The organism is Gammaproteobacteria bacterium (assembly GCA_021647245.1).
In the GTDB taxonomy this organism is placed as follows: Bacteria; Pseudomonadota; Gammaproteobacteria; order RBG-16-57-12; family RBG-16-57-12; genus JAFLJP01.
In genome coordinates this window covers 1-52,500 of record JAKIVC010000018.1, presented here as the reverse complement: position 1 = coordinate 52,500, position 52,500 = coordinate 1, and the positions used below count along the sequence as shown (strand labels likewise).

Sequence of the window (52,500 nt, the reverse complement as noted above, 5' to 3'; positions counted from 1 at the left end):
AACACCTGCAGGCGGCCAGCTCTCGAGCGTAAGACCAAGTGACAGACCTCTCTGAGCCAAGACGGTCTTTATCTCTGTAAGGGACTTTTTACCTAAGTTAGGCGTCTTGAGCAGCTCCACTTCTGTGCGCTGCACAAGATCACCAATATAGTAAATCTGCTCTGCCTTCAGGCAATTCGCAGACCTTACCGTCAACTCAAGGTCATCAACTGGGCGTAAAAGAACCGGATCAATCTCTGGCTCTTTTTCTTCTGGCTTTGCAGCTTCAATCGCCTTCAGATCGACAAATGAGGTTAACTGGTCTTGCAAAATAGTAGCCGCCTTACGGATTGCATCCTCAGGGTCAATTGTGCCGTTTGTTTCAAGCTCAAGTATCAGCTTGTCAAGGTTTGTGCGCTGCTCAACACGGGCTGCCTCGACACTGTATGAAACGCGACTAACCGGACTGAAAGAGGCATCCAGAAGGAGGTGGCCAATTGCCTTGTCGCCCTCATCATTTGACTGGCGCTGTGTTGATGGCTGATATCCACGACCTGACTCAACCTTCAAGCGCATTTCGAGGGCACCTTTTTTAGACAGCGTCGCGATAAGGTGTTCAGGGTTGATCAACTCTATATTATGAGGAAGCACAAGGTCAGCGGCAGTAACCGGACCTTCACCTTTCTTGGAGAGGACGATCTCAGCAGAGTCGCCTTCATGCATGACTATGGCAAGACCCTTAAGATTAAGAAGAATCTCAATGACATCCTCTTGCACACCCTCAAGGGCGCTGTACTCGTGGAGAACACCATCAATTTCAGCCTCTACCACAGCCGCACCAGGCATTGACGAGAGCAAAATACGCCGCAGCGCATTCCCTAGAGTATGGCCAAACCCACGCTCAAGCGGCTCCAATGTCACTCGCGCCAAATTATGGCTAACCTGCTGAACATTTACCAGACGCGGCTTCAACAAATCTGTTATTACCTGCATAATTTTCCTCGCAACATTGTTGCCACTAAAGTGATACGAACCGGTTATTTAGAGTAGAGCTCAACCACAAGATTTTCGTTGATATCTGAAGGCAACTCAGACCGTTCAGGCGCAGACTTAAACACACCTTCCATCTTCTTCGAATCAACTTCAACCCATTCGGCAAAACCACGCTGCTGTGCAGACTCAAGAGCCCCTTTAACGCGCAGCTGAGCCTTCGCCCCTTCTCGCACGGCAACAACATCATTTGCTAGCACTGAATAGGATGGAATGTTTACACGGCGACCATTAACGCTTACACCGTTGTGCCTAACCAACTGGCGTGCTTCAGTGCGTGATGCCGCGAAGCCCATACGATATACCACGTTATCTAGACGACACTCCAGCAAGCGTAATAGGTTTTCACCAGTCGCGCCTTTGATTCTATCCGCTTCTTTGTAGTAAAGGCGGAACTGACCTTCGAGAATACCGTAGATACGGCGTAACTTTTGCTTAGCTCGTAATTGCACGCCGTAATTTGAAAGGCGCGCATTCTTTTGTCCGTGCTGCCCTGGTGCATAAGCACGAGTCTCAATAGGGCATTTTGCTGTATAGCATTTCTCACCCTTTAAAAAGAGCTTCTCACCTTCACGGCGACACTGACGACACTTGGGACCAATATACCTAGCCAAAATCTCTCTCCTATTAAACTCGACGCTTCTTAGGTGGACGACATCCGTTATGCGGAATAGGCGTCACATCTGAGATTGTACCAATCTTAAAACCAAGTGAGTTCAATGAACGCACAGCTGATTCGCGACCTGGGCCTGGCCCCTTGACATTTACATCAAGGTTCTTCACACCCATATCGAGCGCTACCTGACCAGCACGTTCAGCAGCTATTTGCGCTGCAAAAGGGGTGCTTTTTCGTGAACCTCGAAAGCCACTGCCGCCAGATGTAGCCCAACAAAGCGCATTACCTTGACGATCACTTATGGTGATTATTGTATTGTTAAAAGTGGCATGCACATGGGCAATACCATCAACAACATTACGTTTTACACGCTTTTTTGCGCGCACTGGAGTCTTAGCCATTCTTATACAATCCCAAAATTATCTTTTAATTGGACGACGAGGCCCTTTCCGTGTCCGCGCATTGGTGCGCGTACGCTGACCACGAAGCGGAAGTCCGCGACGATGACGAATACCACGATAACATCCCATATCCATCAGCCGCTTGATGTTCATGGAAACTTCGCGACGGAGGTCACCTTCAAGAGTTAACTTTGCCGTCTCTGTACGCAATAGCTGAAGCTCAGACTCGGCTAAATCACGAATCTTCGCATCAGTTGCAACACCTGCATTTGCACAAATTTGATGTGCACGGGTACGACCTACACCGTAAATTGCAGTCAATGCAATAACAGTATGCTTATTATCTGGAATGTTTACGCCAGCAATACGCGCCATTCTAAAGTTCTCCTAATTAACACTGCGACCCGGAAAGCGCGCAATAATACTCAATACTTAAATAACTTGCAAGCGCTATTAACCTTGGCGCTGCTTGTGACGTGGTTCTTTACAGATAACACGTACCACACCCTTGCGACGTATAATTTTACAGTTACGGCACAACTTTTTAACAGAAGCACGTACTTTCATATCAATACACTCCAATAGACTTTGTAATTACTTAACGTGGCTTGCCCGCACGACCATAACCTTTAAGGTTGGCCTTTTTCATCATGCCTTCATATTGCATAGACATCAGATGCGCTTGCACTTGAGCCATGAAATCCATAATCACTATAACTATGATCAGCAATGACGTGCCTCCGAAGTAGAAGGGCACATTCCAATACAATATAAGAAACTCAGGCAGTAGACAGACCAAAGTGATGTACCCTGCACCGACAAATGTCAGACGGGACATGATTTTATCAATATATCTAGCCGTATTCTCACCGGGCCTTACGCCCGGGATGAATGCACCAGATCGCTTTAAGTTATCCGCAGTCTCACGCGGATTAAATACCAGAGCCGTGTAAAAAAAGCAGAAAAATATAATCGCAACTGCATAAAAAGTCACGTATAGCGGCTGACCAGGTGAGAGCAAGGTAGCAATATCCTGCAGCCAACCCATACCCTCACCTTGCGCAAACCATCCCGCAATTGTTGCCGGAAACAAGATAATACTTGAAGCAAATATTGGTGGTATTACACCAGCCATATTGAGTTTGAGTGGCAAGTGAGTTGCCTGACCAGCCATCATTTTACGTCCTTGTTGTCGACGGGCGTAGTTTACAGTAATTCTACGCTGACCTCGCTCAACAAAAACAACAAATGCAGTAACTGCAAGCGCCATCACCACAAGGGCAATAACCATCAGCGATGATATCTCACCAACCCTTGCCAATTCGAGTGTCCCACCAATCGCTGAAGGCAAGCCAGAGACGATCGAGGCGAAAATGATAATGGATATACCATTACCTATGCCACGCTCAGTTACCTGCTCACCCAGCCACATAAGGAACATGGTTCCAGCGACCAGCGTCAATATGGTAGTCACCATAAAGCCAGTACCTGGATCGACCACAACCGAGAGCGAACCAATTTTCTGAGACTGCAGTGCAATCGATATGCCCGTCGCCTGGAATGTAGCCAAGACCAATGTACCATAGCGTGTATATTGGGTTATTTTTCGCCTTCCGGCTTCACCCTCTTTTTTCAGCTGCTCAAACTTCGGCACAACCGATGTCATCAACTGCATGATGATGGATGCTGAAATATAGGGCATTACACCCAAAGCAAAGAGTGTCAGGCGCTCAAGAGCACCACCGGAGAACATGTTAAACATGTCGACGATCGTGCCTCGCTGCTGATCAAACAGTGCAGCAAGCGCATCAGGGTTAATCCCTGGGACAGGGATATGTGCACCGATACGGAAAACGATAATCGCACCGAGCAAAAAAAGCAGCCTGCGCTTTAGCTCGCTAAGATTCCCACCGCCTGTCGATGAACCTGCATTCATTCCTGGAGCAGCCATTACGCCTCGATTTTCCCACCAGCTGCTTCAATTGCAGCCCGGGCACCTTTGGTCACACCTAAGCCACTAATTGTGACCGCCTTAGTCACTTCACCCGAAAGAATAATCTTTACTGACTTAATATTGTCACGAATCACATTCGCTGCCTTTAATGACAATAAATCAATAACATCAGCACTAACAGCGTCTATTTCATTGAGACGAACTTCAGCTGTAAAGGCTGCCTTGCGTGAACGAAAGCCAACCTTTGGGAGGCGGCGGTAAAGTGGCATTTGGCCACCTTCGAAGCCGATCTTGGGCATACCACCTGAGCGGGATTTTTGTCCCTTGTGACCACGGCCACATGTCTTACCATGTCCAGAGCCGATACCACGACCTACACGTTTGGCCGCTTTTTTTGCACCCTCGGCAGGCTTTAAAGTATTTAATCGCATCTTAGTTGTCCTCAACCTTAAGCATGTAAGACACTTTGTTAATCATGCCTCGATTCTCAGGAGTGTCTTGCACTTCAACAGTTTGGCGAATGCGACGTATACCCAGACCAGAAACACACGCTTTGTGCGCAGCCAGACGACCACTGGCACTACGCACCAAAGTTACTTTAATCGTACTATTAGCCATCGTTTAGTCCATAATCTCACTAACTGTTTTACCACGCTTAGCAGCCACTTCTTCAGGAGAAGTCATCTCTGCTAGGCCCTTGACCGTTGCACGGACAACATTAATGGGATTGGTGGATCCAATGCACTTAGCAAGCACATTATGCACACCAACCGCCTCAAATACCGCACGCATAGGGCCACCAGCAATAATCCCAGTACCCTCAGATGCGGGCTGCATAAAGACTTTTGCTGCCCCATGAGTTGAGGTAATGGGATGCTGAAGGGTGCCATTCGTGAGGCTGACACTTTTCAAGTTTTTACGCGCTTCCTGCATCGCCTTCTGAATAGCAGCAGGCACTTCACGCGCCTTACCACGACCGAATCCTACTTTGCCGTTACCATCACCAACAACCGTCAGTGCTGTAAAGCCGAAAATACGACCGCCTTTAACTACTTTGGCAACGCGATTTACAGCTACCAGTTTTTCCAACAAATCATCAGAGTTGGAATTATTTTGATCAAATCTAGCCACAATTAACCCCTTAGAATTCCAAGCCATTCTCGCGAGCAGCATCAGCCAAAGCCTTAACACGGCCATGGTATTTGAAGCCTGAACGATCGAAAGCAACCTTGGTGATACCTGCGCTTTTAGCACGCTCAGCGACAATCTTGCCAACTGCAACAGCCGAATCAGCATTGCCAGTGTATTTAATCTGCTCAGCAACACTACTCTCTGCGGTAGAAGCTGAACATACAACCTCTGCACTATTTGGAGCGATAACCTGTGCATATATATGGCGTGGCGTGCGGAATACACACAGACGCGGCACTGCCAGTTCTTTAATTTTAGCCCGACCGCGACGAGCGCGGCGTAAGCGTGATTGTTTCTTATCCATCTCTGAGCCCCTAGGTTATTTCTTCTTGGCTTCTTTCATTACGATACGCTCATCAGCATAGCGTACACCCTTACCCTTATAAGGCTCAGGTGGACGGTAAGCACGAATGTCGGCAGCAGCTTGCCCTACGGCCTGCTTGTCAGCACCTTTTATCACGATCTCGGTCTGAGAAGGTGTTTCAATGGTTATACCTTCGGGTGACTCATAACTCACCGGATGAGAAAATCCTAATGTGAGATTGAGAACTTTTCCTTGTAATTGAGCCCGGTAACCGACACCAACCAGTTTTAATTTTTTCTCAAAACCAGTTGTAACACCAACTACCATATTTGAGAGCAGTGAACGCATTGTCCCAGCCATTGCAACCGCACCTTTCTGGGCGCTGTTACGGACAGAAAACCTCAACTCATTATCTTTTTGCGAGACCTCAACAAAATCATGAACGGTACGCTCTAGGGAGCCCTTCGGTCCTTTTATGGAAACCTGACTTCCCTTGAGCGAGACTTCTACAGCCGCAGGGATCACTACAGGATTATTTGCTATACGTGACATACTTACCCCTTACGCTACAAAGCAAAGAACTTCACCACCACAACCTGCTTTGCGTGCCGCCCGATCGGACATAACACCTGCAGATGTTGAGATGATGCTTACACCAAGACCAGCCATGACCTTAGGGAGTTCGTCTTTACCTCTGTAAATACGCAAACCTGGGCGGCTTACGCGCTTGATCTGGTCAATGACCGGCTTGCCTGAGTGGTATTTAAGCTCAATAACCAACTCGGCTTTAGCTCCCTCACCCTCAAGAGAGGCATTTGAAATATAACCCTCATCTTTCAGAACGACAGCTATTGCCATTTTTTTGCCTGAATACGGCATTGAAACAGTTGCTTTATTTGCACCCAGCGCATTGCGGATGCGAGTCAGCATATCCGCGATTGGATCTTGCATACTCATGATAATTTCTCCTAACGTTAATCAGTATCCAGCCTACCAGCTAGACTTAACTAAACCAGGTATGTCGCCACGCATTGCCGCCTCACGCAGCTTGTTACGAGCGAGACCAAATTTACGATACACACCATGCGGACGGCCTGTAATTTGACAGCGACTACGCTGGCGAACCGGGCTTGCGTCACGTGGGAGTGCATGCAAAGCCTGCATAGCATCGCGGCGCTCCTCAGGAGATAATTCCAAATCTACGGAGCGCTTTTTCAGTTCAGCACGCTTTGTGGCATACTTCGCAACAAGCTTGGTACGCTTGCTTTCGCGATTAATCATTGAAACCTTAGCCATTCGATAAACCCCTAGCTTTTAAATGGGAAGCTGAACGCCGCGAGTAGTGCGCGTCCTTCTTCGTCAGTTTTAGCCGTCGTTGTAACCGTGATATCCATTCCGCGTAAAGCATCGATTTTGTCATAGTCAATTTCAGGGAAAATGATCTGCTCATTTATGCCCATGCTATAGTTTCCGCGGCCATCGAATGACTTCACATTCATACCACGAAAATCACGAACTCGCGGCAATGAGACATTGATCAAACGATCCATGAACTCGTACATACGATAACTGCGCAGCGTTACTTTGCAGCCAATCGGCCAGCCTTCACGCACTTTAAAACCAGCCACTGACTTCCGAGCATTACGGACTATAGGCTTCTGACCCGCAATCTTAGTCATATCACCCAGCGCACTCTCAAGCACTTTTTTATTCACCAACGCCTCACCAAGACCCATGTTAAGGGTAACCTTAGTAATACGCGGCACTTCCATCACACTCTTGTAGCCAAACTGGTCCATAAGCTTCTGAACAACAGTGTCGCGATAAAATTCCTGCAACCTAGCCATAATTCACTACCTAATCAAGCATCAATTAATTCGTTGTTAGATTTAAAGAAGCGTACCTTCTTACCATCTTCTAGCACGCGGAAGCCGACTCGGTCCGCCTTACCAGTTACCGCATTAAAAATCGCCACATTAGAGCCATCAATAGACGCCTCTTGTTCAACGATCCCGCCAGCAACACCACGCATTGGGTTTGGCTTCACATGCTTCTTAACAACACTCACGCCCTCAACAACTAAGCGACCATTGGCATGCACAATACTGACCGCACCACGCTTACCTTTGTCCTTACCTGTGAGAACAACTACCTCATCACCTTTTCTGATCTTACGCATAATTATTATCTCTTTAAATCAGAGCACTTCTGGTGCAAGCGAAACAATCTTCATGAAACGATCACCACGTAACTCCCTGGTAACAGGGCCAAAAATACGCGTACCGATTGGCTCTAGCTTGCTATTCAACAGAACGGCTGCATTCCCATCAAAGCGAATCAGTGAGCCATCGGAGCGCCGCACGCCTTTACGCGTACGCACTACGACAGCACTATAGACATCACCCTTCTTAACTTTACCACGGGGAATAGCCTCTTTAATGCTCACCTTGATGACATCACCAACACCTGCATAACGACGGTGCGACCCACCTAGGACCTTGATACACATCAACTTTCTTGCGCCGCTATTATCGGCCACATCAAGGAGCGATTGCATCTGAATCATTGGCTTTTCTCCAGTTTTTCTATCACACCACTTCTCCCCACACTCAGGGCGCGCATAATAGCACTAATACAAAAAAAACCCAAGTCGAAAAGAAAGCCAACTCGGGCTTTTAGTCATTTACGCAACACCCACCGCAGTGGACGGCATATTATTTTGCTTTTGAGACAACCTCAACCAGCGTCCAAGACTTGGTCTTAGACAAAGGACGGCACTCACTAATGGTAACGGTATCGCCATCATTACAAACATTTTGCTCGTCATGCACGTGAAGCTTTGTGGAGCGCTTAACGTACTTACCATAAACTGGATGACGAACCTTACGCTCAATCATGACCGTGACACTCTTATCCATCTTGCTACTGATAACACACCCAGTCTGGGTGCGTGTAGATTTTGCCTGCTCAGTCATTTTAGGACTCCTGCGTCTTTTGATTCAGAACCGTCTTAACGCGTGCAATGTTCTTACGGACTTCAGCAACCAAACTTGGCTTTGCAAGCTCTCCAGTTCCTTTTTGCATCCGCAAATTGAACTGCTCGCGCAAAAGATTCTGAAGCTCGACATTTAGCTCATCAACAGATTTTTCTCTAAGCTCACTTGCATTCATCACATCACCGTCCGAGTTACAAATGTTGTATTCACAGGTAGTTTTGCAGCAGCTAGCGCGAATGCCTCTCGAGCAAGCTCTTCACTAACACCTTCCATTTCATACAACATTCTACCTGGCTGAACCTCAGCAACCCAATATTCTACGTTGCCTTTACCCTTACCCATCCTGACTTCAAGAGGTTTTTTGGATATTGGCTTATCTGGAAACACTCGAATCCAGATCTTTCCACCACGCTTGATGTGGCGAGTCATAGCACGCCTGGCAGCTTCGATTTGGCGTGCGGTTAACCGACCACGCGTCGTCGACTTCAGGCCAAACTCACCGAAGCTCACCTTGTTTCCGCTTTGAGCAAGACCGCGGTTACGGCCTTTTTGCATTTTACGGAATTTGGTTCGTTTTGGCTGGAGCATACCGCTTCTCCTTTAATTATTTGCTGCGGATTTCTTGGATGCAGTGGCTACCTGGTCGTGAAAACCGATAACCTCACCCTTAAATATCCAGACTTTTACCCCGATAATACCGTAGGTTGTCAAAGCCTCAGCAAAGCCATAGTCTATATCAGCACGAAAAGTATGCAGGGGAACACGCCCCTCACGATACCATTCTGTACGCGCTATCTCTGCACCATTCAAACGCCCAGCAGCCGCAATTCTGATACCTTTCGCACCAAGGCGCATTGTATTAGTAACGGTGCGCTTCATGGCACGACGAAACATAATACGTCGCTCTAGCTGTTGCGCTACATTCTCAGCAACTAGCTGTGCGTCCAGCTCTGGCTTGCGAATCTCTTCGATATTGACATTAACTGGAATGCCCATCATTTTAGAGAGTTCGACTCTGAGGCGTTCAATATCTTCGCCTTTCTTGCCAATCACCACACCAGGCCTGGCCGTGTGAATGGTGATTTTCGCATTACGCGCAGGACGCTCAATCTGAATGCGACTAACTGATGCCTTGGATAAGCGCTTTTTCAGGAATTCACGTACCCTTAAGTCTGCCAACAAATAGCCGGAGAAATCCCGACTGTTCGCATACCACTTAGCGGTCCAATCCTTAGTAATACCAAGACGGATACCCGTTGGATGTACTTTCTGACCCATACCTGCCTCTCAGTTATTTTTCAGCAACCGCCACAGTAATGTGGCAATTACGTTTCAGAATGCGATTTGCACGCCCTTTTGCACGCGGACGAATACGCTTGAATGTCGCCGCTTCATCAACGAAAATCCGAGTAATCTTCAACTCGTCAATATCTGCGCCGTCATTATGCTCTGCATTTGCAATTGCTGACTCAACAACCTTCTTAACGATGGATGCTGCTTTTTTGTTACTGAACATCAGAATTTGCAAGGCACGATCTACTGACAGACCACGAATCTGGTCTGCAACCAGACGGGTTTTTTGCGCAGAGATGCGTGCATTACGATGTTTAGCAATGACTTCCATCTTCACACCCCTTATCTGGACTTTTTGTCGGCGACATGACCACGATATGTGCGAGTTGGAACAAACTCACCCAATTTGTAGCCGACCATGTTTTCAGTAATGAAAACAGGCACATGTTGGCGACCATTATGTATAGCAATAGTGAGCCCGAGCATATCCGGGAGTACCATTGAACGACGTGACCAAGTCTTAATTGGTCGTTTTGTGCCAGCCTCAACCGCCTCACTCACCTTTTTGGCTAAGTGTTGATCGACGAATGGACCTTTCTTGACTGAACGTGGCATTGCTCGCCCTCTTTCCAGTTAAACGAAATTACTTGTTACGACGACGTACGATAAACTTATCGGTACGCTTGTTTTTACGGGTTTTATAACCCTTCGTCGGAACACCCCAAGGAGATACAGGATGACGGCCACCAGAAGTACGACCTTCACCACCGCCGTGCGGATGATCCACTGGATTCATCGCGACACCACGGACGGTAGGTCGACGACCTGCCCAGCGGGCAGCACCGGCCTTACCTAAAGAGCGAAGAGCATGCTCAGAGTTACCCACTTCACCAATTGTCGCCTTGCAGTCAACCCGCACCTTGCGCATTTCGCTTGAACGAAGGCGCAAAGTTGCATATTCACTATCACGAGCAACAAGCTGAGCTGACGTTCCCGCAGAGCGCGCAATTTGCGCACCTTTACCAGAACGAAGCTCAACACAATGAACAGTCGTACCGACTGGAATATCACGCAGCGCCATCGCGCTACCCGGCTTTATGGGTGACTGCTGGCCAGACATTATATCTGAACCAGCAGAAACTCCCTTAGGCGCTATGATGTAGCGACGCTCACCGTCGGCATATTTAATCAGTGCAATGTTCGCGCTACGGTTTGGATCATACTCTAGGCGCTCAACTACACCAGGGATGCCATCCTTATTACGCTTAAAATCAATGATACGGTAGTGCTGCTTATGACCACCGCCACGATGACGAGTGGTAATACGCCCATTATTATTACGACCACCCGTCTTGCTCTTTTTCTCCAGAAGAGGGGCGTATGGTTCGCCCTTATGGAGATCCGGAGTAACCACTCGAACTACAAAGCGGCGCCCAGGTGATGTCGGTTTAAGTTTTACGATCGCCATGATACGAATCCTCTACGAATTACTCGGCGGCGCTGGTGAAATCAATCTCACTACCGGCCTTAAGTTGGACATACGCCTTTTTATAGCCAGAGCGACGACCTTGGATTGCTCCAAAGCGCTTGCGCTTGCCTTTAACATTGGCCACCTGAACGGAGTTGACTTCAACTTCAAACAGAAGCTCTACAGCCTTCTTAATTTCAGTCTTATTTGCGTCAGTAGCCACCTTGAATACGATTTGCTGGTTAGTCTCAGCAGCAATCGATGCTTTCTCAGTAATATGAGGACCGAGTAGAACCTTCATCAAACGCTCTTGGTTCATGCCAAAGCCTCCTCTATTTGCTTGATCGCTCCGACTGTCATCAGCACCTTGTCGTAACCTACCAATGAAACCGGGTCAATCGATGCTGCACTTACAAGGCCAACCTTATGCAGGTTGCGTGATGCAAGGTACAGATTATCGTCTATGGCCTCCGGGACAATCAAAACACTTTCCAAACCCATCGCAGCAAGTTTAGCAACAAGCTCTTTTGTTTTTGGCAGTTCAAGAGAAAATTTATCAATGATAATCAGCCGATCCTGGCGCAGCAACTCAGAGACGATCGAGCGCATTGCGCCACGATACATCTTCTTGTTTACTTTTTGCGAATGATCTTGCGGAGCTGCAGCAAATGTAACTCCACCCGATCGCCACAAGGGGCTGCGGATAGTACCCGCACGCGCACGGCCCGTTCCTTTCTGGCGCCATGGCTTAGCACCGCCACCGCTTACATCCGAGCGATTCTTGTGAGCACGACTTCCTTGGCGAGCACCTGCCAAATAGGCCGTCACAACCTGATGAATTAGCGGCTCATTAAACTCACGCGCAAAGCTCTCATCAGAGAGCTCGACGCTCTTTTTAGACTCTTTTCCTGCTGCTGTAACTAAATTCAATTCCATTACAAACTCCCCTGCGAATTCGCTTTAACCGCCGGGAATACAACAACGTTGCTTCCTTTGGCACCAGGAACTGCCCCTTTAACCAAAAGAATATTGCGCTCAATATCCACACGAACCACTTCAAGGTTTTGAACTGTACGCTGAACATTACCCATCTGACCAGACATCTTCTTGCCCTTGAATACACGCCCAGGGGTTTGACACTGACCGATAGAGCCAGGGGTACGATGGGAAAGGGAGTTGCCGTGCGTCGCATCTTTACCTGCAAAGTGGTGGCGTTTGATGGTGCCGGCAAATCCCTTACCGATCGTAACACCTGCCACATCAACTTTCTGCCCTACCTCAAAGATATCAGCCTTGATCTCTGAGCCTGTCGCAAAATCATTAGTCGCCCCGTCAGTCAGACGAAACTCCCAAAGCCCTCTTCCAGCCTCAACACCTGCTTTTGCAAAGTGCCCGGCCATTGCCTTGGTTACACGCGTCGCACGGCGCGTACCAACCGTCACCTGAATTGCATTGTAGCCATCTTTCTCGAGCCCTTTGAGCTGACTCACACGATTAGGCTCAACTTCGATTACGGTAACAGGCAGAGAACACCCATCTTCCGTAAAAACCCGAGTCATACCGCGCTTGCGGCCTATTACACCAATAGTCATTGTCGTTATCCTCACGCATCGATTTCGATTGACCGACGCTTAATTCAACAAAACTTCAATATAACAACGCCGTACTCCCACTGCGGACAGCACGGCGTTATTAATGAGGGGCGGATTCTAACTTAATTTAATCTGCACGTCTACCCCAGCAGCAAGATCAAGCTTCATTAATGCATCCACTGTCTTTTCTGTCGGATCTACAATATCCAGCATACGCTTGTGGGTACGAATCTCATACTGATCACGCGCATCCTTATTAACATGCGGCGAGGTCAGAATAGTAAAACGCTCTTTTTTGGTAGGCATGGGAATTGGACCCTGCACATGCGCACCCGTGCGCTTTGCAGTATCAGCAATCTCACGTGCGGACTGATCAATCAAACGATGATCAAATGATTTTAGGCGAATACGAATTCTTTGATTAGTCATATCTATTACTCAATAATCTTAGCAACAACGCCCGCACCAACGGTACGACCACCTTCACGGATTGCAAAACGCAGGCCGTCTTCCATTGCGATGGGAGCGATCAGCGATACCGTCATCTGCACGTTATCACCTGGCATCACCATCTCCACACCCTCTGGCAGATCACACGCACCGGTTACATCAGTGGTACGAAAATAGAACTGCGGACGATAGCCGTTAAAAAACGGGGTATGTCGACCACCTTCATCTTTGCTTAGCACATAGACTTCGGCTTCAAACTTAGTGTGGGGGTTAATTGAACCGGGCTGACACAGCACCTGACCGCGCTCAACATCTTCGCGCTTGGTACCCCGTAGCAATAGGCCAACATTATCGCCCGCACGCCCCTCATCAAGCAGTTTGCGGAACATTTCAACACCGGTACAGATCGTTTTAACGGTCTCTTTGATGCCAACAATTTCAACTTCCTCACCTACCTTGACGATACCCCGCTCAATACGACCCGTGACAACAGTGCCACGACCAGAGATTGAGAAAACATCTTCAACCGGCATCAGGAATGCGCCATCAATCGCCCGCTCAGGCTCTGGAATATAGCTATCCATCGCGTCAACCAGTTTAATAATCGCCGGCACACCAATATCGGACTGGTCACCTTCCAATGCTTTCAATGCTGAACCGATGATTACCGGTGTATCATCACCCGGGAATTCATACTTATCCAAAAGCTCACGCACTTCCATCTCAACCAGCTCAAGCAGCTCGTCATCATCAACCATGTCCGCTTTGTTCAGAAACACGACAATATAAGGAACACCTACCTGGCGCGAGAGCAGTATGTGCTCACGGGTTTGTGGCATTGGGCCGTCTGCCGCCGAACAAACCAGAATCGCACCATCCATCTGCGCGGCACCGGTGATCATGTTTTTCACATAATCAGCATGGCCCGGGCAATCAACGTGTGCGTAGTGACGTACATCTGATTCATATTCAACATGTGCCGTAGCAATAGTGATACCACGGGCACGCTCTTCAGGTGCACCATCTATCTGGTCGTAAGCTTTAAACTCACCACCATGCTTTTCAGCCATACATTTGGTGATTGCCGCAGTCAGCGTGGTTTTACCGTGGTCAACATGACCGATGGTACCAACATTAACATGTGGCTTGGTGCGTTCAAATTTTTCTTTAGACACGTGCGATCCTCTCGATAAATCAATTATTCTTAATAAACTTTATTCACTATCTCATCAGAGATGTTTGATGGCGCCTCTGCATATTTTTCAAACTCCATGGAGTAGCTGGCTCGCCCCTGAGTCGCAGATCTCAGCTCAGTTGCATAACCAAACATGGAGCCAAGCGGCACTTCAGCGCGAACAACTTTCCCCATCGGCACATCATCTACGCCCTGAACCAAGCCACGACGGCGGTTAATATCACCCATCACATCACCCATACTCTCTTCGGGTGTAACCACCTCAACCTTCATAACCGGCTCCAGGAGGTAGGGTAATGCTTGTAACGCACCATCACGAAGTGCAATTGAGCCTGCGATTTTAAACGCCATTTCGTTGGAGTCCACCTCATGATATGAGCCACCAATGAGCGCCACCTTAACATCAACCATCGGATAACCTGCGAAGACACCTGACTCCATCTGCTCTTTTACCCCCGCATCTACCGCAGGAATGTATTCAGCGGGTATTGTACCCGCCGCAATTTCACTCACAAACTCATAGCCAGTGCCAGGCTCTTTAGGCTCCAGCCGCAAAGAGACGTGACCGTATTGGTTGCGCGCTCCCATATCTCTAATAAACTTACCTTCAACTTCAACGCTAGAGCGAATTGACTCACGATAAGAGACTCTTGGTGTACCGACATTTGCCGCCACACCAAACTCCCGCTTCATCCTGTCTACAATTATTTCTAGGTGAAGCTCGCCCATTCCTGAAATTATCGTTTGTCCCGAATCAGAATCCACATGCACTCTGAACGAAGGATCCTCTTGTACAAGTCGACTCAATGCCGCCTCCATTTTATCTTGGTCGGCGAGCGTTTTCGGCTCAATCGCAACCGAAACCACCGACTCAGGGAACTCCATTCTCTCAAGAACCACCCGATCAGCCTGGTCGCACAGGGTGTCGCCGGTAACCGTGCACTTAAGGCCCACTGCCGCTGCAATATCTCCCGCATGTACGCCACCGATTTCTTCGCGGCTGTTGGCGTGCATCTGCAAAATTCGACCAATGCGCTCGCGCTTGCCTTTGGCAGGATTAAAAACAACATCTCCCGATTTCAGGCTACCACTATAAACACGGAAGTAAGCCAACGCACCGACAAATGAGTCCGTGGCTATTTTAAATACCAACGCTGAAAATGGCTCATCATCACTTGGATGACGCGCCACTGCCGACTCACCATCCTCACTCAAACCAGCAATTGCCGGCACATCAAGTGGCGAGGGTAAATAATCAACCACTGCATCAAGAAGGGCCTGCACACCTTTATTTTTAAAGGCCGAGCCGCAGACAACCGGTACCAGATCACCCGACAAAGTAGCCGCTCTAATCCCTTTTTTGACATCTACTTCAGACAGAAAACCATCTTCCAAATATCGATCCATCAACTCTTCGGTAGACTCTGCTGCGCACTCGACAAGCTGCTCTCGCAACTCATCACAACATTCGAGCATCTCCGCAGGTATTTCGCATAATTTATAGGTAAGGCCCATATCGGATTCAGACCAATAAATCGCTTTCATAAGGATGAGATCTACAACCCCTTCGAAATTATCCTCTGCGCCAATCGGAACCTGAAGGGCAATCGGATTCGCTCCGAGCCGCTCTTCAATCTGCCCCATTACACGGAAAAAATCCGCACCAGAGCGATCCATTTTATTGACGAAAGCAATCCGTGGAACCTCGTACTTATCCGCCTGCCGCCAGACAGTCTCAGACTGCGGCTCAACCCCACCAACCGCACAAAAAACAGCACAAGCACCATCAAGAACACGCAGTGAACGCTCAACTTCTATGGTGAAATCGACATGACCTGGCGTATCGATAATGTTTATTCGATGCTCGTCATACTGCTTTTGCATGCCACGCCAAAAACATGTTGTCGCTGCAGATGTAATTGTAATTCCGCGTTCTTGTTCCTGCTCCATCCAGTCCATAGTCGCCGTGCCATCATGCACTTCGCCAATTTTATGGGACTCACCCGTGTAAAACAGAATGCGTTCCGTCGTCGTTGTCTTGCCAGCATCAATATGAGCCATAATGCCGATATTTCGATACTGTCCAACAGGGGTTTTACGCACCACTTTAATACAACTCCAGCAAGGGGCTTTTACCAGCGATAGTGGGCAAACGCTTTGTTTGCATCTGCCATGCGGTGCGTATCTTCACGTTTTTTGACTGCAGAACCACGACCTTCAAGGGCATCGATAATCTCGCCCGCAAGACGCAGACCCATACCTTTCTCGCTGCGTTTACGCGCAGCCTCAACCAACCAACGCATGGCAAGCGCCGTTCGACGATCAACACGCACTTCAACGGGCACTTGGTAAGTTGCACCACCCACGCGACGAGACTTAACCTCTACCGACGGACGAACTGCCTCCAGCGCCTTATCCAGTGACTCCAGTGCTTCGCCACCTGACTTCTCAGTCACACGATCCAGTGCACTATAAACAATTTTTTCCGCAACTGACTTTTTCCCATCTACCATCAAGACGTTAACAAGACGAGTTAACGTTTCGCTTCCAAACTTAGGATCGGGTAGTACTTCGCGTTTAGCTGCCGCTTTTCTTCTAGCCATTATCTATTCCTGAAACAATTACTTAGGACGCTTCGCGCCATATTTGGAGCGCCCTTGACGACGAGTGGTTACACCCGCGCAATCCAGGGTGCCACGAACCGTGTGATAACGCACACCAGGCAGATCTTTAACACGACCACCGCGAATCAAAATAACACTGTGCTCTTGGAGGTTATGCCCCTCCCCACCGATATATGAAGTAACCTCCATACCATTGGTAAGACGAACACGCGCCACTTTACGCAATGCTGAATTCGGCTTCTTAGGTGTTGTTGTATACACGCGAGTGCATACACCTCGTTTCTGTGGACATGCATCCAACGCAGGAACGTTGCTCTTTTCAATTTGGCGCTTGCGAGGCTTGCGCACCAACTGATTAATAGTTGTCATATATTTTGCTCCAACCCTACAAATAAGTAGACAGCTGGATATAGCCAGCTGTCTGAATCGCGGAATTCTAGTGATAAAACACTAGTGTGTCAAGTGCTGAGAAAACCCGCAGTTACTCAACACTCTCTTCTACTACTGCTGGCACCGACTCTTCAGCCGCCGCCAGTGCCAATTCGGCATCAAACTGCTCACGACGGTGACGCTGACGCTCAGCATGATAGGCAAGTCCTGTGCCCGCTGGAATCAAGCGGCCCACAATAACATTCTCTTTCAGACCGCGAAGATCATCGACCTTACCATTCACAGCGGCATCGGTCAGGACTCGCGTGGTCTCTTGGAATGATGCTGCAGAGATAAATGAGTCTGTCGCAAGCGAGGCCTTAGTAATACCCAGCAGCACAGAGTCATAAGTACAAACCAGCTTTCCTGCTGCAATCATACGATCATTTTCATCGAGCATACGAGAGCGCTCTACCTGCTCACCCTTAAGGAATTTAGTATCGCCAGCATTGGTAATTTCAACTCTACGCAACATCTGACGAACAATGACCTCGATGTGCTTATCATTGATTTTCACCCCCTGCAAACGGTAAACATCCTGAACCTCATTCACAATGTAATTTGCCAGCGCCGCAATGCCTCGCAGACGAAGAATATCATGTGGAGCGGGAGGCCCTTCTGAAATAACCTCGCCCTTCTCAACGTGCTCACCCTCAAATACTGTAACATGGCGCCACTTTGGAATAAGCTCTTCGTAAACATCCCCCTCATTCGGGGTAATCACTAAGCGCTGCTTACCTTTTGTCTCTTTACCAAACGAAACAGTACCACTCACCTCGGCAAGTATTGCAGGCTCTTTTGGCTTGCGCGCCTCAAACAGATCAGCAACACGCGGCAAACCACCGGTAATGTCCCGCGTCTTAGATGACTCTTGTGGAATACGAGCGACAACGTCACCCACACCCACCTCTGAACCATCCTCTAGGCCTATGATGGCACCAGCGGGTAGGAAATAGTGTGCGGGGATATTTGTTCCTGCAATACAGAGGTCATCGCCATTTTCATCCAGCAGTTTAACCATTGGACGCAGGTCTTTAGCCGTGCCACTGCGTTGCTTAGGATCGATAATCACCAAACTACTCAGCCCAGTCACCTCATCAACCTCACGAGACACCGTGACTGACTCTAGAAAGTCACTAAATCGGACGATACCAGCAACCTCAGTTACGATCGGGTGAGTGTGCGGATCCCAGTCTGCAATGATCTGGCCTGCAGTAACTTTAGCACCATTTTCAACATTAAAAACAGCACCGTAAGGGACTTTGTAGCGCTCGCGCTCGCGGCCATTGGCATCAAGAACAGCCACTTCGCCTGAGCGGGATACTGCCACCATATGGCCCTTGATATGTTTAACCGTCTTGATGTTGTGCAACCGAACGGTGCCGGCAGACTTAATTTCGACACTACTAATTGCAGCTGATCGTGAGGCGGCACCACCAATATGGAATGTACGCATTGTAAGCTGAGTCCCTGGCTCACCGATGGATTGCGCGGCGATGACACCGACAGCCTCACCACCGTTAACCTTATGACCGCGTGCGAGATCGCGTCCATAGCACGAGGCGCAGATACCGAAGCGCGCTTCACAGGTAATCGCAGAGCGCGCTTTAACCTGATCAATTGAGTTCTCTTCAAGCACTGCAACCCATGCTTCATCCAGCAGGGTGCCCGCGGGTGCAATCAGCTTTTTACCACTATTATTCATAACATCTTCAGCAAGAACACGCCCTAAAACACGCTCATGTAAAGGCTCAACAACGTCACCACCTTCAATCAACGGCGTCATTATCAGGCCTCGGATGGTGCCACAATCGTCCTCATTGACAACCATGTCTTGGGCAATATCAACCAAACGGCGAGTCAAGTAACCCGAGTTGGCCGTCTTGAGAGCGGTATCGGCCAACCCTTTCCGAGCACCGTGGGTAGAGATAAAGTACTGTAGAACATCAAGCCCTTCGCGGAAGTTTGCTGTGATAGGTGTTTCAATGATCGAGCCGTCAGGCTTTGCCATCAGTCCACGCATGCCTGCCAGCTGTCGCAATTGAGCCGCGCTACCACGAGCACCAGAATCCGCCATCATAAAGATAGGATTAAATGAATCCTGACGAACCGTATTACCTTCTCGGTCAACCACCTCTTCACTAGAGAGCTTGTCCATCATGGCGCGTGAAACCTGATCATTGGCATGAGACCAAATATCGATTACTTTATTATAACGCTCACCATTGGTGACCAAACCAGATGTGTACTGTGATTGAATCTCCTTAACCTGCGCCTCAGCAGCGGCAAGGATAGTCACCTTTTCATCCGGAATAATCATATCATCCGCACCAAATGAAGCACCAGAGCGTGTCGCATAGGTGAAGCCCGTTGACATCAGCTTATCCGCAAAAATAACCGTATCCTTCAGGCCTACATTTCGATAGCACTCATTAATCAGGTGTGATATCGCCTTCTTAACCAACACCAGGTTGACTAATTCAAACGGAAGACCCTCTGGGAGTATGCCGGAAAGCAGCGCACGACCAACTGTCGTATCGTAGAGTTTGAACGTACTGCTGCGGTTACCTTCCTCATCAATGTCAACCTCTTGAATACGTGCCTTTACCCGCGCATGTATGTCGACGACTTTAGATTCATAGGCACGGTGAACTTCATTAATATCGGCAAACACCATGCCTTCGCCCTTGGCATTAATGCGGTCGCGTGACATGTAGTAGAGACCCAGTACAATGTCCTGTGATGGCACAATAATCGGCTCACCGTTAGCAGGCGACAATATGTTGTTTGTCGACATCATCAGGGTGCGGGCCTCGAGCTGAGCCTCCAGTGAAAGTGGCACATGAACAGCCATCTGGTCACCATCAAAATCAGCGTTATACGCCGCACAAACCAATGGATGCAAGTTGATAGCCTTCCCTTCCACCAACACAGGCTCGAATGCCTGGATACCAAGGCGGTGAAGAGTCGGCGCTCGATTGAGCATGACCGGATGTTCGCGAATCACCTCCTCGAGAATATCCCAAACTTCTGGGCCTTCCCGCTCAACCATCTTTTTAGCCGCTTTTATTGTAGTCGCAAGACCACGACGCTCTAGCTTGCTGAAGATAAAAGGCTTGAAGAGTTCAAGTGCCATTTTCTTCGGCAACCCACACTGGTGAAGCTTAAGAAATGGCCCCACCACAATGACAGAGCGGCCAGAGTAATCCACACGCTTTCCAAGTAGATTTTGACGGAAACGTCCTTGCTTCCCTTTTATCATATCTGCAAGCGACTTGAGTGGGCGACGATTGGTACCGGTGATGGCGCGACCGCGGCGGCCATTATCCATCAAAGCATCAACTGATTCCTGAAGCATGCGTTTTTCATTGCGCACAATGATATCCGGCGCATTGAGATCAAGAAGGCGCTTCAAACGATTGTTACGATTGATAACACGCCGATAGAGATCATTAAGATCAGACGTAGCAAAGCGCCCACCATCAAGAGGTACCAAGGGGCGCAACTCGGGAGGCAGCACAGGTAACACCGTCATCACCATCCATTCTGGACGGTTGCCGGACTCAAGAAATGCCTCGATAAGCTTTAGGCGCTTGCCCAATTTTTTCAGCTTGGTTTCTGACGCAGTCGCTTCCATATCCTCACGCAGCTTTGCTGACTCGGGCTTGAGGTCAATCGCCTTCAAAAGCTCAAGAACAGCCTCAGCACCCATACGAGCATCAAACTCATCGCCAAACTCTTCTATTGCATCGAGGAACCCCTCATCAGAAAGAAGCTGCCCGCGCTCGAGGGTCGTCATTCCGGGTTCTACGACAACAAAAGCCTCAAAGTAGAGCACACGCTCTATATCACGAAGTGTCATATCCAGGAGGAGTCCCATTCGTGAAGGGAGTGATTTCAAAAACCAGATATGTGCAACAGGGCTCGCCAGCTGGATATGGCCCATACGGTCACGACGCACCTTGGAGATTGTCACCTCCACACCACATTTTTCACAAATAACACCACGGTGCTTCAGGCGCTTATATTTCCCACATAGGCACTCAAAATCTTTTACTGGGCCAAAAATTTTGGCGCAAAATAAGCCATCGCGTTCAGGCTTAAATGTACGGTAATTAATCGTTTCAGGCTTTTTTACTTCACCATAAGACCACGAGCGAATCTTTTCAGGTGATGCCAAACCAATACGAATTGCATCAAAGTCTTCCGACTGGTTCTGTTGTTTCAGAATTCTTAATAGATCTTTCAAGGATGTATCTCCTGCAGAACAGCACTTAAATTCTTTAATTCAGTCGGCGAAGCATCTTCACCGACTGGCGGGCAAAGGAGAGTTACTCCTGCTCTAGCTCAATATCAATGCCCAAGGCTCGAATCTCTTTGAGCAAGACATTAAACGACTCTGGCATGCCTGGCTCCATACGATGATCACCATCTACAATGTTTTTATACATCTTGGTTCGACCGTTAACATCATCTGATTTAACGGTGAGCATCTCTTGCAGAGTATAAGCTGCACCATATGCTTGCAGTGCCCATACCTCCATCTCACCAAATCTTTGACCACCAAACTGCGCCTTACCACCCAATGGCTGCTGCGTCACGAGACTATATGGCCCCGTTGAGCGGGCATGCATTTTGTCATCAACCAAATGGTTAAGTTTTAGCATATACATATAGCCAACGGTAACAGGACGGTCAAAGGCATCACCAGTACACCCATCGATCAGCATCGTTTGACCATCTTCTGGCAAACCCGCGAGGGACAGCATCTCCTTTATCTCAGTCTCGGTAGCCCCCTCAAAAACAGGCGTTGCCATCGGCACGCCGCCTTTTAGATTCTTAGCAAGCTCGATAACCTCATCATCAGACATGGCTGCAAATTCGCGTGACTGCTCCTCATTGGTGTAAACCTTAGAGAGGAACTCTCGAATCTCCTTGAGCATCGTCTCACGCTGCGCCTGAAGCATTTCAGTCAGCTTCTTGCCTAAACCGCGTGCCGCCCAGCCGAGGTGAGTTTCAAGAACCTGCCCCACATTCATACGTGACGGCACACCCAGTGGATTGAGGACAATATCAACTGTTTCACCTTCAGCGGTATGCGGCATATCTTCAACTGGAATAATATTTGAAATAACACCCTTGTTACCATGGCGACCTGCCATCTTATCGCCAGGCTGGATGCGACGCTTAACCGCCATGTAGACCTTGACCATTTTAAGCACGCCCGGCGCCAGGTCATCACCTGTCATGATTTTGCCGCGCTTCTCTTCATAGGCGGCGTCCAACTCTAAGCGAAGATCTTTTAGTTGAGCCGATACTTTTTCGAGCTGTTCAGTCGCCGCATCGTCTGAAAGACGGATTTCAAACCATTTTTCACGGGGTATTTCAGCTAAATTATCGGCGCTTATAATACCGCCAGACCTCAGCCCCAGTAGACCACCTTTTACTTTCTGGCCTATTAGCATTTTTTCAACACGAGAGTAGGCATCTCCCTCAACAATTCGGTACTTATCGTTCAAATCTTTTTTCACAGAGGCGAGTTGCGTCTCTTGAATTTGAACCGCTCGACTATCAAGCTCCACACCATCGCGAGTGAAAACTTGAACATCAATAACCGTACCAATTGTACCTGATGAAACGCGCAGCGAAGTATCCTTAACATCGGATGCTTTTTCACCGAAGATGGCACGCAACAGCTTCTCTTCCGGTGTCAGCTGGGTTTCTCCTTTTGGCGTCACCTTGCCAACCAGAATATCGCCCGGTTTAACTTCAGCACCGATATACACAATACCTGACTCATCAAGCTTAGAGAGTGCGCCTTCACCAACATTTGGAATATCCGCTGAGATCTCTTCTGGCCCCAGCTTTGTGTCACGTGCGACACAGGTCAGCTCTTCTATATGAATTGTGGTGTAGCGATCTTCTTCAACTACGCGCTCTGAAATAAGGATCGAATCCTCAAAGTTATAACCATTCCACGGCATGAACGCCACTAGCATATTTTGGCCGAGCGCTAACTCACCCAAGTCAGTAGAGGGGCCGTCAGCCAGCACGTCACCAACCGCAATCACATCACCCGACTTAACGAGTGGCCGCTGATTAACACAGGTATTTTGATTGGAACGCACGTATTTAGTCAGGTTGTAGATATCAACCCCTGACTCACCTGCAATCGTCTCATCATCATTTACTCGCACCACAATACGCGCGGCATCCACGGAGTCGACAGTGCCGCCACGTTTGGCAACCGCAGTAACGCCCGAGTCGGTGGCTACAACGCGCTCCATACCGGTACCTACCAGCGGCTTGTCAGCCCGAAGTGTAGGCACTGCCTGGCGCTGCATGTTAGACCCCATCAGCGCACGATTTGCGTCATCGTGCTCCAGGAAGGGGATAATTGATGCGGCAACCGACACAATTTGCTTCGGTGAGACATCCATGTACTGAACCCGATCAGGGGTCAGCAGTGCAAATTCATTCTCATGACGCGCTGAAACCAGCTCATCAATCAACATATTGTTATCATCAACCTCTGCACTTGCCTGGGCAATTACAAAGTTAGACTCTTCAATGGCAGAGAGGTAATCAATATCATCCGTCACCTTGCCGTCAATAACTTTGCGGTAGGGCGTTTCAAGGAAACCGTAATTATTGGTACGTGCGTAGACCGCAAGGGAGTTAATCAAACCGATATTTGGGCCTTCCGGCGTTTCGATAGGACAGACTCGACCATAATGCGTTGGATGAACATCACGCACTTCAAAGCCAGCACGCTCTCGGGTCAGACCACCCGGGCCGAGTGCCGATACGCGACGTTTGTGGGTCACCTCAGAGAGGGGGTTATTCTGATCCATAAACTGCGAGAGCTGGCTCGAACCAAAGAACTCCTTAACGGCTGCGGAGACTGGCTTAGCATTGATCAGCTCCTGAGGCATCATGCTCTCAGTCTCTGAAAGACTCAGGCGCTCTTTAACCGCACGCTCAACACGAACCAGACCGGCGCGAAATTGATTTTCAATCATCTCACCAACGCTACGAATACGGCGATTACCCAGGTGGTCGATATCATCGACTACACCACGACCATCACGAATGCTGATCAAGGTCTTTAGAACATGGACAATGTCATCTTTCGAAAGCGTACCCGGCCCAACAATCTCTTCGTAACCGACCCGGCGGTTGAACTTCATACGACCTACAACAGAGAGGTCATAGCGCTCCTCATTGAAGAAAAGATTTGCAAACAGGTTCTCAGCGGCGTCTTTGGTCGGTGGCTCACCTGGACGCATCATTCGATAAATCTCAACCAACGCCTCTAGCGGCGTTGTTGTGGCATCAAGGCGCATAGTCTCTGAAATATATGGGCCGTGATCCAGATCATTGATGTAAAGCGAGTTGATCTCAGCAACACCGGCATCCACTAATTTGGCGAGCAGCTCTTCTGTGATTTCATCATTAGCATTCGCCAGTACTTCGCCTGTCGACTCATCAATAATATTATTAGCAATCACTTTCCCGATCAGATACTCACGGGGAACATCTAACGCGGTCACTTTATCATCAGCAAGCTGCTTGATAACACGGCTCGTAATTCGGCGGCCTTTTTCAACATATACCTCATCGCCCGCCTTTATATCAAACATTGCCGTCTCGCCACGAAGACGCTCTGGCACTAAATCAAGCGTGAAGGTGCCGTCTTTAACTACTCGAAAGTAGTTATTATCGAAGAACATATCCAGAATTTGCTCATTATCAAATCCCAACGCCCGCAACATGATGGTCGCGGGTAATTTACGTCGGCGATCTATACGAACAAAAACATTATCTTTTGGATCAAATTCAAACTCGAGCCATGAACCACGATAAGGGATCACCACCGTGTTATACAACAGCTTGCCTGATGAGTGAGTCTTCCCTTTGTCATGGTCAAAGAACACCCCAGGGGAGCGATGCAACTGAGAAACAATCACTCGTTCAGTTCCATTTATCACAAACGTACCGGTATCTGTCATGAGTGGAATTTCACCCATGTAGATCTCCTGTTCTTTCACATCCTTGATAACAACTGAGCCAGCAGGAGCATCTCTGTCATTGATAACCAAGCGAACTTTTACTCGCAAGGGCGCTGAGTAGGTCGTACCTCGCAGCCGACACTCTTTCACATCGAAGGAGGGCTTCCCCAAACGATAATCAGCATACTCAAGAGCTGCGTTACCCGAGTAGCTCTTGATTGGAAAAATAGATTTAAATGCAGCATGCAAACCACGCTCATGTCGATCCGCCGCAGATATCCCAGCCTGCAAGAAATCACGATAAGAGTTCTTCTGGATTGCCAACAGATATGGCACACCTAGAATACTAGGGCGCTTACCAAAGTCCTTACGTATACGTTTCTTCTCAGTAAATGAGTAAGCCATCAATGATCCTCAGCTAGTCACCTGGCCTGCATTAAGTGCAGTCAGGCCGTAAACCCACTCCAGCCCGGTAAGACTGGAAAAACGGAAAGCACAAAAGGCCGGCAAGCCAATATCACTAGCCAACCAGCACATTCCATTCATTAAATATGTCCCATTTACAAAAACGAAAATCGCTTCAAAGGGAAAGTTGCGCACATAGTAACGCACCCTGCCTCAAATGGATATAGCCCACCGAAACAGAGTGCGAAAAAAGCTAAGTTACTTCAGCTCTACAGAAGCACCGGCCTCTTCCAGAACCTTCTTAACTTCTTCAGCTTCATCCTTAGAAACCGCTTCTTTCACTGCTTTAGGTGCACTTTCTGCAAGTGCTTTCGCTTCCTTCAGACCAAGACCTGTAAGAGCACGAACTGCCTTAATAACGGCAACCTTGTTAGCGCCAAAGCTTGTCATAACAACATCAAACTCAGTCTGCTCAGCAACAGCGCCAGCAGCATCAGCAGGCGCAGCGATTGCTACGGCAGCAGCTGCAGCTGAAACGCCAAATTTCTCTTCCATTGCCTCAACCAGCTCAACAACTTCCATTACTGACATGCTAGCAATAGTTTCTAGGATATCGTCTTTAGATACGGCCATAATGTTAACTCCAAAAAAATTCAAATCTGTTTATGCAATTAAAGACAAGGTGGTCTTTAAGCTGACTGCTTCTGGTCACGAACAGCGGCAACACAACGAGTAACCTTGGTAGGAATTTCGTTTAGTGTACGCGCCAATTTCTCGACTGGCTGCAGCATGCATGACATCAGCATACTGATAGCCTGATCCTTGGTTGGCATCTTCGCGAGGCGATCAATGTCACCTGCATCCAGCATTTTACCACCAACGGAAACTAGGCGAACCACCAGCTTTTTGTTTTCTTTGGTAAAATCCGAGATGACTCGCGCCGCTGCGCCTGGATCCTCTTGCGAGAACGCCAGAACCAATGGACCCGTTAGACCTTCCTGCATGCACTCAAAATCAGTACCCTCTACGGCGCGACGCGCTAGAGAATTTTTGATCACACGAAGGTAAACGCCTGCTTCACGCGATTTAACACGCAATTCAGTCATTTGGCCTACAGTCAGCCCTCGATACTCTGCTGCAACGGCAGAAAGCGCCGTTGCAGCAACCTCGCTTACTTCAGCTACAATAGCTTTTTTAGCTTCGATATTGAGAGCCATTAATTTACTCCTAGCAAGATTAGCCAACTCATCCTACGTAACTAACCATTTGCCCTAATAGGCATCAAAATGATACCCAACCTGTACGGCGAGCAGACAGATATTCTGACTGGGCACACCATCTACGCACGCTGGCTTTCGCCAATTAAACCCGAAGGTACCTACGGTCTTTGACGATCGTTATTCCATTAACGACCCAAAGTATTTTCAAAAATCGGAACAGCAGGCTAACTCAAAGATCGAGTGATGATTTCTCAACCAATACACCAGCTCCCATCGTGGTAGAGAGCGTGATCTTTTTAAGATAAATTCCCTTGGCACTACTCGGCTTCATTTTCTGAAGATCTGACAGCAATGCCACCAGATTTTCACGCAGAGCCGCGCCTTCAAATGAGATCTTACCAATCGTGCAATGGATAATGCCATTTTTATCTGTGCGATATCGAACCTGACCTGCTTTTGCATTTTTAACTGCACCAGCAACATCCGGCGTCACCGTGCCGACTTTTGGGTTCGGCATTAATCCACGCGGGCCTAGTATTTGCCCCAACTGACCAACGACACGCATTGCGTCTGGACTTGCGATGACAACATCAAAATCCATATTACCCTTCTTGATCTCATCTGCCAGATCGTCAAAGCCAACAATATCAGCACCCGCCTCTTTTGCAGCGTCAGCATTTGCGCCTTGGGCAAATACCGCAACACGCACTACTTTGCCCGTACCATTCGGCAGAACGGTTGAGCTACGAACTGTTTGGTCAGACTTACGAGAGTCCACACCAAGATTAACAGCAACATCAACGGACTCTACAAACTTCGCCGCAGGAGTACTCTTAAGCAACTCAATCGCCTCATCGATGCCGTAGAATGAGCCCGCCTTGATTTTTTCATTAATCGCTTGCTTGCGCTTAGAAAGCTTGGCCATAACTTAAACTCCTTCCACTTCAATACCCATGGAGCGGGCAGTACCTGCAATTGTACGGACAGCCGCATCCATGTCAGCCGCCGTCAAGTCAGGCTCTTTTGCTTTTGCGATCTCTTCTAGCTGATCGCGCGTCACCGTACCAATCTTATCGCGATTAGGCACGCCTGAACCGCTCTTAACACCGAGCGCTTTTTTCAACAAAAACGATGCTGGCGGTGTTTTGGTTTCAAAAGTAAAGCTGCGATCATTGTATACCGTGATCACAACGGGAATCGGCATGCCTGCTTCAAAGCCCTGAGTTTTTGCGTTGAACGCCTTACAAAACTCCATGATGTTAACACCATGCTGACCTAACGCCGGGCCGACAGGCGGACTGGGGTTTGCTTTTCCTGCAGCGACCTGCAGTTTGATATAACCGGTGACTTTCTTAGCCATGGATAACTCCTAAACAGTGGGTTCAAACGCTTCTCAGCTCCCCGTAACAAAACGCTTTATCAGGCTTTTTCAACCTGACCAAAACCAAGTTCAACAGGTGTCGAGCGGCCAAAAATTGTCACTTCAACACGCATGCGAGACTTGTCGTAATCGATCTCTTCAACAACACCGTTAAAGTCATTGAATGGGCCATCAGTGATGCGCACAAGCTCACCCACCTCAAACAATACTTTGGGCCGTGGCTTCTCTGCACCCTCTTCCACCCGGTGAAGAATCATCTGAGCCTCTTTTTCAGATATCGGTGTTGGGCGATCGCCCGTACCACCAATAAAGCCCAAAACGCGAGGCACCTCTTTCACCAGGTGCCAGCTGGCATCGTCCATATCCATCTGAATAAGCACATAACCTGGGAAAAATTTTCGGTCACTTTTGCGCTTCTGCCCGTCACGCATTTCAACAACTTCTTCAGTTGGAACAAGAACCTGGCCAAACTGATCTTCCAAACCTTTACGTGCAATGCGCTCCTCTATGGAGCGCTTAACCTGATTTTCGAAACCAGAAAAGGCATGCACAACATACCAACGCATAGCCATATTACTAGCCCCCTTGACCTGTTAGCAACTGAACCGCCCACAACAGGAGCATATCCAAAAGCCACAACATAATGCCAACAATAATAACCATCACCAGCACAATACCGGTGGTTTGCAGAGTCTCTTTCCGAGTAGGCCAAACGACCTTGCGTACTTCAATACGCGCCTCTTTCGCAAACATCAACGCAGCGCGCCCCTGAACAGATTGCGAAGCAACACCCAATGAGGCCGCTGCAAACCCAACCATTCCAAGCACACGCATCCACTGTGCGGAGTCTTCAAACATATAAAAAACCGCAACCCCAGCAACAAATATCATTACTGCGAGCGCTAGCTTTAGCTTCTCTGCCATGATTTATAACCCAGTGTTATAAAAAGAAAATGGCAGGCCAGGAGGGAATCGAACCCCCAACCTGCGGTTTTGGAGACCGCTGCTCTGCCAATTGAGCTACTGGCCTAAAATTTTAGAAGCCAAGCAATACTTGGCTTCCGGTCGTGAATGGCTGCTATTCAATAATCTTAGCAACAACGCCCGCACCAACGGTACGACCACCTTCACGGATTGCAAAACGCAGGCCGTCTTCCATTGCGATGGGAGCGATCAGCGATACCGTCATCTGCACGTTATCACCTGGCATCACCATCTCCACACCCTCTGGCAGATCACACGCACCGGTTACATCAGTGGTACGAAAATAGAACTGCGGACGATAGCCGTTAAAAAACGGGGTATGTCGACCACCTTCATCTTTGCTTAGCACATAGACTTCGGCTTCAAACTTAGTGTGGGGGTTAATTGAACCGGGCTGACACAGCACCTGACCGCGCTCAACATCTTCGCGCTTGGTACCCCGTAGCAATAGGCCAACATTATCGCCCGCACGCCCCTCATCAAGCAGTTTGCGGAACATTTCAACACCGGTACAGATCGTTTTAACGGTCTCTTTGATGCCAACAATTTCAACTTCCTCACCTACCTTGACGATACCCCGCTCAATACGACCCGTGACAACAGTGCCACGACCAGAGATTGAGAAAACATCTTCAACCGGCATCAGGAATGCGCCATCAATCGCCCGCTCAGGCTCTGGAATATAGCTATCCATCGCGTCAACCAGTTTAATAATCGCCGGCACACCAATATCGGACTGGTCACCTTCCAATGCTTTCAATGCTGAACCGATGATTACCGGTGTATCATCACCCGGGAATTCATACTTATCCAAAAGCTCACGCACTTCCATCTCAACCAGCTCAAGCAGCTCGTCATCATCAACCATGTCCGCTTTGTTCAGAAACACGACAATATAAGGAACACCTACCTGGCGCGAGAGCAGTATGTGCTCACGGGTTTGTGGCATTGGGCCGTCTGCCGCCGAACAAACCAGAATCGCACCATCCATCTGCGCGGCACCGGTGATCATGTTTTTCACATAATCAGCATGGCCCGGGCAATCAACGTGTGCGTAGTGACGTACATCTGATTCATATTCAACATGTGCCGTAGCAATAGTGATACCACGGGCACGCTCTTCAGGTGCACCATCTATCTGGTCGTAAGCTTTAAACTCACCACCATGCTTTTCAGCCATACATTTGGTGATTGCCGCAGTCAGCGTGGTTTTACCGTGGTCAACATGACCGATGGTACCAACATTAACATGTGGCTTGGTGCGTTCAAATTTTTCCTTGGACATCTGCGGATCCCCTAAGCTGATTAGTGAATGATAAATATTAAAAACAAAAAACGTGGAGCCCATAACCGGAATTGAACCGGTGACCTCATCCTTACCAAGGATGTGCTCTACCGACTGAGCTATATGGGCCTAAATCTTTTTGAGCACAATCAAAAATGGAGCGGATGGTGGGAATCGAACCCACGCCATCAGCTTGGAAGGCTGAGGTTCTACCATTGAACTACACCCGCAATTACCTTTACGCCCACCTAAAATATGGTGGAGGGGGAAGGATTCGAACCTTCGAAGGCTGAGCCAGCAGATTTACAGTCTGCCCCCTTTGGCCACTCGGGAACCCCTCCAAGTGCTGCGCATTCTGATCGAGATGATTCCACATGTCAACACCCAATATGTTAATTTGACCTACACCCCTGTGCACTGCCCTCTAGCATGCTATAAAGTAACCACTTATCAACGCCCAAAACAACAGAACCGAACGCCGCTTTTCCATATAATAACAGGGGAGACTTTATCTGTGGCACACATCAAAAACCACGACCTAATCCAGAGCATTGCCGATGCCTTTCAGTATATCTCATACTATCATCCCCAGGATTTTATCGATGCAATGCACAACGCCTACATCAGCGAAAAATCACCCGCAGCGAAAGAGGCTATTGCTCAAATCCTCATCAATTCAAAGATGTGTGCCGAGGGTAAGCGGCCCATCTGTCAGGACACAGGGACAGCGGTTGTCTTTATAAAGGTCGGCATGAATGTCTCGTGGGATGGCGACCGATCGATTGCTGATTTAGTCAATGAAGGGGTTCGCCGTGCATATACTAACGCCAACAACCCACTACGCGCCTCGATTGTCTCGCCACCCTCAGGCTCGCGCATCAACACCCATGACAACACGCCCGCCATCATTCACTACGAAGTTGTTACTGGCGACACCGTTGAGATTATCTGCGCTGCCAAGGGAGGCGGGTCCGAAAACAAGGCACGCTTCACTATATTGAACCCAACTGACAACCTAACCGATTGGATTTTAGAGACCCTGCCCACACTTGGCGCCGGCTGGTGCCCCCCGGGAATTCTTGGTGTTGGCATTGGCGGCACACCCGAAAAGGCGATGCTAATGGCAAAGGAGTCGCTGATGGCCCCGATTGACATCCATGAACTACAAAGCAGGGGAGCGCAAAATCAAACTGAGGCGCTCCGGCTCGCTTTGCACGAAAAGATCAATAACCTCGGAATTGGCGCGCAGGGGCTAGGCGGCATAACCACGGTGCTTGATGTCAAAATCATGGAGTTTCCCTGCCATGCGGCATCACTCCCTGTCGCCATCATTCCAAACTGCGCTGCCACTCGCCACATTCACTTCACACTTGATGGACGCGGCCCCGCAAAGCTAATACCACCCCGCTTGAGTGACTGGCCCACCATTAGCCACTCCAATGAGATGCATTCGCAGCACATCGACCTCAACACCCTCACCCATGAGCAGACAAAAAGCTGGCGTCCCGGCGATACATTGCTGCTTTCAGGGACAATTTTAACCGCTCGTGATGCCGCCCATAAAAGACTGGTAGAGCTCATAGCCGATGGGTCTGGCATACCGGAAAGTGTCGAGCTGGCCAATCGCTTTATCTATTACGTTGGCCCTGTTGACCCCGTCAAAGGTGAAGCCGTCGGCCCGGCTGGGCCGACCACATCAACACGCATGGACAAATTTACCGATGTCATGCTCGATAGCACCGGGATTCTTGGCATGATAGGGAAGGCAGAGCGCGGCCCCAATACAATCGCCTCAATCAAACAGCACCAGTCGGTCTATTTAATTGCAACAGGAGGAGCCGCCTACTTGATATCGAAGTCCATTCGTTCAGCCAAAGTTGTCGCCTTTGCTGAGCTGGGTATGGAGGCAATTTATGAGTTTGAGGTAGTCGATATGCCAGTGACCGTGGCGGTTGATTCAAGCGGTGCGTCGATACACCAAAGTGGCCCAAAAGAGTGGAAGGTTAAGATAGAAGCCATGAAGAAACACTAAGTGACTCAACGCACATCGACTATCTCCTGCTGAGATTTAAGCGCGGCATCACGCGCCAAAATAGCATCTTCCCTGGCCGAGTTGTACCAGCGACGCTGCAACTTCAGCTCGGCTGATTTTAGGTGATCTTCCGCCAGCTCCAGCAGCTTACTTTGCTGGACATCAACACCCGATGTTTTTGCTGCTTGCACGGCCTGCCGGGCATCACTCATCTCTTGAATGGGTGCCGCCGCACACGCAAATAGAGCAAAAAAACAGCAGAAAACCAACCCGTAAGTTGCGATATTTTTAGCTAAAAAAAGGCTTTTTCGCTTAAATATCACCACCACCACTCCCTTTACCCATAACAGTGTGTGGAAACTAGCACTCCACCTATAAGGCTGTCAAGAGAGCATCCGTCAGCCTATCACTTGTGAGAGAAAATTTTGCGCAAACCCAGCCAAGGTCGGCCTAACCCGAATTGTTAACTAACCGGTGCAAAATCACGTAGCATGTTGCCTTTACAGAGAGACTCATGAAAAACCGCCATACCAGTAGTTGGCAATACTCGCTGTGGAGTCAATAAACAAGTGAGCTTGTGTATTTAGAGGAGACATCAATGGCTGATATTTTAGTTCTATATTATAGTCGTCACGGCGCTACCGCAGAGTTAGCTCAACATATTGCACGGGGTGTTGACGATGTATCGGAGATGAACGCACGAGTACGCACCGTTCCAGCGGTGAGTACTGTTTGCGAAAAGAGCCAGGATGATATTCCGGACTCAGGCCCTCTTTATGTTGAAAAACAAGATTTAATTGAGTGCCAAGGATTGATTCTCGGCGGCCCTACCCGCTTTGGAAATATGCCCGCCGCCATGAAATATTTTCTGGATGGAACCAGCGATCTATGGCTAAACGGAACACTTGCGGGCAAGCCTGCCGCACTCTTCACATCCAGCTCAACCCTACACGGTGGGCAAGAGAGCACACTATTATCAATGATGCTGCCACTCATGCATCACGGCATGATCGTTGTCGGGCTGCCGTTCAGTGAGGCGGACCTCAGAAACACCCGCAGCGGTGGAACCCCCTATGGCGCAAGCCGGGTAACGGGTGCCGATGGAGGACAGCCGCTCAGTGATGAAGAGCGCCGCCTTGCGGCAGCACTTGGTAAACGAGTGGCGGCTATTGCCAAGCAGCTTGCGCTGTAATTTTATGCTTTACGCTCTTTTTCTAAAAATGACCGAACGAAAGGAATAGTCAACTTACGCTTTGCAGCCAGTGAGGCTTGATCGAGGCGATCAAAGAGCTCAAACAGCATGTCTACGCTACGCGGGGCACGCTTAAGCAGGTAGTTTAATACCTCTTCTGGCAGTGCAAAACCCCGAAAAGTTGCCCGCTGCTGCAACGCATACCCTTTCTGCTCATCGTCCAGACATTGCAGGCGGTATATAAGCCCATGGGTCAACCGTGACACTAGGTCTGGTAAATGGAAGTTCAATGATGAAGGTGTGCCGCTGGCGGTAATAACCAGGCGCCCTCCCTGCATCTGGATTCGATTGTATAGGTGAAAAATCGCCTCTTCCCACTCGGCACTACCCACAATCGATTCCACATCATCAAGACAAACCAGGCTTATCGATTCCAGCCCCGAGAGGATATCGCAAGAGAGGCCAGGCGCATCCCTTAGCGGAAGGTAAACTGTTGCACCGCCTGCAGAGCCTGCCTCATGACACAGCGCTTGCAACAGGTGACTCTTACCTGAGCCCACCCCTCCCCACAGAAACACAAAACCCGGCTCCGCTTGCCGCGCCAGCAGCATCAACGCCTGTAGTGCTTCTTGATTATCACCCGGGTAAAAATTGGCAAAACTTGCATTATCTTTTAATTGAACACCCAGGGTGAGTTGGTCAGCCATTGAGTTCATCAGCATCTACTGCCCATAAATTCGGCTACGCAGATAGCGCTCGTGCATATGCCGCAACACAACCATCAGCACCGCAGCTACGGGAAGTGCGAGTAAAATACCAAAAAAACCAAATAGCTGCCCGCCCGCCATCACTGCAAAAATAACGGCCACCGGATGCAAGCCAATTCGGTCACCTACCAGCTTCGGTGTTAAAACAAAGCTTTCCAGCAACTGCCCAACACCAAAAACAGCCACCACCGCCAACAACACACCAAACTCCTGGAACTGGAGATAAGCGGCCACCGTCGCTAAGCCTGCGCCAACAATAAAACCAAGGTAGGGCACAAAGCTAACCAGCCCGGCGATCACGCCAATCAACAGTGAAAACTCCAGCCCCACCAACCACAAGCCCGCTGAGTAGACCGTCGCCAACGCCAGCATAACCAATAGCTGGCCTCGCAGGAAAGCGCTCAACACGACATCTGACTCAACGATCAGCTTTACCGCATCACCCTCCCACGAGCGGGGAATCAGCTCGCGCAAACGGCCAATAAAAAAATCCCAGTCACGCAGCAGGTAAAACGTCACCACCGGGATCAAAATAAGGTTTGCCAGCCACGCCAGCATCATCAAGCCAGAGCTAAAAACAGAACCCACGAAAGCCTTTGCAAAGCCACCTGCCTGTTGCCAGCGTTCAACTATTAAGGTTTTAACGGTGGCCAAATTAAAAAGATCAGGGTCAAGACCCAGCTTTGCAACTACCGCAGGCATCCAGTGCTGCTGAAGATATTCCAGATAGTGAGGCAGCTTAGCAAGCAAGGTCACGAGCTGCTGCTGCAATAAGGGTAAAAATACCAGTAAAACCAGAAGGCAGGCCGACAGTATGCCCATAAAAACAGCTGAAACGCCTGCCGCCCGTGGTACCCCCCGTGCCTCCAAGCGGTCCACCAATGGATCACCCATATAGGCGAAAAATGCCGAAACAACAAATGGTGTCAATATGGGAGAGAACAGGTAGAGCAATCCACCCGCTGCCAGCAACGCCAAAAGTAATACCACCCGGTCAATACTGCTCAAGGGTGGGTGTTTATCTGCGGATGACATAATATGTAATACCTGATGTTAGCCCGGATATTTTATGAGTTATCCGGGTGTGTATCACCTCAGCCGCGCCCGACTATGGGCTCAACTGATAGTGCCGTTCAATTTCACTTTCAAATGGATCGCTGCCACTCACTAGGGGGTGTAACTGCCGCCCCAAGGCCAGCAGCCGCTCAACTACCCCGCGATCACCCAGCGCCTCCAGTTCAACCAGCAGTGTTCCTTCTGAGGCCTCTTTGACAAAGACACTCTTCACAACATCGAGACTGGAGAGATATTCAGTCACCCGCGCATAGGCTGCCAAATCAGTCACGCCATGAACTCGCAGCACAATTTTGTTTTTTTGATTAACATCCAAGTACTGGGCAAAACGCTCCCCCAACTGATCCAGCAGTAGATTAAGGCCCTCCTCAAGGCCTGCTTCTAGTCCGGCTGACTCTTGGTAAATCACAGAAGATTGATCATCACCTAGCAACCGCCACTGAGTCCGCCAGACCGTCTCATTCAATTGGTGTAAACGGCCAACCGCTATCTTGTCCGGTTGGTAGCGCTTAGAGGCTTCAAGAACAGGCTCCTCAAATCCACCCATAAGATCACCCACTGCAATGCTCTGTTGATCCTGAAAATCGAGTAACGGCAGCCACAATGGAACCCCCCGCTGCTGAGATATTTTCACTACTTGGGACTGAAGCTCAGGCAGCAACTCCCCCCCCAGCAGAATACGCTCACCCGACTGTTCTATAACTAACCACAACAGCAGTGCGGGGCGCTCCTTGCCCCAAATGGGCAGTGCGGCATCCATTAGCGCCTGATTCACTGTCGACTCACCAAAGCGGACCCATAACAAATAGGGTTCAGGTGGTACGGCGACGGCGTCTGCTTCACCAGCTAACTGATCATCATCTGAACGGTTGGATGATGTCCAGCCCAGAGCCGTAGGAGCTGTTAACGCATCCTGATACTTGCGCCACTCCGGGTTAACCTTGAATCGAAACTGCTGTGTAAAGCGAGAAGCTTTGCGTGACAACGCTTTAACCACATCGGGATCGAGCTGGTGCTGCCCAACCACCTTAATTAAAACCTGTTGAAATGCCAGCGGCAACACACGGCTACGCTCACTATCTGTTTGCCTTGCCACCGGCACCTCTGCCTCATAAAGCCCCTCTACAGTGGCGGCCTGCACTCCACTGTAGAATAATCCACACCATAACAACGAAAAAAGGTAAAATAGTCGATTCATGAGGTGCACGCTAAGCAAGCTTGGCACGCAAGTCAAGTGATAGCACCCCACACAGGGTAATTCGCAGCCGTGGGGGCAACCCACTCCCCTTGTAATCAAGAATCTTCAGGAGTCCTTGAGTGAACGACAAATCCACACCCAACCCGTCACTAAACTACCGCAATGCGGGCGTTGATATTGATGCAGGCAGCCGTCTGGTAGAGCGCATTAAACCGATTGTCGCAAAAACCCAGCGCCCCGAGGTGATCGGTGGATTAGGTGGCTTTGGCGCGCTATTTGAAATTCCACTGGATCGCTATAAGAAGCCCGTTTTGGTCTCGGGCACCGATGGCGTTGGCACCAAGCTCAAGCTGGCGATGGAGATGAAAAAACATGACACCATCGGCATCGACCTGGTGGCAATGTGTGTCAATGACCTCATCGTTCAAGGTGCCGAGCCACTCTTCTTCCTCGATTACTATGCCACGGGCAAGCTCGACGTAGACAATGGCGTCGACATTGTTAAAGGCATTGCAGAAGGGTGCCTGCAATCAGGAGCCGCACTGATTGGCGGTGAGACCGCTGAAATGCCCGGCATGTACCAAGGCGAAGATTATGATCTGGCCGGTTTTTGCGTCGGCATTGTCGAAAAAGATGATGCCATTGATGGCAGCAAAGTCAAAGCAGGCGACACGCTGATTGGCATCGCCTCGAGCGGCCCACACTCCAACGGCTACTCTCTGATACGCAAAATCATCGCCGTTAGCGGTGCCTCATTGAGCGATACCTTTGGTGACAGCACCCTGGGGGATGCGCTGCTCACGCCGACACGCATCTACATCAAGCCACTGTTAGCCCTATTTAAAGAGGTTGATGTGCACGCACTCTCCCACATCACCGGCGGCGGCTTGCTGGAAAATATTCCCCGTGTTTTACCTGAAAATTGCGCCGCAAAACTGGATGCAAACAGCTTATCACTACCCGCCATATTTCAGTGGTTGCAAGAGAAGGGCAATATCGAACTGAATGAGATGTTTCGCACCTTCAACTGCGGCGTTGGCATGGTGATTTGCCTCCCCAAAGAGCAAGCCAGTAAAGCAGTGGAGTTGCTCAATCAATACGGTGAAAAGGCGTGGACGCTGGGTGAAATCATCACCATAGAAGCGGGCGCTGAGCAGGTCATCATCGAGTAACCCTATGATCAACTCAGAGCGAAACACCGCAGTGGTGGTGCTCATTTCAGGGAGCGGCAGCAACCTGCAAGCGATTATTGATGCCACACAGCGTGGTGACCTCGATATTGAGATTAAAGCCGTCATCAGCAACCGCCCTGGCGTACAAGGCATACAACGGGCTGCCAAAGCGGGCATACCCACAGAAACCCTCGACCACAAAGCATTCACCAGCCGCACCGAGTTTGATCGTGCACTGCAACAATGTATCGACAGCTACCACCCTGAGCTACTGGTGCTTGCCGGTTTCATGCGCATTCTCACCACCGATTTTGTACGGCACTACCAAGGGCGACTACTCAACATCCACCCTTCGCTACTGCCTAAATATCCCGGACTTAATACCCACCAGCGCGCCATCGAAGCACAAGATAGCGAGCACGGTGCCAGCGTCCACTTCGTCACCGAAGAGCTTGATGGCGGCCCCCTCATCATACAAGGCCGGGTGGCGATACAGGCAGGTGACACGCCCACACAACTGGCCAAGCGGGTATTGCATGCCGAGCATAAAATCTACCCGCAGGCGATCCAGTGGTTTAGCCAGGGGCTACTCCAACTGGTTGACAACCATGTTTTATTTAACAAAGAACCACGCCACCAACCTTTTATTTTCAACATGGAAGAAGAGAGGGGTATTGACAATGAGTCTTGAGCTATATACGAGGCATCAATCACCAGGCCACCACAGAAGCAAAGAAACTATTTTGTACCAAAGTAATCTGAGATAGAGTGGCTGGATTGACCGGCTGAAACCTCTCTCCATCGCTTTCAGCACTGAGCGCTATTTCGATCATGACAGAATTTCGAGATAAAAAGGCAAAAACACCCATGCAGACCATCCCCTTTATTGCTCTCTTCTCGCTGATTCTTATCTCCCCCTCGGCATTTGCTACAGAGCCCGTCATCCCCGATTTTGATGCCACTTATGATTTAACTCGTGCGGGCATCACATACGGTGAAAACAGGCGTACATTTAAGCGTCTGGATGATGGCCGCTATCAATTTGACTCCAGCACCCGCAGTGTTGGCTTTGCAGCCTTTTTTATCAAAGATAAGATATATGAGAAGAGTCTGTTGCTCTATTCAGCCGATGGTAACCGCCTGCTACCAGAGAGCTACCACTACGCCCGTAGCGGAAAAAAAGAGCGCCATGTTGATCTCAGTTTTGACCGGAAAAATAACAAGGTGACCAACCGGATCAACGATGATCCCTGGGTAATGGAGATTCCGGAGGCGGCGCTAGACAAATTATCTTATCAGCTGCAGATAATGCTCGACGCGGGGGAGAAAGAGCGTTTCAGCTATCCAATTGCCGACGGTGGAAAGCTTAAACAGTATGAGATAGAGCGCATCAGAGAAGAGGTGCTGGAAACTGCGATCGGCCGTTACCAGACGCTGGTGCTGCGGCGCAAAAGTGGCAAGCGAGAGACCACCATCTGGTGTGCACCTGCGCTGAACTACCTACCGATTAAAATCATGCAGAGGGAGAAAGATGGCGGCGAATACTATGCTGAAATCAAGAAACTGCAAGGCATGAATAGAAACGACCTTTAATACCGGCTCACCCTTTACCAATCATTTCCCTGCGCGCAGCAAGCCACCCAGGCCGATATTATTAAGCGCCAGATTCAAGGTCTCTCGAGTGGTGGTCGCATTATCAGCCTGTAGCGCTTCATCAAGCAGCTGGCTGGCATGCTGCTGTGAGAAGTTACGAATCGCCCATTTTACCCGAGGCAGGCTGGCCGCGTTCATGCTCAAACTATCTGCGCCCATGGCCAGCAGCAGGATGGCAGCGGCCGGATCGCCTGCCATCTCACCACAGATGCTGACCTGTTTATTCTGGGCATGTGCGCACTTCACCACGTGTTGCAGTGCTTGCAATACAGAAGGGTGCAGGCTATCAAACAGGTGCGCTACTTGAGGGTTATTACGATCAACAGCCAATAAATATTGGGTCAAATCATTAGTTCCTACCGATAAGAAGTCAACCTGGCAGGCCAACTTATCAGCTTGAAAAACAGTGGCAGGCACCTCTATCATCACTCCCAGGCGGTACCGGCCAACTTTTACACCCTCCTCTCTCAACTCCTTCGCAACCCGGCGAATCAACTGCTTTGCCGATTCAACTTCGGAGAGGTTTGTAATCATCGGCAATAGAATATTAAGATTATCACCACCCTCGCTAGCACGGAAAATGGCGCGTATCTGTACCAAAAATATTTCGGGATGATCCAGCGTCACCCGAATACCACGCCAGCCAAGAAATGGGTTTTCTTCATTGATCGGGAAATAACTCAGCGCTTTATCTCCACCAATATCCAAACTCCGTATCACCACAGGACGGCCTTTAAACGCATTAAAAACCTGGCGATAGATCTGGTACTGCTCCTCTTCCCCTGGAAAACGGTCCCGGATTAAAAAAGGAAACTCGGTGCGGTATAGCCCCACCCCTTCTGCGCCGCATTTCAGTGAAGGGCCAATATCAGACAACAGCCCGGTATTAGCATAAAGCGGGATAAGGGTGCCATCCGTGGTTATCGCGGGTTCATTACGCAGCCCATCCAGTGATTCGACCAGTTCATTCTCTTCCACAACAAGACGTGCATACTCTTTTGCAAGGGTGTCCGATGGCTTGATATATACCTTACCTTGGTAACCATCCACAATGACACGCTGCCCATCCACCCGCCGGATCGGAAAATCAGTAACCCCCATCACCGCTGGAATACCCATCGCCCGGGCAAGTATCGCTACATGGGAGTTATTGGAACCCCGCACAGAGACGACTGCTGTTAATTTCTTCGCGGGCACCTCGGCCAACAGGGTGGCGGTAATTTCTTCACCCACCAGCACCGTCTCTGCCGGATAGTCACTCTTTTGGTCTGGCACATTTTGCAGATGCGCCAGTACGCGGATACCGAGATCGCGAATATCCAGTGCGCGCTCACTGAGGTAGGGGTCTTCCATCTCCTCAAACACCCGAACATGCTCCAACACCGCCTTTTTGAGCGCGCCGGCCGCCCAATGCCCCTGGTGAATGTACTCAATGATTTTATCGAGCATGCCGCCGCTGTCTAGCATCATCAAATAGACTTCGAACAGTACACGATCATCTTCCGGCACTTCCATCTCTTTCAACCGTGCCAAGAGCTGCTTGATATCGTTGCGTACTGCGTCCATAGCAGCCATCAGCCGCTGCTCTTCTGCTGCGGTATCGCTCACCATGCGGTCGGGCACCGCGTTGAGATCTGCCATTGGGTAAACCACCACCGCAGTACCCAATGCTACGCCAGCAGAGCCTGCCAGGCCGAGTAGAGGGCGGTCGCTACGATGCCCTTTTCCCAGCAGCCGCTCAACATCACCCGCCACCTCAGCATGGGTAATAGCGTTCGCCAGTTGAGCGGCCACTGTAATTAGAAAGCTAACGCTGTCCTCGTCAAAGCGAACCCCTTCAATCGCTTGCACGGCCAAAACACCGAGCACCTGACTCTGCTGAATAATCGGCACACCGAGAAAGCCGTGATAAACCTCTTCGCCGGTATCGGGAAAATATTGGTAACGCTCGTGTGAAGGCGCATCATCTAAATTAATAGGCTCCGCACGACTGCCCACCAGACCAATCAAGCTCTTTTCTGCGGCTAAGCGGACACGACCAACCGCCGCTGGGTTTAAACCCAGCGTGGCCATTAACACATACATCTGTTCACTATCACGCAGGTAGACGGTGCAGGCATCCACCTCAACAGCCTGCTTGACACGCAGCACAATACGCTGAAGTGCTACCTCTAGCGTGGGGGCGTTATTAACCTCTTGAACGATTCGCCGCAGGGTGCCAAGCATTTGGTTGCCGACAACAGGCATCAGCCTCTGAACCTCGTTGATGCAGGGGAGTGGGTGCCACGGGGGGGGACTTTATCAGCAGAGCCAAAGAGTGTTGGGGCCAACGTTTTCAGTGCCGATTCGTAAACCTTGCGTTTAAAAAAAACAACCTCATTGAGTGGATGCCAGTAATCAACCCAACGCCAAAAATCAAACTCAGGTCTACCACTGGAATCCAGCGAGACATGGTCAGCAGGCGCAATGAGCCGCAATACAAACCAGATCTGCTTCTGGCCAATACAGAGTGGAAGTTTCTCCCGGCGTAACAAGTGCTTAGGCAGGTCGTAACGCAACCAGTCCGGCGTGCGCGCCAGCACCTCCACATGCTCAGGCAATAAGCCCACTTCTTCATGCAGCTCCCTAAACAGCGCCTGCTCGGGTGTCTCATGCTCTTTTATTCCCCCCTGGGGGAATTGCCAAGACTGCTGACCAATACGCCGCGCCCAAAACAGCTTGCCATGCTGATTTGCTAGGATGATGCCTATATTTGCTCGGTAGCCTTCTAAATCAATCACTTGCATTCATCATGTAATATTAAAGAGAGTTGTCACGATTCTTCCATAAATCCCCATACTCGGCAAATATAAATAGCCTCGCAACGTCAACGCCTCACTGCCAAATCTTTTACAACAGGGTGAAACCCTCTATAGTGCGCGAATAAACAAGATAATCAACGAGGAACAACAGCATGAGTATCGCTATTTTTGATTTGGACAACACCTTGCTAGGTGGCGATAGCGATGCATTATGGGGGGCATTCATTGCCGAGCAGGGCGTCGTTGATGCCGGTTTTTATGCCAAAGAGAATCAGCGTTTCTATGAAGAGTACCAAGCAGGAAAACTGGATATTAACGAATTCCTTAACTTCAGCCTCAAACCACTTTCCGAACTCACGCTGGCAACACTGAACGCACTGCATAAACAGTTCATGGAAGAAAAAATAGCCCCCATCATGCTGCCAGCAGCAAAAAACCTGCTGCAAGAGCACCGTGACCAGGGCCATTTCTTAATGATCATCACCGCAACCAACCGCTTTGTCACCGCACCTATCGCGCAGTTACTCGGTGTGGACGCACTCATCGCCACTGATCCAGAGATGATCAATAACCACTACAGCGGAAAAGTTTCCGGCATACCCTGTTTTCAAGAGGGGAAAGTGAAACGCCTCAACCAGTGGCTGGAGGAGAGTAACAGAACACTGGGAGAGAGCTGGTTCTACAGTGATTCACAAAATGATCTGCCGCTGCTGGAGAGGGTAAACCACCCGATTGCGGTCGACCCCGACCCACGCCTTGCAGAGCATGCCACCCAGCGTGGCTGGCCGTTGATCACGCTGAGAGATGGCAACCAAAGCCAACCCTTCAGCCCGGATATTTCATAAATTTGCGCAAACACCATGCAGAGTATTGGCTTTACAGAGGGTTCACCGCTTCAGTGATTACCGGCGATAGGGGGCTGTGGAATCAATAGGCAGATGAGGTTGTGCATTGTTTATGAATTATTCAGGCTAGGGTCGTGCCTTAAATAATTTCTACACGCTGTTTATTCCTGAGCCAACAGGGCATCCACCGCCGCCAGCAGCTCAACTTTGGTAAAGGGTTTATCGAGTATTTTGGATGCGCCCATCAATTTCGCCACCGAGAGGTAGTAATCAGATGGCGATGTCGGCATGCCGCCCGAAATAGCAATGACGCGCACCTCGCCAAATTCCTGCGAGATTTCCCGGATTAACTCGAGTCCATTCTTTTTCGCCATCATAAGGTCGGTGATAATCAGGTCAAATGTGGATGCCCGATATTTTTGCAAAGCGATAACGCCATCTTCAGCCAACTCCACCTCATGCTTTGCTCGGGTTAAAATCTGCGTCAACATATCGCGTATCTGCTTCTCATCATCCACAACCAATATTTTTGCCATGCTCTCTTACGCCTCACTGCGCCTGTTTATTACAATACCCTTTAGCAGCTCGGAAAAACTTCTGAAGTCGACCGGCTTCTGTAAAACCTCGCGTACCCCCTTCTCTTTCGCCCGCTCAAGATTAACCGAATCACTGTAACCACTGCATAAAACAAAAGGCATCCCGGGAGAGATATTGAGTACCTCTTCCACCAGCTGGTCGCCCCGCATATTTGGCATAAGCTGGTCACTCACCACAACATCATACTTTTCAGGTGCTGCCACGATCATCTTCAGGGCGTCCAACGGGTCGTTTGCCACATCAACATCAAACCCCTGACTGGTTAAAAAGAGTTGAATAACATTTGTTAACGCTACTTCATCATCAACATAGAGAACCGTGCCCGCATGCACCGTACGCTTGGCTTTCGATTTGGTGGCCGGTGCCGGTGCCGGTGCCGGTGCAACAAGTTTCTCTGGTTGTTGATGGCTGGCCAGTGGCAGATAAATATCAAAGCAGGCACCACTCTCTGACGAGTCGCGGAGTCGGATTACCCCTTGATTGTTATTCACAATACCGTGAACAGCCGCCAACCCCATACCGGTTCCGCTACCCACCTCTTTTGTGGTGAAAAAGGGTTCAAATATTTTGGAGTGTAACTTTTCCGGCACACCCGGCCCATTATCAGCAACTGACAAATGTAAGTAGCAACCAAGCTCTCCCGCACGCAGCTCTGATATATCAAGTTCTGAGGCGCTGCATTGGCGTGTCGCAATGACCAGCCGCCCCTTCTCATCCATCGCCTGCATCGCATTCACACAGAGATTCATAATAATTTGATGTAGCTGAGTAGGGTCCATCTCTACCATCATAGAGATACCCGCATACTGCTCTTCAATGGTGATAGTGGCTGGGGAAGAGGTACGAATCAGGCGCACAGCCTCTTTTACCACTGTTTCAGCATCAAATATTTGCCGTTCATTGTATGACTGCCGACTGAAACTTAAAATCTGCTTTACCAGCTCTTTAGCCCGCTGGCTGGCGGTTTGAATCTCCAACATATTACTATATGCATCACTGCCCACTGGCAGGTCATCCTGAACCAGGTCAGAGTAACCGATTATTGCGGTCAGTATATTATTAAAATCATGGGCAATACCACCCGCCAAGCGACCAATAGACTCCATTTTTTGTGCTTGCTGAAGCTGATTTTCAAGATTTTGTTCGTCTGTCACATCCCGCAACAACCCCACAAAACGCATCCCTTTTACCGTCACAACCGGTGAAAGACTCACCATAAAGTTGCGCTCATTCTTATCTTTACTACAATGCCACTCATAACGTCCTGACCAAGACTCCCCTCGGGTTAAGGCATCCCAGAGCATCTCTGAGAACTCGCTTCCTGAGCATTCAGAGTTTAGCAGGGGCAGCTGGGTGCCAATAATATCACCCTCGGAAGATAGGGTCTCCTCATAAGCTGGGTTAACGTACTCAAGCTGCCCTTGTGCATCGGCAATAAACATCCCCTCTTCGGCCTGAAAAATCGCAGAGGCCAGCATCTGATTCTCCTCCTCCACCCGCTTGCGAGCAGAGATGTCACTGGCAACCCTCACTCCGCCTTTGCGGCTGCCATCCTCATTAAAGAGCGGCACATTAACCACCTCAAAAACAGCATTACCCTGCGACGTCGGGTACTCCAGCTCCCAGTGGGTTATATCATCGCGCTCCCAGACCTGCTCACCCTCACCATCAATGAGCACTCTCTGCTTCAAAATATCGCTTTTTTCTACCAACTGTTTCGTGGTCAACCCTTGGTACTCATCTCCGCTTAGCCCTAAGTTGCGCAACAAAATATCATTTGCAATCAACCAGCGCGTATCAACATCCTGAAGCAGAGCCTCATCCGGCAGTGCCTGAATAAGAGAGTTCATCCAATACTCTTTTTCGCGCAGCTCCATCTCCGCCTGCTTGCTTCGGCTGATGTCTGTGCGCATAGAGAGATAGCGCTCTGGCAAATTGTTGCTGCCCATAAAGGGGACAATCGTAGTGTTAACCCAATAATATTCACCGCTTTTGTTGCGATTTCTAATATCACCTTGCCAAACTTTGCCCGCACCAATGGTTTGCCACATATCTTGCCAGAACGTCTGAGAGTGAAGCCCTGAATTCAGTATTTGGTGATTAGCGCCCAGCAGCTCCTCTTCTGAATATTGAGAGATTTGACAGAACTTATCATTCACATAGGTGATCGCACCCGATGGATCTGTCATCGCCACAATGGCATGCTGATCTATAGCGTATTTCTGCCTTTGAAGCTCATGCAGCGCCTCTTTCATCTCCGTATTCACCCAACTCAACTGCTGCTCACGCCGCCTCATAACCGCAATGACGCTTCCAAAAACAAGTAGAAACCAGATAGTATTGGCGCCATTTATAAAGCTGAGCAGCCGCTGATTATGCTGCGCCATGAGTAACGAGTTAGCCAGCAGGTCTTCACTCAAGAGGTGAAGCGCACTCAGTGTTTTTTCGGTCTCTACACCCTTCACAAATGAAGCGGGCTCACCCTTCGCCTCTGCCGAAAAGGTGGTTGATAGCCGTGCAACCAGTGTTGATATCGCCCATAACTCTTTACGCAGCTGCTCGTCCTCTTTAGTCGTCACCACGCCATCCAGATTCATTACAACATCAATTGAGTGCGCAATATCATCAACACGCTCCAGCCAGTTGGCCAAGCGATAAGGCTCACCATTAGCAACCTCCTGCATGTATCGCATCTGTGCGAGGTCACTCTGGATTCGATAACCCACCTGGGCCAGGCTCGACTCTTTCTGGAAAGAGTTCGCAACAAACCACTGCCCCAGCACCATCAAGCTGATACCAAAAACGCCAATACCCACCAACCAGTAATTAACACCCACCCCTAACGTCATAGCATTAAATTTAATATTGCGCAGCAGAAACGATATTATTGCAATGGTGGTGCCTACCACGAAGACAACCCATAGCGTAAGTTCCGAGCGCGTAATAACGCCATCTAATGAATCGATCAGATGCGCGCCCCCTGTTACCGTAACCGTTGTGCCACTCAAGGCTGTGTAATGTGCCACCGCTATTCCAAGGCCCAACACCAGCGACGCTTGCAAGTGGCGATTCTTCTCCCCCTTTCCCTGCCGTACTAAATGAATATGCTGAGACATTAAATAGAGCCCAGTGATGCTAGCCGCCAATGCAATAGCGAGTGAGATTAAAATAACTGACATCTTATATTCTATAAGGCCACTCACTTTTAGTGCCATCACGCCCGTCAGGTACATCACGGCAATCGCTCCCCCTAACACGGCACCCGCAAGAAGCAGCACCCGAGGACCCCGCTGCAACACCATTAAATAGGTCGCCACCACCGAGACAAAAAGAGTGACCAAGAGAGAGAGAAAAACATAGGAGGGGAGGTATACGGTAAGCGTGGGGAGCGTATGTGAAAGCACGCCCACGAAATGTACTGTCCAGATCGAAACACCCATTAGCACTGCAGCAGATAAGAGAGCCCGCATGCGGGCTCCACCTTGCAGAGCAAAAACATTACCCATCACACCCAGCGAAGAGTAGACCCCCCAAACCGAAATAATCAGAGAGAGAATAATAAGGCCAGAATCGTGGCTTGCTTCCAACAACATGAAGAATACCTATCTAATTAAAACACCTTTCCATTTATAATGCCGTTAGCAGGCAGCTAAAAAGGAAACTGTACTATGTCCAAATTCACCTTAATCAAAAACCGTGGAGTCATCCCCCAGGCTCGCCTCCTGCTCTCACCCAATTTTGATCGACGTCCTGACCCTGATGAGGTCTCGCTATTGGTGATACACAATATAAGCCTCCCCCCCGGGAAATTTGGGGGTAATGAGATTGCCGAGTTCTTTTGCAATCAACTCGATTCAAGCCGGCACCCCTTTTTCTCTCAAATTAAGGATATGAAAGTATCCGCACACCTTCTTATTGACCGAAAAGGAGCGTTAACCCAGTTTGTACCTCTGCACAAACGCGCATGGCATGCAGGTCAATCCTGCTTTGCAGGTCGAGAAGAGTGTAATGATTTTTCCATTGGCATTGAGCTGGAGGGTGGCGACAACACCCCTTATACCAAGGAGCAGTATAAGGTGCTGGCAGATGTCACCCACCTCATCATGCAGCACTACCCCGCCATTACCAGAGAACGCATAACCGGGCATAATTCCATCTCTCCCGGACGAAAAACAGATCCTGGCCCCGCTTTTGACTGGCCACGTTATCGCAAAAATATATTGCCTTAAAGGGTTCTGGTTTAGTCAGATTGAGCGGGCAAAATCATGACTTGTTGATAAAGATTCTCTCCTGCTGTGGTAATACCTACATCGTGGTATAGTCATCAAAATCTGCCAGTACATCAACCGTCGGAATACACTCCATGACTTTGATCATTATTCTCATCTGCATCGCGGTCGAAAAATTCACCCCCACCATCAGCCAGTTTCGTCGTTATCACTGGCTAAAGCAGTACATGCAGTGGTTTCATCGCGCCTGCCCGAACCTTGACGGCACAATCACACTTTTATTGATACTTGCCCCCATTATTATTCTTGGAATAGTGGTTCTTTCAAGTATCAATCTTCTACTGTGGTTTTTATTATCCATCGCCGTGCTCAGCTACAGTATCGGCCCCCAAAATAGCGCCATCCAGGTAACCGACTACACAGATGCTGCTGAGCGTGGCGACACTGAAGCGGCGCTACATTATGCAAATAAACTTCACCCCTACCGCCATGAAATGACAAAAATTGAGCAGGCTAACCAACACGTTATCAACGCCATCCTCACCAACACCTGTGAACGCATCACGGCGGTTCTATTTTGGTTCCTCATCCTGGGGCCATTGGGCGCACTACTCTATCGGTGCAACCAACAGCTCATGCACTACAGTCAGAATAAAGATTGCGAAGAACTACGGGAAGCAACGCAACGGCTACACACTATTTTAAACTGGTTACCTGCAAGGCTGACTGCCATGAGTTATGCATTAGGTGGCAGCATGAGTGATGCGTGGCAAAACTGGCGCTGCTATCAAACAGAGTGGGCACAAACCTATTGTGATGATAATTGCGGCATCCTGATATGTAGCGGCTTGGGCGCTTTACAAATTGAACCTAACGGCAGAGAAAGCGACCTACAAAATGTACAGTGCACACTCGCCTTGGCAAACAGAGCAATCATCATCTGGATCACGCTTATCGCGGTACTGACTTTGACTGGGCTATCTTAGGCATGAGTGATTACCTCTGCACCACCATCGACCTTATTCGCCATGGTGAACCGGTTGGCGGAAAAAGATATCGCGGCCATCTTGATGACCCCTTAAGTGACAAAGGGTGGAGCCAGATGCGCGCTGCCATTGCCGAACACCACCCCTGGAGCGCCATCGTAAGCTCAAGCTTACAGCGCTGCGCTGCATATGCTGAAGAAGTCGCCAACCGCTACCAACTCCCCCTTACGCGGGACGCTCGATTAATGGAGCTTGGCTTTGGTGAGTGGGAAGGAAAAACAGCACAACAACTAATGACAGAAACCCCCCATGCACTGAATAGTTTTTGGCGGGATCCCATCAAAAACCCACCACCCGGAGGTGAAACTCTAGCCTGCTTTCGCACAAGAATCCTTCAAGGCTGGCGAAATGCCATCGCACAACATCAAGGAGAACACATACTAATGGTCGGACATGCGGGCATGATGCGTATGATCATCCGCGAAGTGCTCGGAATGCCACTAGAGAACATGTTCCGCCTAGACATCCCCAATGCCGGCATCACCCGCATCAGCATTGACCATAATGAGAACGGTGACCTGCCGCGCCTCCATTTTCACGCTGGGCAACTGTGACCAAGCACTGGCAACACACGCGGTAAATTTTCGGCAGCGGCATACCGAAAAACGAGTAAAGACCCGTTTCGGCAGGGGTTAGCATCCTTATCGGGGTAGGGTATCACCACAAAACACAATATTTAGTGAAGCGTATATTTCCCTAACCGTCGACAGGCTAGTTTGCCCCGTCCAACCACTCACGCCCGCGCAACACCGCCTTACGCACTTGCCGAGGTGCAGTCCCCCCTAAATGATCACGCGCCGATACGGAGCCTTCCAAGGTCAACACACCAAAGACATCTTGTTGGATCACATCTGAAAACTGACTCAGCTCATCCAGCTTCATTTCACCTAGGTCTTTATTCTGCTCGATACCATAGCGTACCGATTTGCCTACAATTTCATGGGCATCACGAAACGGTACGCCTTTACGAACCAGGTAGTCTGCTAAATCTGTCGCCGTTGAAAAGCCCCGAATCGCTGCATCACGCATAGCATCACGATTAACCGTGATTGCCGGAATCATGTCGGCAAATACTTTTAGGCAGCCTCGCAGGTTATCGATAGTATCGAATAGCGGCTCTTTATCTTCTTGATTATCTTTGTTGTAGGCCAGCGGCTGGCCTTTCATTAGGGTCAGCAGGCAGACGAGGTGTCCATTTATGCGGCCGGTTTTCCCTCGAATCAACTCGGGGACATCCGGGTTTTTCTTCTGCGGCATAATAGAAGAGCCTGTACAGAAACTATCGCCCAACTCAACAAAGTTGAATTGTGCTGAGCACCAGATAATCAGCTCTTCAGAGGCGCGGGAAAGGTGCGTCATTATCAAGCTTGCGGCAGCGACAAACTCAATCGCAAAGTCACGATCACTCACCGCATCCAGAGAGTTTTCACAAATAGCCTCAAAACCCAGTGCGTTAGCGGTAAACTCGCGATCAATTGGGTAGGTGGTGCCCGCCAGTGCGGCACTACCCAGCGGCAAACTATTAACACGTTTTCGGCAATCGGCTAAACGCCCTGTATCGCGTTTTAACATTTCAAACCATGCTAGCATGTGGTGGCCAAAGGTGATTGGCTGTGCTGTTTGAAGGTGAGTAAAACCCGGCATGATCGTATCAGCCTCGGCCTCGGCCAAGCTCAGCAATGCGCCTTGCACCCGTGATAGCTCCTGAGAGATCACATCAATTTCCTCACGCAGATAGAGCCGAATATCCGTTGCAACCTGGTCATTTCTTGAGCGTCCGGTGTGGAGCTTTTTGCCCACATCACCAATGATCGTCGTGAGACGTGCCTCAATATTCATGTGAACATCTTCCAGCGCGACCGACCAGTTGAATTCGCCCTGTTCAATTTCAACCAACACCTGCTCTAATCCGCTTAAAATCTGCGCCACGTCATCAGCACTTAAAACCCCCACATGCCCTAGCATTCTCGCATGGGCTACCGAACCGGCAATATCATGTTTATAGAGGCGCTTATCAAAGCCGACAGAGGCCGTAAAAGCTTCTACAAATGCATCAGTGGGTTCGTTAAAACGACCACCCCATGGTTTATCTATCGACTGATTGCTCACGGTGTATATCCTGCTTATTCTAAAAAAAGCCAGTATAAGCGATAACAAATAGACACGCGAATCTGAATAACGGATACAACGAATAAGCCAACTAGCCAGGAAAGCAGATGGGCAAGTAGTGGCTCAATTGGGAAACAGAGGGGTCACTGATGTAGCATTCGCCGAGTCACCCTCAGATAAACGTGCTTTTAGAATGCTCTCTAGAGTCATCCAGACGAAGGGGAGCAGTATATCGGTATTAACCCGATAGTGACGTAACTCACACGACACAGCTGAATGGATGTTTTTTCGGCTGGTTTTTTCGAACAGGTGCCATGCAACCACCGGCATCTCCAGCGCACCACGATCAACACAGACCCAGCTATCCGACTCCAGTATCATGTCCAAATGACATAGCCCTACCAAGGGAAAGCGCAGCGGCCTACCTAGCCGATTGAGTGCCCGCTGGATCAAGTTATAACGCTCAGCATCTATTTCAATCGTCTCTATGAAGCAAGCAGGAATTTCATGAATTCTCGTTCGCATAGCTGCCCTCATCGTGTGCAATGCTTGGAAAACAATCACAAGCTGTACGATTTATCGGCAACATGGAACAAGGGTTTAATCGGCGACGATCGTCCTTGACCGTTTCATAACCTATAGACTTCACTCTACCTCTGCTTGATACCATCACAAGAGTATCGAGCAGGCATAAAAAAAGGCGACCTTTCGGCCACCTTTAGTACAACTACCACTCCAAACCGGACATCCTGTCCGCAGCACCTCCCTGGTGCAAAATTCATCCCTCTGTATATCCTTATGGTTCTTCCTTGAAAACTCCCTTGTATCTCCTCTTCCGACATTAAACATAACAAGGTTGCGGCCAAATACAATGGCGCTTTATCGGCTGTAAGCACACCGAAAACACCACATAAAAAATATTATTAAAATAAATGGCAACAGAATGAAGAGGTCAC

General features: G+C 49.3%; 59 protein-coding genes and 4 tRNA genes (1 of these 63 only partly in view). 9 read left to right on the top strand and 54 right to left on the bottom strand.

Going from position 1 to position 52,500, the window contains the following annotated elements:
- The 44 genes from rpoA to L3J94_06580 form a co-directional block, all read right to left on the bottom strand.
- Positions 1-972: the 5' portion of a DNA-directed RNA polymerase subunit alpha gene (gene rpoA / locus L3J94_06795; GenBank protein ID MCF6218455.1), read on the bottom strand. The gene continues 21 nt to the left of window position 1, outside the view; 972 of the gene's 993 nt are visible here — the first part of the coding sequence; its start codon is at positions 970-972; the stop codon falls past the left edge of the window.
- Between the two features lie 44 nt (positions 973-1,016).
- Positions 1,017-1,643 carry a 30S ribosomal protein S4 gene (gene rpsD, locus L3J94_06790; protein ID MCF6218454.1) on the bottom strand — a complete coding sequence of 209 codons (627 nt, stop codon included), beginning with the start codon at positions 1,641-1,643 and terminating at the stop codon, positions 1,017-1,019.
- A 13-nt stretch (positions 1,644-1,656) separates the two neighbouring features.
- On the bottom strand, positions 1,657-2,046 hold the full coding sequence (rpsK, locus tag L3J94_06785; protein ID MCF6218453.1) for a 30S ribosomal protein S11: 390 nt from the start codon (positions 2,044-2,046) through the stop codon (positions 1,657-1,659).
- A gap of 18 nt (positions 2,047-2,064) precedes the next feature.
- Positions 2,065-2,421, bottom strand: coding sequence for a 30S ribosomal protein S13 (rpsM, locus tag L3J94_06780; protein ID MCF6218452.1), 357 nt, complete (start codon positions 2,419-2,421; stop codon positions 2,065-2,067).
- 78 nt (positions 2,422-2,499) lie between these two features.
- Entirely contained in the window at positions 2,500-2,613 is a 114-nt protein-coding gene (gene rpmJ / locus L3J94_06775) for a 50S ribosomal protein L36 (protein ID MCF6218451.1), read from the bottom strand.
- A gap of 31 nt (positions 2,614-2,644) precedes the next feature.
- Positions 2,645-3,997, bottom strand: coding sequence for a preprotein translocase subunit SecY (gene secY / locus L3J94_06770; GenBank protein MCF6218450.1), 1,353 nt, complete (start codon positions 3,995-3,997; stop codon positions 2,645-2,647).
- Entirely contained in the window at positions 3,997-4,431 is a 435-nt protein-coding gene (gene rplO, locus L3J94_06765) for a 50S ribosomal protein L15 (GenBank protein ID MCF6218449.1), read from the bottom strand. Before rplO ends, secY begins: the two co-directional genes overlap by 1 nt.
- 1 nt (position 4,432) lies before the next feature.
- The gene (gene rpmD, locus L3J94_06760; GenBank protein ID MCF6218448.1) at positions 4,433-4,618 is read right to left on the bottom strand and encodes a 50S ribosomal protein L30; all 186 of its coding nucleotides are present in this window, start codon (positions 4,616-4,618) and stop codon (positions 4,433-4,435) included.
- Between the two features lie 3 nt (positions 4,619-4,621).
- On the bottom strand, positions 4,622-5,131 hold the full coding sequence (gene rpsE / locus L3J94_06755) for a 30S ribosomal protein S5 (protein MCF6218447.1): 510 nt from the start codon (positions 5,129-5,131) through the stop codon (positions 4,622-4,624).
- A gap of 10 nt (positions 5,132-5,141) precedes the next feature.
- Positions 5,142-5,495: a 50S ribosomal protein L18 gene (rplR, locus tag L3J94_06750; GenBank protein ID MCF6218446.1), complete on the bottom strand. Its 354-nt coding sequence runs from the start codon at positions 5,493-5,495 to the stop codon at positions 5,142-5,144.
- Positions 5,496-5,510: 15 nt separating this feature from the next.
- Positions 5,511-6,047, bottom strand: coding sequence for a 50S ribosomal protein L6 (rplF, locus tag L3J94_06745; GenBank protein MCF6218445.1), 537 nt, complete (start codon positions 6,045-6,047; stop codon positions 5,511-5,513).
- Positions 6,048-6,056: 9 nt separating this feature from the next.
- Positions 6,057-6,452: a 30S ribosomal protein S8 gene (rpsH, locus tag L3J94_06740; GenBank protein ID MCF6218444.1), complete on the bottom strand. Its 396-nt coding sequence runs from the start codon at positions 6,450-6,452 to the stop codon at positions 6,057-6,059.
- A gap of 33 nt (positions 6,453-6,485) precedes the next feature.
- Positions 6,486-6,791, bottom strand: coding sequence for a 30S ribosomal protein S14 (rpsN, locus tag L3J94_06735; protein MCF6218443.1), 306 nt, complete (start codon positions 6,789-6,791; stop codon positions 6,486-6,488).
- Positions 6,792-6,802: 11 nt separating this feature from the next.
- Entirely contained in the window at positions 6,803-7,342 is a 540-nt protein-coding gene (rplE, locus tag L3J94_06730) for a 50S ribosomal protein L5 (protein MCF6218442.1), read from the bottom strand.
- Between the two features lie 14 nt (positions 7,343-7,356).
- Positions 7,357-7,677: a 50S ribosomal protein L24 gene (rplX, locus tag L3J94_06725; GenBank protein MCF6218441.1), complete on the bottom strand. Its 321-nt coding sequence runs from the start codon at positions 7,675-7,677 to the stop codon at positions 7,357-7,359.
- 15 nt (positions 7,678-7,692) lie between these two features.
- A complete protein-coding gene (rplN, locus tag L3J94_06720) occupies positions 7,693-8,061 on the bottom strand; it encodes a 50S ribosomal protein L14 (GenBank protein MCF6218440.1) in 369 nt (122 codons plus the stop codon).
- Between the two features lie 148 nt (positions 8,062-8,209).
- Positions 8,210-8,470, bottom strand: a complete 261-nt coding sequence (gene rpsQ, locus L3J94_06715) for a 30S ribosomal protein S17 (GenBank protein ID MCF6218439.1) — start codon at positions 8,468-8,470, stop codon at positions 8,210-8,212.
- Between the two features lies 1 nt (position 8,471).
- Positions 8,472-8,666, bottom strand: coding sequence for a 50S ribosomal protein L29 (gene rpmC / locus L3J94_06710; protein ID MCF6218438.1), 195 nt, complete (start codon positions 8,664-8,666; stop codon positions 8,472-8,474).
- Positions 8,666-9,079, bottom strand: a complete 414-nt coding sequence (rplP, locus tag L3J94_06705; GenBank protein ID MCF6218437.1) for a 50S ribosomal protein L16 — start codon at positions 9,077-9,079, stop codon at positions 8,666-8,668. Before rplP ends, rpmC begins: the two co-directional genes overlap by 1 nt.
- A 12-nt stretch (positions 9,080-9,091) precedes the next feature.
- On the bottom strand, positions 9,092-9,769 hold the full coding sequence (gene rpsC / locus L3J94_06700; protein ID MCF6218436.1) for a 30S ribosomal protein S3: 678 nt from the start codon (positions 9,767-9,769) through the stop codon (positions 9,092-9,094).
- A 13-nt stretch (positions 9,770-9,782) separates the two neighbouring features.
- Positions 9,783-10,115 carry a 50S ribosomal protein L22 gene (gene rplV / locus L3J94_06695; GenBank protein MCF6218435.1) on the bottom strand — a complete coding sequence of 111 codons (333 nt, stop codon included), beginning with the start codon at positions 10,113-10,115 and terminating at the stop codon, positions 9,783-9,785.
- Positions 10,116-10,126: 11 nt separating this feature from the next.
- A complete protein-coding gene (gene rpsS / locus L3J94_06690) occupies positions 10,127-10,399 on the bottom strand; it encodes a 30S ribosomal protein S19 (GenBank protein ID MCF6218434.1) in 273 nt (90 codons plus the stop codon).
- Between the two features lie 28 nt (positions 10,400-10,427).
- A complete protein-coding gene (rplB, locus tag L3J94_06685; protein MCF6218433.1) occupies positions 10,428-11,252 on the bottom strand; it encodes a 50S ribosomal protein L2 in 825 nt (274 codons plus the stop codon).
- Between the two features lie 19 nt (positions 11,253-11,271).
- On the bottom strand, positions 11,272-11,571 hold the full coding sequence (rplW, locus tag L3J94_06680) for a 50S ribosomal protein L23 (GenBank protein ID MCF6218432.1): 300 nt from the start codon (positions 11,569-11,571) through the stop codon (positions 11,272-11,274).
- Positions 11,568-12,188, bottom strand: a complete 621-nt coding sequence (rplD, locus tag L3J94_06675) for a 50S ribosomal protein L4 (protein MCF6218431.1) — start codon at positions 12,186-12,188, stop codon at positions 11,568-11,570. Before rplD ends, rplW begins: the two co-directional genes overlap by 4 nt.
- On the bottom strand, positions 12,188-12,844 hold the full coding sequence (gene rplC / locus L3J94_06670; protein ID MCF6218430.1) for a 50S ribosomal protein L3: 657 nt from the start codon (positions 12,842-12,844) through the stop codon (positions 12,188-12,190). Before rplC ends, rplD begins: the two co-directional genes overlap by 1 nt.
- 117 nt (positions 12,845-12,961) lie before the next feature.
- Positions 12,962-13,273: a 30S ribosomal protein S10 gene (rpsJ, locus tag L3J94_06665; protein ID MCF6218429.1), complete on the bottom strand. Its 312-nt coding sequence runs from the start codon at positions 13,271-13,273 to the stop codon at positions 12,962-12,964.
- Positions 13,274-13,278: 5 nt separating this feature from the next.
- Positions 13,279-14,469, bottom strand: a complete 1,191-nt coding sequence (tuf, locus tag L3J94_06660) for an elongation factor Tu (protein MCF6218428.1) — start codon at positions 14,467-14,469, stop codon at positions 13,279-13,281.
- A 29-nt stretch (positions 14,470-14,498) separates the two neighbouring features.
- The gene (gene fusA / locus L3J94_06655; protein ID MCF6218427.1) at positions 14,499-16,550 is read right to left on the bottom strand and encodes an elongation factor G; all 2,052 of its coding nucleotides are present in this window, start codon (positions 16,548-16,550) and stop codon (positions 14,499-14,501) included.
- A 71-nt stretch (positions 16,551-16,621) separates the two neighbouring features.
- Positions 16,622-17,092 (bottom strand): 30S ribosomal protein S7, encoded by a 471-nt coding sequence (rpsG, locus tag L3J94_06650; protein MCF6218426.1) that lies wholly within the window; start codon positions 17,090-17,092, stop codon positions 16,622-16,624.
- Positions 17,093-17,110: 18 nt separating this feature from the next.
- Complete coding sequence (gene rpsL, locus L3J94_06645) at positions 17,111-17,482, bottom strand: 30S ribosomal protein S12 (protein ID MCF6218425.1); 372 nt, start codon at positions 17,480-17,482, stop codon at positions 17,111-17,113.
- Between the two features lie 112 nt (positions 17,483-17,594).
- The gene (gene rpoC / locus L3J94_06640) at positions 17,595-21,791 is read right to left on the bottom strand and encodes a DNA-directed RNA polymerase subunit beta' (protein ID MCF6218424.1); all 4,197 of its coding nucleotides are present in this window, start codon (positions 21,789-21,791) and stop codon (positions 17,595-17,597) included.
- Positions 21,792-21,873: 82 nt separating this feature from the next.
- Positions 21,874-25,959 (bottom strand): DNA-directed RNA polymerase subunit beta, encoded by a 4,086-nt coding sequence (gene rpoB / locus L3J94_06635; GenBank protein ID MCF6218423.1) that lies wholly within the window; start codon positions 25,957-25,959, stop codon positions 21,874-21,876.
- A 258-nt stretch (positions 25,960-26,217) separates the two neighbouring features.
- Entirely contained in the window at positions 26,218-26,592 is a 375-nt protein-coding gene (gene rplL, locus L3J94_06630) for a 50S ribosomal protein L7/L12 (GenBank protein ID MCF6218422.1), read from the bottom strand.
- A 56-nt stretch (positions 26,593-26,648) separates the two neighbouring features.
- Complete coding sequence (rplJ, locus tag L3J94_06625; GenBank protein MCF6218421.1) at positions 26,649-27,176, bottom strand: 50S ribosomal protein L10; 528 nt, start codon at positions 27,174-27,176, stop codon at positions 26,649-26,651.
- 232 nt (positions 27,177-27,408) lie between these two features.
- Positions 27,409-28,104 carry a 50S ribosomal protein L1 gene (gene rplA, locus L3J94_06620; protein ID MCF6218420.1) on the bottom strand — a complete coding sequence of 232 codons (696 nt, stop codon included), beginning with the start codon at positions 28,102-28,104 and terminating at the stop codon, positions 27,409-27,411.
- Between the two features lie 3 nt (positions 28,105-28,107).
- Entirely contained in the window at positions 28,108-28,539 is a 432-nt protein-coding gene (gene rplK, locus L3J94_06615; GenBank protein MCF6218419.1) for a 50S ribosomal protein L11, read from the bottom strand.
- 59 nt (positions 28,540-28,598) lie between these two features.
- Positions 28,599-29,132 carry a transcription termination/antitermination protein NusG gene (nusG, locus tag L3J94_06610; GenBank protein MCF6218418.1) on the bottom strand — a complete coding sequence of 178 codons (534 nt, stop codon included), beginning with the start codon at positions 29,130-29,132 and terminating at the stop codon, positions 28,599-28,601.
- 4 nt (positions 29,133-29,136) lie between these two features.
- Entirely contained in the window at positions 29,137-29,484 is a 348-nt protein-coding gene (secE, locus tag L3J94_06605; protein ID MCF6218417.1) for a preprotein translocase subunit SecE, read from the bottom strand.
- 30 nt (positions 29,485-29,514) lie between these two features.
- Positions 29,515-29,590: transfer RNA gene (locus L3J94_06600), tRNA-Trp, on the bottom strand.
- A 48-nt stretch (positions 29,591-29,638) separates the two neighbouring features.
- Entirely contained in the window at positions 29,639-30,829 is a 1,191-nt protein-coding gene (gene tuf, locus L3J94_06595) for an elongation factor Tu (GenBank protein MCF6218416.1), read from the bottom strand.
- 53 nt (positions 30,830-30,882) lie between these two features.
- Positions 30,883-30,958 (bottom strand) — tRNA-Thr (locus L3J94_06590).
- Between the two features lie 27 nt (positions 30,959-30,985).
- Positions 30,986-31,059 (bottom strand) — tRNA-Gly (locus tag L3J94_06585).
- Between the two features lie 26 nt (positions 31,060-31,085).
- Positions 31,086-31,170, bottom strand: a tRNA-Tyr gene (locus L3J94_06580).
- Between the two features lie 173 nt (positions 31,171-31,343).
- Here L3J94_06580 and L3J94_06575 point away from each other — a divergent pair.
- Complete coding sequence (locus L3J94_06575) at positions 31,344-32,861, top strand: fumarate hydratase (protein ID MCF6218415.1); 1,518 nt, start codon at positions 31,344-31,346, stop codon at positions 32,859-32,861.
- A gap of 5 nt (positions 32,862-32,866) precedes the next feature.
- Here the strand turns inward: L3J94_06575 and L3J94_06570 are convergent, their stop codons facing one another.
- Positions 32,867-33,184: a DUF4398 domain-containing protein gene (locus L3J94_06570; protein MCF6218414.1), complete on the bottom strand. Its 318-nt coding sequence runs from the start codon at positions 33,182-33,184 to the stop codon at positions 32,867-32,869.
- Between the two features lie 275 nt (positions 33,185-33,459).
- Between L3J94_06570 and wrbA the strand changes: the two genes are divergently transcribed.
- Entirely contained in the window at positions 33,460-34,053 is a 594-nt protein-coding gene (gene wrbA, locus L3J94_06565) for an NAD(P)H:quinone oxidoreductase (protein MCF6218413.1), read from the top strand.
- A gap of 2 nt (positions 34,054-34,055) precedes the next feature.
- Here the strand turns inward: wrbA and hda are convergent, their stop codons facing one another.
- The 3 genes from hda to L3J94_06550 form a co-directional block, all read right to left on the bottom strand.
- The gene (hda, locus tag L3J94_06560) at positions 34,056-34,769 is read right to left on the bottom strand and encodes a DnaA regulatory inactivator Hda (GenBank protein ID MCF6218412.1); all 714 of its coding nucleotides are present in this window, start codon (positions 34,767-34,769) and stop codon (positions 34,056-34,058) included.
- A 6-nt stretch (positions 34,770-34,775) separates the two neighbouring features.
- On the bottom strand, positions 34,776-35,855 hold the full coding sequence (locus L3J94_06555; protein MCF6218411.1) for an AI-2E family transporter: 1,080 nt from the start codon (positions 35,853-35,855) through the stop codon (positions 34,776-34,778).
- Between the two features lie 73 nt (positions 35,856-35,928).
- Positions 35,929-37,092, bottom strand: a complete 1,164-nt coding sequence (locus L3J94_06550) for a DUF2066 domain-containing protein (GenBank protein MCF6218410.1) — start codon at positions 37,090-37,092, stop codon at positions 35,929-35,931.
- A gap of 119 nt (positions 37,093-37,211) precedes the next feature.
- Between L3J94_06550 and purM the strand changes: the two genes are divergently transcribed.
- From purM to L3J94_06535, 3 genes are all read left to right on the top strand, one after another.
- On the top strand, positions 37,212-38,264 hold the full coding sequence (gene purM, locus L3J94_06545) for a phosphoribosylformylglycinamidine cyclo-ligase (GenBank protein ID MCF6218409.1): 1,053 nt from the start codon (positions 37,212-37,214) through the stop codon (positions 38,262-38,264).
- Between the two features lie 4 nt (positions 38,265-38,268).
- On the top strand, positions 38,269-38,955 hold the full coding sequence (purN, locus tag L3J94_06540) for a phosphoribosylglycinamide formyltransferase (protein MCF6218408.1): 687 nt from the start codon (positions 38,269-38,271) through the stop codon (positions 38,953-38,955).
- A gap of 140 nt (positions 38,956-39,095) precedes the next feature.
- Positions 39,096-39,857: a DUF3108 domain-containing protein gene (locus L3J94_06535; protein MCF6218407.1), complete on the top strand. Its 762-nt coding sequence runs from the start codon at positions 39,096-39,098 to the stop codon at positions 39,855-39,857.
- 21 nt (positions 39,858-39,878) lie between these two features.
- Here the strand turns inward: L3J94_06535 and ptsP are convergent, their stop codons facing one another.
- Together ptsP and L3J94_06525 are read right to left on the bottom strand one after the other, a co-directional pair.
- Entirely contained in the window at positions 39,879-42,143 is a 2,265-nt protein-coding gene (gene ptsP, locus L3J94_06530) for a phosphoenolpyruvate--protein phosphotransferase (protein ID MCF6218406.1), read from the bottom strand.
- 20 nt (positions 42,144-42,163) lie between these two features.
- Positions 42,164-42,697, bottom strand: coding sequence for an RNA pyrophosphohydrolase (locus L3J94_06525; protein ID MCF6218405.1), 534 nt, complete (start codon positions 42,695-42,697; stop codon positions 42,164-42,166).
- A 173-nt stretch (positions 42,698-42,870) separates the two neighbouring features.
- Here L3J94_06525 and L3J94_06520 point away from each other — a divergent pair, with 173 nt between their 5' ends.
- Positions 42,871-43,563, top strand: coding sequence for an HAD-IB family hydrolase (locus L3J94_06520; protein MCF6218404.1), 693 nt, complete (start codon positions 42,871-42,873; stop codon positions 43,561-43,563).
- Between the two features lie 161 nt (positions 43,564-43,724).
- Here L3J94_06520 and L3J94_06515 read toward each other — a convergent pair whose 3' ends face one another.
- Both L3J94_06515 and L3J94_06510 read right to left on the bottom strand, forming a co-directional pair.
- A complete protein-coding gene (locus tag L3J94_06515; protein ID MCF6218403.1) occupies positions 43,725-44,099 on the bottom strand; it encodes a response regulator in 375 nt (124 codons plus the stop codon).
- Positions 44,100-44,105: 6 nt separating this feature from the next.
- The gene (locus L3J94_06510; protein MCF6218402.1) at positions 44,106-47,753 is read right to left on the bottom strand and encodes a PAS domain S-box protein; all 3,648 of its coding nucleotides are present in this window, start codon (positions 47,751-47,753) and stop codon (positions 44,106-44,108) included.
- A 75-nt stretch (positions 47,754-47,828) separates the two neighbouring features.
- On the opposite strand from L3J94_06510, the gene ampD reads away from it, so the two are divergent.
- The 3 genes from ampD to L3J94_06495 all read left to right on the top strand — a co-directional run bounded on the left by ampD (position 47,829) and on the right by L3J94_06495 (position 49,989).
- Positions 47,829-48,389, top strand: coding sequence for a 1,6-anhydro-N-acetylmuramyl-L-alanine amidase AmpD (gene ampD, locus L3J94_06505; GenBank protein ID MCF6218401.1), 561 nt, complete (start codon positions 47,829-47,831; stop codon positions 48,387-48,389).
- 134 nt (positions 48,390-48,523) lie between these two features.
- Entirely contained in the window at positions 48,524-49,375 is an 852-nt protein-coding gene (gene ampE / locus L3J94_06500; protein MCF6218400.1) for a regulatory signaling modulator protein AmpE, read from the top strand.
- Between the two features lie 2 nt (positions 49,376-49,377).
- The gene (locus L3J94_06495) at positions 49,378-49,989 is read left to right on the top strand and encodes an alpha-ribazole phosphatase family protein (GenBank protein MCF6218399.1); all 612 of its coding nucleotides are present in this window, start codon (positions 49,378-49,380) and stop codon (positions 49,987-49,989) included.
- Between the two features lie 157 nt (positions 49,990-50,146).
- Here the strand turns inward: L3J94_06495 and argH are convergent, their stop codons facing one another.
- On the bottom strand, positions 50,147-51,553 hold the full coding sequence (gene argH / locus L3J94_06490; GenBank protein MCF6218398.1) for an argininosuccinate lyase: 1,407 nt from the start codon (positions 51,551-51,553) through the stop codon (positions 50,147-50,149).
- Positions 51,554-51,667: 114 nt separating this feature from the next.
- Complete coding sequence (locus tag L3J94_06485) at positions 51,668-52,069, bottom strand: hypothetical protein (GenBank protein MCF6218397.1); 402 nt, start codon at positions 52,067-52,069, stop codon at positions 51,668-51,670.
- Positions 52,070-52,500 lie beyond the last annotated feature (431 nt).

Coding starts and splice junctions, on each gene's coding strand:
- rpsK (MCF6218453.1), bottom strand. CDS start 2,046: ATGGCTAAGACTCCAGTGCGCGCAAAAAAGCGTGTAAAACGTAATGTT.
- rpsM (MCF6218452.1), bottom strand. CDS start 2,421: ATGGCGCGTATTGCTGGCGTAAACATTCCAGATAATAAGCATACTGTT.
- rpmJ (MCF6218451.1), bottom strand. CDS start 2,613: ATGAAAGTACGTGCTTCTGTTAAAAAGTTGTGCCGTAACTGTAAAATT.
- secY (MCF6218450.1), bottom strand. CDS start 3,997: ATGGCTGCTCCAGGAATGAATGCAGGTTCATCGACAGGCGGTGGGAAT.
- rplO (MCF6218449.1), bottom strand. CDS start 4,431: ATGCGATTAAATACTTTAAAGCCTGCCGAGGGTGCAAAAAAAGCGGCC.
- rpmD (MCF6218448.1), bottom strand. CDS start 4,618: ATGGCTAATAGTACGATTAAAGTAACTTTGGTGCGTAGTGCCAGTGGT.
- rplR (MCF6218446.1), bottom strand. CDS start 5,495: ATGGATAAGAAACAATCACGCTTACGCCGCGCTCGTCGCGGTCGGGCT.
- rplF (MCF6218445.1), bottom strand. CDS start 6,047: ATGTCACGTATAGCAAATAATCCTGTAGTGATCCCTGCGGCTGTAGAA.
- rpsH (MCF6218444.1), bottom strand. CDS start 6,452: ATGAGTATGCAAGATCCAATCGCGGATATGCTGACTCGCATCCGCAAT.
- rpsN (MCF6218443.1), bottom strand. CDS start 6,791: ATGGCTAAGGTTTCAATGATTAATCGCGAAAGCAAGCGTACCAAGCTT.
- rplE (MCF6218442.1), bottom strand. CDS start 7,342: ATGGCTAGGTTGCAGGAATTTTATCGCGACACTGTTGTTCAGAAGCTT.
- rplN (MCF6218440.1), bottom strand. CDS start 8,061: ATGATTCAGATGCAATCGCTCCTTGATGTGGCCGATAATAGCGGCGCA.
- rpsQ (MCF6218439.1), bottom strand. CDS start 8,470: ATGACTGAGCAGGCAAAATCTACACGCACCCAGACTGGGTGTGTTATC.
- rpmC (MCF6218438.1), bottom strand. CDS start 8,666: ATGAATGCAAGTGAGCTTAGAGAAAAATCTGTTGATGAGCTAAATGTC.
- rplP (MCF6218437.1), bottom strand. CDS start 9,079: ATGCTCCAGCCAAAACGAACCAAATTCCGTAAAATGCAAAAAGGCCGT.
- rpsC (MCF6218436.1), bottom strand. CDS start 9,769: ATGGGTCAGAAAGTACATCCAACGGGTATCCGTCTTGGTATTACTAAG.
- rplV (MCF6218435.1), bottom strand. CDS start 10,115: ATGGAAGTCATTGCTAAACATCGTAATGCACGCATCTCTGCGCAAAAA.
- rpsS (MCF6218434.1), bottom strand. CDS start 10,399: ATGCCACGTTCAGTCAAGAAAGGTCCATTCGTCGATCAACACTTAGCC.
- rplB (MCF6218433.1), bottom strand. CDS start 11,252: ATGGCGATCGTAAAACTTAAACCGACATCACCTGGGCGCCGCTTTGTA.
- rplW (MCF6218432.1), bottom strand. CDS start 11,571: ATGAACCAAGAGCGTTTGATGAAGGTTCTACTCGGTCCTCATATTACT.
- rplD (MCF6218431.1), bottom strand. CDS start 12,188: ATGGAATTGAATTTAGTTACAGCAGCAGGAAAAGAGTCTAAAAAGAGC.
- rplC (MCF6218430.1), bottom strand. CDS start 12,844: ATGACTATTGGTGTAATAGGCCGCAAGCGCGGTATGACTCGGGTTTTT.
- rpsJ (MCF6218429.1), bottom strand. CDS start 13,273: ATGACTAATCAAAGAATTCGTATTCGCCTAAAATCATTTGATCATCGT.
- fusA (MCF6218427.1), bottom strand. CDS start 16,550: ATGGCTCATATTGATGCTGGCAAGACAACGACGACGGAACGCATTCTG.
- rpsG (MCF6218426.1), bottom strand. CDS start 17,092: ATGGCTAGAAGAAAAGCGGCAGCTAAACGCGAAGTACTACCCGATCCT.
- rpsL (MCF6218425.1), bottom strand. CDS start 17,482: ATGACAACTATTAATCAGTTGGTGCGCAAGCCTCGCAAGCGCCAAATT.
- rpoB (MCF6218423.1), bottom strand. CDS start 25,959: ATGGCTTACTCATTTACTGAGAAGAAACGTATACGTAAGGACTTTGGT.
- rplL (MCF6218422.1), bottom strand. CDS start 26,592: ATGGCCGTATCTAAAGACGATATCCTAGAAACTATTGCTAGCATGTCA.
- rplJ (MCF6218421.1), bottom strand. CDS start 27,176: ATGGCTCTCAATATCGAAGCTAAAAAAGCTATTGTAGCTGAAGTAAGC.
- rplA (MCF6218420.1), bottom strand. CDS start 28,104: ATGGCCAAGCTTTCTAAGCGCAAGCAAGCGATTAATGAAAAAATCAAG.
- rplK (MCF6218419.1), bottom strand. CDS start 28,539: ATGGCTAAGAAAGTCACCGGTTATATCAAACTGCAGGTCGCTGCAGGA.
- nusG (MCF6218418.1), bottom strand. CDS start 29,132: ATGGCTATGCGTTGGTATGTTGTGCATGCCTTTTCTGGTTTCGAAAAT.
- secE (MCF6218417.1), bottom strand. CDS start 29,484: ATGGCAGAGAAGCTAAAGCTAGCGCTCGCAGTAATGATATTTGTTGCT.
- tuf (MCF6218416.1), bottom strand. CDS start 30,829: ATGTCCAAGGAAAAATTTGAACGCACCAAGCCACATGTTAATGTTGGT.
- wrbA (MCF6218413.1), top strand. CDS start 33,460: ATGGCTGATATTTTAGTTCTATATTATAGTCGTCACGGCGCTACCGCA.
- hda (MCF6218412.1), bottom strand. CDS start 34,769: ATGAACTCAATGGCTGACCAACTCACCCTGGGTGTTCAATTAAAAGAT.
- L3J94_06555 (MCF6218411.1), bottom strand. CDS start 35,855: ATGTCATCCGCAGATAAACACCCACCCTTGAGCAGTATTGACCGGGTG.
- L3J94_06550 (MCF6218410.1), bottom strand. CDS start 37,092: ATGAATCGACTATTTTACCTTTTTTCGTTGTTATGGTGTGGATTATTC.
- purN (MCF6218408.1), top strand. CDS start 38,269: ATGATCAACTCAGAGCGAAACACCGCAGTGGTGGTGCTCATTTCAGGG.
- L3J94_06535 (MCF6218407.1), top strand. CDS start 39,096: ATGACAGAATTTCGAGATAAAAAGGCAAAAACACCCATGCAGACCATC.
- ptsP (MCF6218406.1), bottom strand. CDS start 42,143: ATGCTTGGCACCCTGCGGCGAATCGTTCAAGAGGTTAATAACGCCCCC.
- L3J94_06520 (MCF6218404.1), top strand. CDS start 42,871: ATGAGTATCGCTATTTTTGATTTGGACAACACCTTGCTAGGTGGCGAT.
- L3J94_06515 (MCF6218403.1), bottom strand. CDS start 44,099: ATGGCAAAAATATTGGTTGTGGATGATGAGAAGCAGATACGCGATATG.
- L3J94_06510 (MCF6218402.1), bottom strand. CDS start 47,753: ATGTTGTTGGAAGCAAGCCACGATTCTGGCCTTATTATTCTCTCTCTG.
- ampD (MCF6218401.1), top strand. CDS start 47,829: ATGTCCAAATTCACCTTAATCAAAAACCGTGGAGTCATCCCCCAGGCT.
- ampE (MCF6218400.1), top strand. CDS start 48,524: ATGACTTTGATCATTATTCTCATCTGCATCGCGGTCGAAAAATTCACC.
- L3J94_06495 (MCF6218399.1), top strand. CDS start 49,378: ATGAGTGATTACCTCTGCACCACCATCGACCTTATTCGCCATGGTGAA.
- L3J94_06485 (MCF6218397.1), bottom strand. CDS start 52,069: ATGCGAACGAGAATTCATGAAATTCCTGCTTGCTTCATAGAGACGATT.